The sequence below is a fragment of the Actinomadura macrotermitis genome (assembly GCF_009604375.1).
Taxonomy (GTDB): Bacteria; Actinomycetota; Actinomycetes; order Streptosporangiales; family Streptosporangiaceae; genus Spirillospora; species Spirillospora macrotermitis.
On the sequence record NZ_WEGH01000002.1, the window covers coordinates 1,833,520 to 1,887,148 of the forward strand.

The following is a 53,629-nucleotide window of genomic DNA, read 5'->3' on the forward strand; positions in this document are numbered from 1 at the left end:
CTTGCGCGCGGGAACGGTCCTGGTGTCGACGGCCACTCTCGGCTGCCCCTTGTTGTGAAATTGAGCATGCGGGCAGGCTCGCGCGACCTCTGGAACTTCAGGGCACTAGCGCAACCCTTGAGTGTTATGGGCGGTTCTGGGGAAGTATCACATGGTGAAAATCTTTCCTCAAGAATCAAGTTCCAAGAAACTTCAGCCGGTCGTGAGTGACGCTCGTCACTCGAATACCCTTTCGTAGGCGGAGCGTTCCGCTCGCGTCACGAACAGTGATAGGCCGAGGAGCGTGGAAATGGCCACCCGTGAAAACGCGACAGGCACGCCTTGGTGAACCGGGAAATTTCCCGGTAAAACCAAGCCGTGCCTGGATGAACGAATGCCCGGGCGCGTCAGCGCGGCGCGCGGGGGTCCAGCGAGCCCGACAGCACCGCCGGCCAGCTGCCCCGGCTGGAGACCTTGATCCTGCCGGTCAGGGTGCGCGCGCCGCAGTGCGCGACGATCTTGTAGGTGCCCGCCGCGGCGCCGTGCCGCACCGTCGCGGTGCCGAGCCCCGCGTCGGCCTTGCCGCCGAGGGTCACCGGGCCGGTGAAGACCTTCGACTCCGCCCAGTGCCGCTGCGTCCCCACCGAGCAGCCCGGCACCGTCAGCCCGACCCGCTGCCCCGGGCGCGCCACCCCCGGGCTGACCTCCACCCGGGCCTGGGCCTTGGCCGCACCGGCGGCGGGCGTCACCAGACCGGCGGTGACGAGGGCCGCTCCCATCACGGTGATGCTCAGCAGGCGCACGCGAATTCTCCTAGGTCAAGGCGGGGAGGGGTGTGATGTCCGGCACTCTAGTGCCTTCAGGGTCGTTCACTCTATAGATGGCGTGAACGGCCCAAAAGGTTCGCTTCCCCGTCAACCTGCCGTCTCGGGCACCACCGGGACCCGGGCCGCCCGCCGCGCGCGCCGCCCCGCCCGCAGGCCGTCGGCGGTGAGCAGCACCAGCGCCAGCCACACCAGGACGAACCCCGTCCACCGGCTCGCCGGCATCGCCTCGTGGTGCACCAGCAGCCCGATGAGGAACTGCAGCACCGGCGTCAGGTACTGGAGCATCCCGATCGTGCTCATCGGGATCCGGACCGCCGCCGCGTTGAACAGCAGCAGCGGGATCGCCGTCACGACCCCGGCGCCCACGAGCAGCAGGGCGTTGCCGGCGCCCGCGTGCCCGAACGCCGCGTCCCCGCGCAGCTGCAGCACCAGCGCGAGGCCGAGGGCGGGCAGGAACATCACCGCGGTCTCGACCGTCAGGCCCTCGGCCGAGGGCATGTTCACGAACTTCTTGACCAGCCCGTAGGTGCCGAACGAGAAGGCCAGGACCAGCGCGATCCACGGCGGCCGCCCGTAGTCGACCGTCAGGACCAGCACGGCGGCCGTGCCGAGCCCCACCGCCGCCCACTGCCACGGCCGCAGCCGCTCCCGGAAGACCAGCACCCCGAACAGCACGCTGATCAGCGGGTTGATGAAGTACCCCAGCGCGGCCTCGATGGTGTGCCCGGTGTTGACCGCGAAGATGTAGACGCCCCAGTTGAGGCTGATCCCCACGGCCGCCGCCGCCAGCAGCCCCACCTGCCGGCGCGTCAGCGCGCGCACCCACCCCCAGTGCCGCCGCAGCGACAGGACGACCAGCACCGCGACCAGCGACCACATGATCCGGTGCGCGAGGATCTCCAGCGCCCCGGCGGGCTTCAGCAGGGGCCAGTAGAGGGGGAACAGCCCCCACAGCCCGTACGCGGCGAAGCCGAATACCATTCCGCGACGGTTCAGCACGAACGCCAAGCTATCAGCCCGTAAGTAGCCATATAGGGCACACTGCTGACCGCGAGGACCCGCCCCCTGATGACGGCCCGCCGCGCGAGCTAACCTGAAGGACATGTTCGGCTTCGCGAAGACGCAGATGGTCGCCCCCGACGAGGCCCTGCCGGGCCGGGCCGAGCCCATGCCGGTCCCGCCCCGGCACGCGGTCCTCGGCACCCCGCTGGCGCCGCCCTACCCCGACGGCACCGAGATCGCCGAGTTCGCCCTCGGCTGCTTCTGGGGCGCCGAACGCAAGTTCTGGGAGACCCCGGGCGTCTACTCCACCTCGGCCGGCTACGAGGGCGGCTACACCCCGAACCCCACCTACGAGGAGGTCTGCGGCGGCCGGACGGGCCACACCGAGACCGTCCGCGTCGTCTACGACCCGGCCAAGGTCGCCTACACCGACCTGCTGCGCGTCTTCTGGGAGTCCCACGACCCGACCCAGGGCATGCGCCAGGGCAACGACGTCGGCACCCAGTACCGCTCGGCGATCTTCTACCACTCGCCGGCCCAGCGCGCCGAGGCCGAGGCCTCCCGCGACGCCTACCAGCAGGTCCTGAAGGGCGCGGGCTACGGCCCCATCACCACCCAGCTGGCCGAGGCCCCCGACTTCTACTTCGCCGAGGACTACCACCAGCAGTACCTGTACAAGAACCCGAACGGCTACTGCGGCATCGGCGGCACCGGTCTACCCCTAAGTGACCAGTCGTCCGGCGGCTCCTGCCCAACCGGCCTGACCGGCGACGATGCATCTGCCCATTGATGTAGTTATCGCGGTCAGGGGCCGTCAGGGGCGTCTTGCTCGTCTGGCGGGTCTTCTTGGCTGGCAGCGTCGATCTGCTGCCGGATGTTGCTTCGTGTGGCGCGTGCCGCCGCTAGCTGGCCGTTGAACGTTTGCGGCAGTTGTTCGGCGAGCTTCTCGTAGATCTCGATGGCCTCGTCGACCGTTGTCAAAGCCGTGGATAGGTCGAAGCTGTGCATTTCCTTGATCCACACCTCGGCACATAGAGACATGGCGAGGTCGGGCAGGTAGGCGGCGGGTTCGTCCTTGGCGAGGGCGCGGCGGATGGTGACGGCTTCTTGGGCGGCGGTCAGGGCGGCCTGCCGGTCCCCGGTCTGGGCGAGGCGGTTGCCGAGGTTGTTCAGGGCCATGGCGAGGTCGGGCTGGTGGGCGGCGGGTTCGTTCTTGGCGAGGGCGCGGCGGATGGTGACGGCTTCTTGGGCGGCGGTGAGTGCGGCCTGCCGGTCCCCGGTCTCGGCGAGGCGGTTGCCGAGGTTGTTCAGGGCCATGGCGAGGTTGGGCAGGTGGGCGGCGGGCTCGTTCTTGGCGAGGACGCGGTAGAGGTCGACGGCTTCTTGGGCGGCGGTCAGGGCGGCCTGCCGGTCCCCGGTCTCGGCGAGGCGGTTGCCGAGGTTGTTCAGGGCACCAGCGAGGCTGGGCAGGTGGGCGGCGGGTTCATTCTTGGCGAGGGCGCGGCGGATGGTGACGGCTTCTTGGGCGGCGGTGAGTGCGGCCTGCCGGTCCCCGGTCTCGGCGAGGTGGTTGCCGAGGTTGTTCAGGGCCATGGCGAGGTTGGGCAGGTGGGCGGCGGGCTCGTTCTTGGCGAGGACGCGGTAGAGGTCGACGGCTTCTTGGATCGTGGTCAGGGCGGCCTGCCGGTCCCCGGCTGCGGCGAGGCGGAGGCTTGCCCAGTTGAGCCAGTAGGCGCGGGTGGCTGGTGGGGTTTGTGCTGGAAGGGTGGTGAGGATGTGCTGGGCAAGGTCGCGTGTGGGGCGTAGGAGTTCGGTGCTGTAGCGGGGAAGCGCCCTATGGAGGGTTACTGCTTGCCGGTGGGTGCCGTGCCGGATGAAGGTGTCGATCACTGGTGGAGTGGCTTGCCTTGCCAGTGCCGGGTTTGTGGCGATGAGGTCGAATAGGGCGGTTCGGGCTGTGGTGTGGCGGTCGCCGGCGGCGGCCAGCATGATCAGCCCTTGCCGGATCTCGGCGGGTTCGGCGTGGGAGAGCAGTTCGGTGACCAATTCGGCGGTGTGGGGACGGGCTAGCTGAGTGGCTATGAAGTCTTCGGCAATCCGGTCAGGGCGCAGCGGCGCCAATGCGGCGGGATTGCTTTGGGTGAGGGTGTCGGCGGGGTAGAGGCGCCGGTGGGTCGCCAGGAGTTGTTCGGCCTGGGTGTCGCCGTTGGCCAGGTGGGCGAGCTTGAGCCAGGAGCGTGCACGCTGGAGCGTCTCCAGGGGGCCGAACAGGCTGGCCACCAGCATCATGGTCTCGATCTGCTCGGTGCTGGTGGGGTCGGCCTGCCAGTACCGGCGTTCATGCCCCAGCAGAAACTTCGATAGCTCGTCGCGGTCAGGGGCAGGGACGTCGTCGCGGGCGGCGCAGACGGCGGCCAGGGCGCTCATGTGCACTGTCAGCGGCGAATCCGCCTCGCTCCACTCCGCCGGGCACGGCACCGGCGTGTAGGGCGGTGTGGTCAGCGCGGTCTGGAATGCTGTTGCGGCGTCGGTGAACACCTCCCCGGCCGGTCCGGTCGCCAACGGCGGCAGCGGGATCGGGGAGGGCAGGTCGATGGAGATGCGGGCCAGTTCGGCCTCGACGCTCTCCCAGAAGCCGGTCTGGGGGCGGGCCAGCAGCAGCACCCGTAGCCGACGGCCAGGGTGGCCGAACACCAGACTCTCCACCAGATGCACCAAAGCAGATAGAGGCCATCGGTCGGCATAGTCGACCACCACCAGCAACGGCACTTCGCCACCCAGCCCCTGAACGGTGGCGGCTGGGGGGCGCGCGGTTCTGGTGACGGCCTGAGTGACCGCCCACCCCTGTTCATGGGTTTGAGTGGCGAACCATCCGGCCAGGCGGGTCTTGCCCTGACCGCCGGGGGCGTGCATCAGCAGGAGGGAGGCGGGTTCGTCGTCCTCATCGCGCCACCGCCGCAGCGACTCTTCCATTTCCGGGCGGGGCCGGTAGGGCACGATCTCCTGGCGGGCGTCCAGCAGGTACGACGGCGACCGGCGCGAACGCGGCACGCGCGCCGGCTCTCGTGGTTCCAGCAACTCCAGCCGGTACTCGGCCCGATCCAGCAGAACCGTCAGGTCGCCATCGACCCGGCCGATCTGGATGTTGTGGCCACCGACCCACCCGTCAACCCGCTGCCCCGCACTCATACGCGCCGCCCCGGGCCGTCAGGTGCTGCGACGGCGGTCGATGCTGACGTCCCGGGCCCGGCCGATCTGGATGTTGTCACCCTCGACCGTCCCCGACACGCTCTGCCCCGATACCTCAGGCTCTGACGTCGGCTCGGGTTCCTGCTCAGGGTCGGGGGTCGGCTGTTGGGCGAGGGCGCGTCTGGCCAGCACCACACCGTAGACCGACAGCGCCAGGCCGATCAGGCCGATGAACACGCCCAGGGTGCTGGAGATCTTGTCTGCCTTGTCCAGGCCGACCAGCACGAACACCACGCCGAGCCCCACCAGCAGCACTCCGCCGGCCACCGCGCCCGCCCACGCCACCACCCGCCGCGACAAAGCCATAAAAGCCATCATCGACCACAAAACAAGATCACAAGCGGCGATCATCAAAGACTCGATGGCGCTCAGTCAACAAGGCCGCCTCTGATGTGGGACGAAGGAACACCGCCGCCTCTACCGCAACAAACTGGACACATGACCGGATAGCATCGGCGGCACCGGATTGTCCTGTCCTGTAGGAGTGGCCCGCACCGATGGTTGACCAGTCCCGCGAAGAAACCGCATCGCTGCTGATCGCTGAGGCCGTCCGATGGGTCGATCTCAACGACTTTCCCTATATCGTCGAGGTCGTCTTCACCGATGCGGACGGCCGGCAACATTCGATCATCGACAAGACGCCTCTCTTCTGGTTCGACGATGACGAAGAACCAGACCTCGACACCGAGTTCCCCATCCCGGCGTACTTGGACGCGGTCGTCCTCGAGCCCGATCTCCCCGGGGACCGCGTCCGCATCGCCATCGACCACCGCTCGGTCAACGACGACGGCTACGCCGAGTTCACAGTCGCGGCCCATCAGCTCACCTGACGGGCCGGCCGAGGCGGAGTCGTGGGACCTGGAAGCGAATCCAGGGGGCTGTTCCTATGGGCGGGCTTTGCGGACACGTTCGCGGTCGGCCTGCCGTGCGAGCTGATCGGTCTCGTGCACGTGGCCGGGGGCGAGGGCGGGCGTCCCGGCCGGCGACGCCATGGCGGTGCGAAGGGAGCGCTCCGGCAGTTCGGCGGCGACCTGTGCGGGCCGCCTTGGCTCACACCATCCCGATCACCGGCGCGAACTCCTCCATCACGTGGTCGGGGACCAGGTAGTAGGAGAATCCGTAGCGGTCGCGGCGCGCGGCCATCTGCCCGGCGATGTGCTCGGGCGGCCCGACGAACTGCGAAGGCATCTCCAGCACCAGGTCGGCGGGGACGTCCCAGCCGCGCGTTCGCGCCACCCGTTCGGCGACCGCGCGCGGGTCGTCCCCGAACACCGGGTTCACCTGCATGCTCAACTCGATCTCACGCCCACCGGCAGCGGCGCGCACCAGGTCGACCTTGCGGGCGATGGTGTCCGGCATCCGCTCGGTGATCTCCTCGGAGATGGCGCCCTCCGGCAGCGCGCGCGGCAGGACGCCCACGCTGTCGGCGTGCCGGCCCGCGATGCCCAGCATCCGGCCGCTGCCCGCCCCGACCATGATCGGGGGACGACGGTCGGGCACCGGGAAGACGGTCAGGTCCCGCACCCGGTAGTGCTCACCCTCGAAGGTCGTTCTCCGGCCGCCGAGCAGGCTGCGCAGCAGGTGCAGTGACTCCTCCAGCCGGTCCACCCGCACGGCCGGCGCGTCGAAGGCCATCCCCGCCCGCTCGTACTCCTCGCGCAGCCACCCCGCGCCCACCCCCAACTCGAACCGCCCGCCGGAGACCTCGTGCAGCGTCGCGGCCTCCTTGGCCAGCACCACCGGGTGGCGGTAGTCGTTGGCCAGCACCATCGTTCCGACCCGCAATGTCTCGGTGGCGCACGCCGCCGCTGTCAGCGCCACCATCGGCGCGAGCTGCTCCCCGAACGGCTCGGCCACGAAGTGGTCCCGGATCGTCAACGTCGCATACCCCAGCTCCTCGGCCCGCCGCGCGAGCGCGACCAGATCACCTGAGGAGCGGACGGACTCGGCGACCACCCCGAAACGGAACGGCCTGACATCGTTCATGCCTCCAGGCTGGGCGGTCGGCCATGGACGAAGCTGGCAAGAAAACGACATCGGTATGGACGACGACTCGGCTCCGAAGGCAAAAGGCCGCTCTGTGGGCTTTTCTCCTGCCGGAGCCCGGGCGACACCAGCAGGACGGCCTTGCCCGCCCAGGCCGGCACAAGCTCTCCTGGGCGCGGAGGAACGACTGCGCGGGAGCGGAAGATGCGGGCCTGCTCGCGTGGGACCTTGTGGGTGATGCCCAGTTCGGCGGTGAGCAGGCGGGAGAAGGGCGGTGGATAGTCGCCGCTGCGGTGAGGTCGGACGGACGGGGCGTGGCTGGTTTCCAGGCTGCTGAACTGGGTGGCGTAGTGGAGTCCCTCTGTTCCACAGTGCCGAACTACATTCATCTACTCGGGGCCGGAAGGGTGGGGACTTCATGGCTGAGCTTGGCAGGGACCGGTTTCCCGCAGGGAGGGCGCAGGCCTGCGCTCCGTTGGTATCGCTCCCCCTGAGGGATCTCGGGCATGACGGAGCCCCCGCAGTAGTTGGGCTCTCGGCTGCGTTCGCTAGGTGTGCTTCAGGCGGGACATCAGCGCTGCGAAGTCCGCCGGCGTGAGGGTGAGGTGGCCGCCGCCGGGTGCCTTGCTGTCACGGACTCCAAAGGACTGGCCCAGGGCCGCGATCTCCACGCAGTCGCTCTGGCCGCCGTGGCCGGTGCCGCTGTGGCTGCTCTTGCGCCAGACGGGAGTCATGCCAAGCCCTCCATCGCTTCGTGGACCATGCGGAGCGAAGCGTCCATGGGAAGCGCCCGGTCTCCGATGCGGGAGGACCGCACCCGGAACAAACGTACATCCGAGGTGTCCGCCGTGAGTCGGCCTCCTTCACACGCCTCGGTGTAGACGGTGTTCGGCCCCATTCACCGTCATGATCTTGAACGATCCGTCCCGTCCGACGTGCGCGCCTACGTCCCTCGGCATGATCCTGACGGTGGTGTTCGGCTGCTCGGCCGCCCACCGGCTGCTCGATCACGCCTTGGTCGAGGAACGCCCACACCAGCGGCCGGGGTTTCCGCTCCAATGACTCCTGCCGAGCCATCCGGGCTCTGAGCGGTGTTTCGGCATCCTCCAGGGCTGCCGCCCTGAACATCGCCCGCGCGTAGTCCTCGGTCTGGAACAGGCCCGGTATCCAGGACAGTTCCCAGATCTTCAGTTCGGACGATCTTCCTTCCAGGTCCACATGGTTCTTGGACCACCCGGTGTCATGGCGGGTCTTGGCCTGCTTGACGAGCACGGCGAACAAGCCGCCCGTCTGCCACTCGCGATCGAGGAACTTGGCGTGCTTCTCCTGGAGCCGCATCGTTCCGCCCTCAAGTCGCGCAACGCTCGACCGATCCAAATCGAGCGCCATGCCGAGCGCCGAGCCTGAGATCTTGCGCTCCTCACGATGTCTACGCAGCTGAACTGCTATGAGGTCCCATAGCGAACCCTCAGGATCAAGTGACTCTTGGGTGCTCACTGGTAGCTCTCCGCGGGTGATTTTGTTGAGCGAAGATGACCCGGCCGCGTCACGCTGGTCAGCGGAAACAGGCATCCGACCTGGAAGGTGACCGGGGATACGCGCGATCACCAGCGTGAACGATCTTCACCGGGAACTCCTCTTCTCCGACGCCTCGGCGGGCGTCGCCCGCCGAATCGTCACGGGAACCTGGAACTTCTGGGGATTCCCGCACGCGGCCGAAGACGCCTCCCTCAGCGATCGCTGTCGAGTGGGCTGAGCTTCTCGGATCCTGAGTGTTCCCGCTGGAGCATGTACGGGCTTGTATCGCCGTCTTGATGCACAGCATCTTCGGACTGCTGTAAAAGGTGGCCAATGGATACGAATGCATCACCTCTGGATGGACTTTTGGCTCTTCTCTCAGCGCCCGCAAGCCCCGTCCATGGGGTGCGGTCCTGGGAGGAGGTTTTCCAGGAGCTGGGTACCGCCTTGCCGGCGGATTTCGTCGCCTTGATCGAGCGGTACGGCGCCTTCGAGGTCGGCGGCCTGGGAGAGGACGACCATGGGGAGAGGGACTATCTGGAGTTCCTCGTGGTCGCTGATCCGCGGTCGGAGCATCGGAAGGTGACATGGGCTCAAGCGGCTGTGCTGCGAGCGGACGCCTACAACCCTCTGCGCGAGGCGTTCCCCGACATGCACAGACTCTGGCCTGAGCCGGGAGGATTCCTGGGCTGGGGGACCACGATCGACGGTGACTGGTTCGGCTGGTTGACCGAAGGCGAACCCGATGAGTGGCCGATCGTCGCGGACGGACGGGACGATGAGTGGAGAGGCGAGCCTCCTTTGCGCATCACCGCCACCGAGTTTCTCTTGCACTGGTTCTCCGGCGCTCCGGACCTTCCCCACATGGCTCAGCTCTGGGCGGGAGGGGAGTGGGAACCAGTGGAATGCAAGCCCCTGAGCTCTTGAGGTCGGCAGGGGTGCCTATCCTCGTGACCGTCGTTGGCCGTGGAGTTGGCCAACGACCGTGACGACACAGCGCATGCTTTGAGAGTTGCCGGCTTGCTTCAGGGGTGCCATCATCCGCCGGTGACCCCACTGAAGCTGATCGAGACCACATCCGGATCGTTCTCCTTGTTGCTGGACGCGGGGACGACGCAGGTGGACGAACTCGTCGAGCAGCTCGGCCATGAGCCCAACGGCTACTTCTGGGAAGGCGTCGCACGGTTCCTCGTCAGCGCTGAAGCGCAGAAGCTCGAGGGGCGTTTCTCGTACGACCCGGAAGCCGGCATGTTCTGCGCGTACGGCACCGACCAGGCCGCGCTCCAGGAGCTGGGTTCTCTTATGAGCACCGTTGCCAATGACGCGGAGCGGATGCGTGCCCTCGTCGCCTCGGCCACGACCGCAGGCTTCGAGTTCGACGACTGAGCCGGGCGGTTCGTGACGAGGCCACGGTTCTCTGGGCGGAGAGGGCCGGATGGACGCCAAGGACATGCAGCGAGGTAACGGCTAGTCGTTCCTGACCATGTGCAGTACCGACCCTGCAAGGTGAACGCGAGATGGAAAGATCGGGCCGGCGCTGCCGCCTCCGCGTCGAGCACATTGTGCTCGGTGCGCTGTTGTGTGTCGTTGCGCTGCTCGTGATACCTGCGAGCCTGGTCATCCGCAGTGTGGCCGGCATGTCCTTCGACCCGCACGGCTACGGGCTCATCTTCGGAGTGATCTTCGCGGCCCCGCTCGCCCTGCTCGCAGTGGTGCTGTCGACCACGTACGTCAGGATGCGGCAACGCCGCAAGTAGTCATTTCTGCACACCGGCTGCGAACTGGTACTCGGTGGTCCATCTCCCCTGCGAGAGCGAGGGGATGAATGGGTCACGCGACCGATGTGGGGTCGGCGGCCCGGTTCCTATCGTGGATTTCATGATCACAAAAAGCGTGCTGGTCCGGTGTGCGGTGGGTGTGGTGCTGGCCTTGGGGGTGGCGGCTTCGGTGAGCCCTCCCGCGGGGGCGGCCGGCCGTCCCGAGTTGCAGGCGGCAGTGAATCGGCTCACCGGGCCGGACGGGGCTCCCGGTGCGCTCGCGCAGATCGGCGGTCGGTCGGCGATCACCAGTGCAGACATCTTCAAGGTCGGCTAAAGGTCGGCTATAGGCCGGCTCGGTACGGTGCTGCTTGTGCAGTTGCGTTACAACTACCGGGTCTATCCGACGCCGGGTCTGCGGGAAGCGCTGGTGCGGGCGTTCGGGTGTGCGCGGGTGGTGTTCAACGACGGCCTGCGGCTGCGCCGGGCGGCGCGTGAGGCAGGCGAGGGGTACATCTCCGACGCTGAACTGTCGCGCCGTGTGATCACCGAGGCGAAGGCGATGCCGGAGCGGGTGTGGCTGGGTGAGGTGTCGGCGGTGGTGCTCCAGCAGGCCCTGGCGGATCTGAACGCCGCCTACCGCGGCTTCTTCGACTCGCTGTCGGGCAAGCGCAAGGGCCGCAAGGTCGCGCCGCCCCGGTTCCGCTCCCGCAAGGACGACCGGCAGGCGATCCGCTTCACCCGCAACTCCAAGTTCAAGATTCTCGGGAACGGCCGGCTGCGGCTCCCGAAGATCGGCGACGTGCAGGTGCGGTGGTCGCGCGGCCTGCCCTCGGACCCTTCTTCGGTCACGGTCATCAGGGACGCCGCCGGCCGGTACTTCGCCTCGTTCGTTGTGCAGACCACGGATGAGCCGCTGCCCGGGTCAGGCTCGGAGGTCGGCATCGATCTGGGGTTGGCGCACTTCGCGGTCCTGTCGGACGGCAGCAAGGTGACCGCGCCGAGGTTCCTGCGCCGCGCGGCCCGCAAGCTGCGTCGCTTGCAGCAGGATCTGTCTCGCAAGCAGCGCGGCAGCAGCAACCGCACCAAGGCCGTCAAGAGGGTCGCTCGCGCTCATGCGCGGGTGGCCGATGCCCGGCGGGACTGGCAGCACAAGCTGTCCACGGCGATCATCCGCGACAACCAAGCGGTGTACGTCGAGGACCTGTGCGTGGCCGGCCTGGGCCGGACCCGCCTCGCCAAGAGCGTCCACGACGCGGGCTGGGCGCAGTTCGTGGCGATGCTGGAGTACAAGGCCGCCCGGTACGGGCGCATCTTCGGCCGGGTGGACCGCTGGTTCCCCTCGTCCAAACTCTGCTCGGCCTGCGGGACCCTGGCCGAATCCATGCCGCTGAACGTCCGAGCGTGGGAGTGCCCGTGCGGCGCATCCCACGACCGCGACGTCAACGCCGCGATCAACATCCTGGCCGCCGGACGGGCGGACAGGCTCAACGCCTGCGGAGGGACCATAAGCCCCGCCGCCTAGCGGAGGGCAGGACCCAGTGAAACAGGAAGCCGCAGACGTGTCGCGCACGCGGCACAGGCTGAATCCCCGGCCTTCAGGCCAGGGAGCGCGTCAATGGGGGCATGACGGTGACAGGCTCGGCTTCAGCGTTCAGGCGGGCGCGACCACGAACGGCAGGCAGGCCATCGTCATGGTCAATCTCAACCCGGGCGGCGGGCCGGCTCTGGACGACGCCATGGACGTCGTCCTCCCGACCGCTCTGTGCGGCAAATGACCTCCGGTTCCCCATGAGGTGAGGGCCCGCGTGGGGGTGCGGGCCCTCACCAGACCCGGGCGAGACGTGGGGGTGTCCGCCCGGGGGTCTTGTCAGCCGGCCGGCGGCGGGCCGCCGTAGCCGGGTCCGCCAGGTCCGCCGTTACCCGGGCCTCCGCCGCCGAAGCGGCCGCTCTTCGGGCGGAGGGACGCGCACGCCTGCATCGCCTTCTGCTGGGCCGCCGACTGGCTCGGGCGGGATGTCGGACGACCGGACGGGCGGCCGCTGGGACGCCCGCCTTGGCCACGCTCGGGCATCTTGACGCCCTGCTTCTCCATGCACGAGCGGAACGCCGCCATCTGGTCGGCACCCTTGCCATTCTGAGCGGGTTTCTTGTCGCCGCCGCAGGACGCGGTCAGCAGCAGTGCCGCTGCGATGACCGCCGCGAGTTTCCTCATGGCCGTTGTCCCCTTCCGGCCCCCTGGCTGACGATGGTCGCGGCGATGGTGCCGTCGTCCCCCGCTTCGCCCTGGACGGTGACCGTGGTCCCCGCGCCGAGGTCCTTGAGCGTCCCCTTCTTGGTGACGCGGATCGCGGTCTGGCCGCTGGTGCTGACCTTGACCGTCTTGCCGTCGGCGGTCGTCAGGTAGAGCACGCCCTTCTCGACCTTGGTGACGGTGCCGAACGTCATGCCGGCGGGGGCGCTGCCGCCCGGCGCGCCGCCTCGGAAGCCGCCGTAACCACCCCCGGCGTAGCCGCCGGCCGCGCGCTGCGGTTGCGGCGTGCTCTCCCCGTCCGACATCGATTTGTCGGCCCAGATGCCTCCGATGAACCCCGCGACCGCCAGCAGCGCGCCCCCCAGGTAGAGGGCCGGTCCCGGGCGGGCGGGGGGCGCCGCCGCCAGTTCGGTGGCCAGGTCTCCCTCGAACGGGGAGGTCGCCAGCAGTTCGGCGTCGTCCACCCGGATCTCCTTCCTGTGGTCACTCATGGCGCAGCGCCTCGATCGGGCGCAGCCGGGCCGCGCGGGCCGCCGGGTAGCCGCCGAAGAACAGGCCGATGGCGACCGAGACGCCGAGCGCGAGCGCGATCGACGACGGCACCAGGACCGGCTTGACCCCGGCGATGGTGAACAGGCTGCCGGCGACTCCGGCGGCGACCCCGAGCAGCCCGCCGATCAGGCTGAGGACGGTGGCCTCGGCGGCGAACTGGCCGAGGATCGCGCCGGGCGGCGCGCCGACCGCCTTGCGGATGCCGATCTCCCGGGTCCGTTCGGCGACGGTGACCAGCATGATGTTGGTGATGCCGATGCCGCCGACCAGCAGGCTGATCGCGGCGACCGCGCCGAGCAGCACGGTGAAGGTCCGGCTGGACTCGCTGACCGCGCTCTGCACGCCGGCCTGGGTGGCGACGGTGAAGTCGGCGGTGCCGTGTCGCTGCAGCAGGATCTGCCCGGCCTCGGCCTGCGCGGCGTCCACCGCCCCGGTGCCGCGGGCCTGGACGACGATCTGGTCGAGCGCCCCGTAGCCGGTGATGCCCGCCTGCACCGCCGCCAGCGGCGCCACGGCCACGCTGTCGGGGTCGCTGAAGCCGCCGGAGGTGGCGCCGGAGGCCTTCAGCACGCCGATCACGGTGAACCTGATCCCGCCGACGGTGATCTTCTTGCCGAGCGGGTCGGTCCCGGCGAACAGGTCGGACGCGACCGTGCTGCCGATGACGACCACGTTCCCGTCGCCGGCGGCGAACGCCGTCCCGGCCGCGACGGTCTTGCTCGCCGCGGCGAAGTAGTCCGGGGTCGTCCCGATGAACCGGTCGATGGTGCCGCTGGTGCCCGCGTAGGCCGCGGCGGCCGACTGCCCCGACACCACCGGCGACGCGCTGCGGATCGACGGCGACTTCGCGAGCGCCTCGGCGTCCTTGACGGTCAGGTCGCGCGCCTGGGCGCGCACCCCGCCGCCGCCGTCGCCGCCGGGGGAGACGGTCAGCGAGTCGGCGCCGAGCCGCTGGATGCTCTTCTTGACCTGCTCGGACGAGCCGTTGCCGAACGCCACCAGCAGGATCACCGCGGCCACGCCGATCAGGACGCCGAGGACGGTCAGCCCGCTGCGCAGCCGGTCGGCGGCCAGGCCGCGCAGCGCGAAGCGCAGCACCTCCAGGGGGCTCACGCGACGCGCCCGTCGACCAGCCGCACCACCCGCTCGGCGTGCGCGGCGACCTCGTCCTCGTGGGTGATCACCACGATGGTGCGGCCGGCCCGGGCCAGCCGGTCGAAGACGGCGAGCACGTCGGCGGTGGACGCCGAGTCCAGCGCGCCGGTGGGCTCGTCGGCCAGCAGCAGGGTCGGCGCGGTGACCAGCGCCCGCGCGATGGCGACGCGCTGCTGCTGGCCGCCCGACAGCTCGTTCGGCTCGTGCCGGGCGCGGTCGGCGAGGCCGACCTCGCGCAGCGCGGCGGCCGCCCGGCGGCGGCGTTCGGCGGCGCGCACGCCGCCGTAGGCGAGCGGCAGTTCGACGTTGGCGCGCGCGGACATCCGCGGGATCAGGTTGAAGGACTGGAAGACGAAGCCGATGCGGCGGTTGCGCAGGATCGCCAGGCGCCGCTCGTCCAGGCCGCCGACGTGCAGGCCGTCCAGCAGGTAGTCGCCGCTGGACGGCACGTCCAGGCAGCCGATGATGTTCATCAGGGTGGATTTCCCCGAGCCCGAGGCGCCCATGACGGCCACGTAGTCGCCGTGCTCGACGGTCAGCGAGACGCCGCGCAGGGCGTGCACGGCGGTGTCACCGCTGCCGTACACCTTGGTCACCTCGCGGATGTCCAGGACGGGCGCGCCGGTCATGGCCGGCCTCCGCGCATGCCGCCGCCGGGGAATCCGCCACCCGTGCGCCCGGCGGGGAACCGGTTGTTCGGGCCGCTCTGCGTGGTCACGGTGACCACGACCTTGTCGCCCTCGTCCAGGCCCGACCTGATCTCGGTGCCCTGGTCGCCCTTGATGCCGACCTCGACCTGCACGGTGCCGCGCCGGCCGGCGCGCTCCACGGTGACGGTGCTGCGCCCGCCGGCCGTGCGGACGGCGGCGGCCGGCACGTACAGCACGTTCTCGGCGCTGGAGGTGACGACCTCCACGGTGGCGGTCTGGCCGAGCCGGATGCCCGCCGGCACCTTGGTCAGCGCGACCGTGGCCGGGTACTTCACCACGTTGTCGGTGGTGGTGGGGGCGGCCCCGATCGCGGTGATCCGCCCTGTGGCGGTCGTTCCGGGCAGCGCGTCGAATGAGACCGTCGCGGTCTGCCCGGTCTTCAGCTTGGTGGTGTCGGCCTCGGTGAAGTCGCCTTTGACCAGCAGGTGCCCGGTATCGGCTAGTTCCATGAAGCCCGTCGACGATGTCCCGCTGCTGTTGTTGTTGTCCGAGGAGGCGGACGGCGACGATGCCGTTCCGCTGGACGGCCCGCCCACCGTCCCGTTGACCGCGGTGACCGTCCCGCTGAACGGGGCGCGTAGCAGCGTCCCGGCGTAGGTGCGCTGGGCCGCGCTGTAGGCGTTCTTCACCTGAAGGTATCCGGCGTAGCCCTTGGCGGTGCCGGTATCGGTGGTCGCGTCCAGGTTGGCTTTGGCGGCGGACAGGGCCTCCAGCGCCGCGGTCTGGTCCAGCCGGGCCAGCAGGTCGCCCTTGCCGACCCGCTGGCCCGCCTTGACGTAGATCTTGGCGACGGTGCCGGACGTCCCGAAGGACAACGCGCTGGAGCGCGCGCTCTCCACCGAACCGGAGGCCGACACCGAGGCGGTGACGGTGCCGCGGGAGACCGGCGTGAGGCGGGAGCCGGCGGCGGCGCCGGCGTCGTCGTCCGTCAGGGACAGGTAGGCGACGCCGACCCCGCCCGCCAGCAGCACGCCGAGGGTGCCGTTGATCAGCAGGGCCCGGCGCGGGAACGGCCGTTTCATGAACCGTGAGGTTGCCGGGCCGATCTGGACCGCTTCTGAGGCGGACGTGAGATTTTGATGAGAGAGGAGGTGCGCAGGTGGGTTTCGGGACATACGCGCGGCGGGTGCGGGACGAGCAGGCGCCGCCGGCGCATCGCTATCTCGCGCTCAGGCGCGCCGTCGGGCATTACCGCCCGCTCGGTTTCCACGCGACATGGGCGTACGTGACGGCTCTCGCGTGCCCCTCGCCCGACATTCACCGTGATCCTTCGGCCTGGTCGCGGGCTCTCGACATTCTTGAGGCCGGCCGTTCCGCTTGGCTGGAGGAGCAGGCGGCCTTCGCGTCCATCCGGCGGATCGAGAAGGCGGCAGGACGGCGTTCGCCTCGGAAAGCACCGACCGGGCCGAGATGGCCCGGCGGCAACCCCTCCCGGCTAGGGCTGGTGGCAGCGGTGGCGAACCGCCACGCCTCCTTCCGCAGGCTTCCGTTCCCCGAGGAACTGAAAGTCCTGCACGCCGCGCTCGACGCGGCCGGCGCGGAATACCTCAGAAAGGCCGGACACCTGGACGGCCCGGCCCGGCGATCCATCGGCGCCATCACACGGGCCGGACATGCGAACGCGTTCCCGCCCGAGTGGCGGCGCTTCGCCGAACTGCTGGGATACGCGGCCGAGTACACGCCGGGCAACATAGGGGCATGAACGAGGTCGACCGGCTGGTCCGTGCCCTCACTCCCGAGAACAGAGCGGAGATCGCCTTCCTCGACCTGCAACGGCTGCGGCACGAGAACGAAGGAGGCGGCTTCCAGCGCACCGAACCCATATACGGCGTGCTGAACTCGCTGCGTTACTGGGAGAACCTCGTGTGCCGCATGGAGGAGAACGAGTGGGCCGAGAGTTCCTACATGGTTTACGAGTACCTCAACGACCTCTGCGTCCGGGACACCGTCGAGGATTATCTGGATGCCGTCCGGCCGGCCCTCAGAGCCAGAATGGAGCGGTACGTGGACCGGCTCGACGCCCGGTTCACCGCCCTCACTCGTGATGACAGCGGCGCGGAGCCGGCCCGGTACTGGAGACCTCTCGCCGATGGCGAAGAGGTCCGCTGGTGGTGGACCAGACGTCCGGTGGAGCTTCCCCGCGGGTGGTGAAGCCTCCGATGATGGGCTGGTGACACCACTGGAAACGCCTTCATTGATCCTGCGTCCGCTCACGGCCGAAGACTTCGAGGACTACGCCGCGATGCTCGGCGATCCGGAGGTGGCGCGCTTCCTCTCCGTCGAAGGCTCGATCTCGCGCGAGGACGCCTGGCGCAATCTCGCCCTGATGATCGGGCACCGGGAGATCCGCGGCTATACCCATTGGGCCCTGGTGGAGAAGAGCAGCGGACGTTTCGTCGGACGCGCCGGGCCGTGGCGGCCGTTCGGCTGGCCGGGCCTGGAAATCGGCTGGTGCCTGGCGCGCGAGCACTGGGGCAAGGGATATGCGACCGAGGCCGCCCGTGCCGCGCTGGCGTACTGCTTCGACGAGCTGGGCGCCGACGAGGTGCTGTCGCTGATCGCGATGGACAACGAGCGTTCGGCGCGTGTCGCCGAGCGCATCGGGCACCGGCATTTGCGGGACATGGAACTGCGCGGCCTCCGCTGCCGCGTCTATGGCCAGTCCCGTCCGGAGAAGGCGTGAACAGGCCCGGGTGGTACGGGGTCCGCTGCATTCTCCGGTGGCCCGACCACGAGACGAATTTCTATGAGGAGAGCATCACCGTCTGGCACGCGGCGTCCTCTGACGAGGCGTTCGCCAAGGCGGAGGCGGCGGCATACGAGTACGCCGACATCTGCGACGGCGAGTATCTGGAGTTCGCCCAGGCGTACTTCATCGGTGACGAGGAAGCGATCGTCGAGGGCACCGAGGTCTACTCGCTGATCCGGGAGAGCGAGCTCGAACCCGATGCCTACCTGACGTCCTTCTTCAACACGGGGACCGAGCGCCAGAACGGCGAATAGCAGGGCCCCGGGGAGCATTCCCCGGGGCCCTTCGGTCAGGATCCGCCGGTGCTGAAGCGGGCCGTGGTCGCGTCGGCCGCCTCCTGCGTCAGCCCGGCCTTCTCCAGGACGCGGACGGACGCCGGGTTGGCCAGTTCCACCTCGGCGCGCACCGTGCGCACGCCCGGCAGGGTGAGGGCGTGCGCCACGAGGGCGCGGGCGGCCTCGGTGGCGTAGCCGCAGCCGCGGCGGGACGCGACGACGCCGTAGCCGAACTCCACCGCGCCGTCGGCGGGCGGCCAGAACAGGCCGGTGGAGCCGACCACCAGGCCGGTCTCGCGCTCGATGATCTGGTACTGGCCGGCGGGGCTCTCCGCGATGACGCCGGCGATGACGCGGTCGCCGTCGGCGGGGAAGTCCGGCGCCCAGTGCGCCCGGCGCTCGCCGGCGAGGACGGCCGAGACGTCGGTGGCGGGCCACGGCCGCAGGATGAGGCGACCGGTGCTCGGTTCGATGTCGGGGGACACGCGTTTCTCCTGGTCGTTCGGGGACGACCGGGCCGCGCTACCTGCGCGCGGGCCGATCGGGGGCATGGCGATGAAGGGCCTGGCGGGCCATATTCATCGACCTCCTCGATCGCGCGTGCAGGGGCACGGTAGCCGAGGAGCGCTTCAAGATCAACGGTGGCGGAATCAGGAAGGACGTACTAGTCTCCAGAAACATTATGAAGGACGTACATAAATTCGCGATCGATGAGGCCGGTTTCCGCTACGACCCGCAGGTCAGGGAGGCGATGATGAGGTTCGCCGGCGAGGGCGACGCTCTGCTCGGCCTGGAGGCGGGCGCCGCCGTCCGCACCGCGCACCGCGCCGTCGAGCACATGCGCGCGCACGGCTCGGAGGGCCGGGGGCTCAGCTCGGGCGCGCTCGACCTGCTGCTCCGGCTGAGCGGCGGGGCGGGCAGCGTCGGCGAGCTCGCCCAGGCCGCGGGCGTCAGCTCGCGCAACGTCACCGGGCTGGTGGACACGCTGGAGCGCGAGGGACTGGTGCGGCGCGTCCCCGATCAGCGGGACCGGCGCTCGGTGCTGGTGGAGATCACGCCCGCCGGACGGGAGTGGATCGAGGCCTTTCGCCGGCCGGCGCAGCTGGCCATGCGCGCGATCTTCAGCGGGTTCACGCCGGACGAGCTGACCGTCCTGCGCGACCTCTGCCTGCGGCTGGCCGAGAACCAGGGCCGGCTCGCCGACCGCCTCCGACAGGACGGATGACGCCATGACCTCCACCAGACAGACGGTGCGCGCCTACCACGAGGCCCGTTTCCGCGGCGACGTGGCCGCGGCGGCGGCCCAGGTCGGCGAGCCGTTCCGGTTCCAGAGCCCCTTCATCGACTCCGCCGACCGGACGGGGCACCTGGCCACGCTGCCCGGCTTCGTGTCGATCGTGACCGGCGTCGACCTCATCAGCGAGCTGTACGGGGACGAGGAGGCGACGCTGGTGTACGACGTGCACACCGCGACGCCGGCCGGCACGCAGCGGACGGCCGAGCACTTCCGGCTGGCCGACGGCAAGATCGTCTCGATCATGCTGGTGTTCGACGCCGCGCCGTGGCAGCCGATGCTGGCGCGGATCCAGGGGTAGGTCAGGCCACGCCGCAGGCGCGCAGGGCCGCCGTGGTCGCGGCGGCCGCGACCACCACGAGGGGGAACGCCGCCCGCCGGACGGCGAGGACCGCCGCCACCGCCACCCCGGCCGGGCGCGCCCACCCCGCGAAGCCGTGCCCCTCGATCAGCGCGGACGTGGCCACCAGGGCGATCAGCAGCACGGCGGTCGCGGCCGTCAGCAGCCGCTCAAGGCCGTCAGGGATGTGCAGGCGGTCGCGGGCCAGCGGCCCGGCCACCCGGAACGCGTAGGTCCCGGCGGCCAGAACAAGGATGGCGAGCAACGGCATCAGATGCCCTTTCGCGTCGGGCGGGGCACAAGGAGCCCGGTGAGAACGGTGTTGGCAGACGGCGGCATCGGACGGCCTTTCACATCAAGCAGGGCGCAGGGGGGTCGGCCAGGGGGAAGGCGGTGGCGGGTGGCATCAGGCGGTCTTTCGCAGCAGGTGCGGCACGACGAGGCCGGTCAGGGCGAGGAGGACGGGGAGGCCGGGCGGGAGGAACGGTGTCGCCGCCACCGCGATGGCCGCTCCGGTGAGGGCCGCGGTGCGGGTGCGGGGGTCGCGCAGGGCGGGCACGACGAGGGCGAGCAGGACGGCGGGGAACGCGGCGTCCAGGCCGAGCGCGTCCGTGTCGCCGATCGCCTCGCCCGCCATCGCGCCGAGGACGACCGAGATGTTCCAGCAGGCGAACAGCGCGATGCCGCAGGTCCAGAAGGCGGCCCGGCGGCGGGCCCGGTCCTGGTGGCGCATGGTGAACGCCAGGGCCTCGTCCATCACCAGGTGGGCGCCGAGGAGGCGGGTCCGGCGGCGGCCGTCCAGGACGTCGGAGACGGCGAAGCCGAACAGCAGGAGGCGGGAGTTCAGCACCAGGCCGGTGGCGACCGCGGCGAGCGCGCCGCCGCCGGACAGCACGACGGCGAGCGCCGCGAACTGGGCGCCGCCCGCGAAGACCAGCACGGACATGGAGATCGGCACCCAGGCCGGCAGGCCGCCGGCGACGGCGATGGCGCCGAAGGACGCGCCGACCAGGGCGTCGGCGAGGCAGACCAGGGCGATGTCGCGGAGCGTGCCGCGATCTGATGTTCGCCATAGTGAACGCATGTCCACTACAGTGAACCTTAGGGAGATTGTTCGTCAAATCGAACGCATGGACTTATGGAGCGAACGCAATGGAGAGCCAGCAGCCGGACCTGATCACCGTGATCGCCGCGTCCCTGCGCCGCGAGCGCGAACGGGCCGGGCTGACGCTGACCGAGCTGGCCCGGCGGGCCGGCGTCGCCAAGTCCACCCTGTCCAAGCTGGAGTCGGGCGCGGGCAACCCGAGCGTGGAGATCCTGTGGGCGCTCGGCGTCGCCCTCGACGTCCCGCTCAGCCGGCTCGTCGACCCGCCGCGCCCCAAGGTGCGGATCGTGCGCGCCGGCGAAGGGCCCACCGCCCACTCCGAGCGGGCCAACTACCACGCCACGCTGCTGGCCTCATGCCCGCCCGGCGCCCGGCGCGACCTCTACCGGATCCACGCCCAGCCCGGCGTCCCGCGCGCCTCCGAGCCGCACATGGCGGGCACCGTGGAACACGTCCTGATCAGCACCGGCCGCGCGCTGGCCGGCCCGGCCGGCGACCCCGCCGAGCTCGGCCCGGGCGACTACGTCACCTACCCCGGCGACGCGCCGCACGTCTTCGAGGCGCTGGTGCCCGACACCAGCGCGGTGATCGTCATGGAGCACGTCTGAGGGTCAGGGGCCCTCGCGCCAGGCGAGCTTGATCAGCCGGTTCTTGGCGTCCTCGGCCACCTCGGCGTCGGCGACCACGTCGTAGCGGGCCGCCACGATCTGGCTGCGCGAGGTGAAGTCGCGGCGGCCGCCGCTCATCGCGTGCGCGATGAACCCGAACACCGCCCCGAACACCGCGCCGTAGCCGACGCCGCCGAGCATCAGCGGCAGGATCGAGGCGTGCTTGCTGGTGAACAGCGACAGCAGCACCCCGATCAGCAGCCCGAACCACGCGCCGCTGCCGGCGCCGGCCAGCGCGGCCCGGCCGCGGGTGAGCCGGCCGAGCACGGTCTCCACCATCCGCAGGTCCGAGCCGATGATCGCGGTGTGCTCGACCGGGAACTGCCCGTCGGCCAGGAAGTCGATCGCGCGCTGGGCGCCCTCGTAGGTCGGATAGGAACCCACCACCGGCCGGTCCATGTCCGGCTGGTCGGTCTGTGCGGTCATGGTCTGCCCCTCGTCCGGGAAACGCGCTGTCCCCTGGTCCTACCCGCGCCCCGCGGCCCGTCACGCGGCTACGGTGGGAGCCGATCATGATCGCGGGCTGAGGAGGACGGCATGGCGGGCGCACTGGTGCTGGGCAGCGGGGGCGTCGCCGGGATCGCCTGGACGACCGGGGTCCTGGCCGGCCTCGCCGACCAGGGCGTCGACGTGACCGGGGCCGACGTGCTCATCGGCACCTCGGCCGGGTCGACCGTGGCCGCGCAGGTCGCGAGCGGGCTGCCGATCGAGGAGCTGTACCGGCGGCAGGCCGACCCGGCCGCGCAGAACCGGGAGCTGGTCCCGGCGGCGTCGGTGGCCGAGCTGATGGCCACCCTGCTGAAGCTGGTGGAGCGCTACCCCGACCGCGCCGAGCTGCGCAGGAAGGTCGGCGAGCTGGCGCTCGCGGCCGACACGGTGCCCGAGGCGGAGCGGCGCGCCGTCATCGAGGGCCGCCTGCCGGTGCACGAGTGGCCGGACCGCGACCTGCGGATCGTCGCGGTGGAGACGGTCACCGGGGACCCGGTGGTGTTCGACCGCCATTCGGGGGTGCCCCTGGTGGACGCCGTCGCGGCCAGCTGCGCCGTGCCCGGTATCTGGCCGCCGGTGACGATCAGGGACGCGCGGTACATGGACGGCGGCATCCGCAGCGTCGGCAACGCCGACCTCGCGGCCGGGGCCGACCGGGTGCTGGTGATCGCGCCGATGGCCGACCCGACGCTGGAGCGCGATGTCGCGGGCCTGCCGGACGCGCAGGTCGTCAAGCCGGACCGGGCGTCGGTCGCGGCGTTCGGCGCCGACCCGCTGGACTCCTCGACCCGCACCCCGGCCGCCGAGGCGGGCCGGGCCCAGGGCCGCGCCGCCGCCGTCCGCTGGTAGCGCCCCGGCTACGTTGAAGGAATGGCACTCCGAGCCGGCCTGCGCGCCGAGACGCGGCACACCGTCGGACCCGAGGACACCGCCGAGCGGGTGGGCAGCGGCGACGTCCCCGTCCTCGCCACGCCCCGCCTGCTGGCCCTCGCCGAGGCCGCGACGGTCCGCGCCGTCGCGGGCCGGCTGGAGGAGGGCCGCACCTCGGTGGGCACCCGCGTCGAGCTGACCCACCGCGCCCCCACCCCGGTGGGCGGCCGGGTGACCGTCCAGGCCGAACTGACCGAGGTCGACGGCCGCCGCCTGGTGTTCGCCGTCACCGCCACCGACGAGGCCGGCGCCACGATCGGCTCCGGGCGCATCGAGCGCCTCACGGTCGACCGCGCGACCTTCCTCGCCCGAGCCACCGGCTGACTTAGCGGGGGGCAAGTGGGGGTGATCTGCGCTTTTGGGGTGGGGGTGGAACGTGACAGGGCCTCCCCGTGGCGTGGTGGCGCGGGGAGGCCCTGCGGAAGTGCGGTGGGCGGTCTAGTACGGCAGGAGGCGTCCCGAGGGCGTCCTGAGGTCGACTGGGCTCGGTTGACGTGGCGGTCTGGGGCGCTTGACGAGCTGCTGCCGTGCCATGGTGATCATCTCCCCCGTCATGCCGGAATCTAATCCGGCAGATCGAGCCGATGTCGTGCCTTGTTTCCTACGACGCCCGTGTCGTTCGGAAGGTTCGCAGAGCTTATGCGACAGCCTCGGCCTCTTCGACCGATTTTGGGGAACTGGATATCGCTTTGAGTCGCGGCTGCAGTACGGAAAGTGGCGGCCGGACCCGGTCAGGACACCACGTCGCGGGACCGGAAACGGCGGAAGGCGAGGGCGAGCAGGACGGCCGAGTAGGCGAGGGAGAGCGCGGCGCCCTTGGCCATGCCGGTCCACTGGAGCTGCGGCTGGAGCGCGTCCATCCACGAGTACATCCAGTGCGTCGGCAGGAAGTCGCGCCAGGAGCCGAGCGCGGTGACCGCGTCCAGGATGTTGCTGACGATGACCAGGCCGACCGCGCCGCCGACCGCGCCGAGCGGGGAGTCGGTGGTGACCGACAGCAGGAACGCCAGGGAGGCGACGACGAGCTGGGCGACCAGGGAGTAGCCGACGATGACCGCCATCCGGCCGAGGGCGTCGCCGGCCGCGAACGTGCCGCCGGTCGGCAGGGACACGTCGCCCCAGCCGAACGCGACGGTGCCCGCGAGCAGCGACATCAGCGGCAGCGTGAGCACCGCGGCGGCCGCGTAGCCGAGCGCGACGACGAGCTTCTGGCGCAGCAGCCGGGCCCGCGGCACGGGCGCGGCCAGCAGGTAGCGCAGCGACGACCAGCCGGCCTCGCTCGCCACGGTGTCGCCGCAGAACAGCGCGACGGCGACGACGAGCAGGAACCCGGTCGCGACGAACAGGGCGAACAGCGCGAAGTTCAGCCCGCTGGCGGTCGCCACGTCGACCAGGCTCGGCATGCCGTCGGCCTCGGGGTCGCCGCCGAGCTTGAACGCGCCGACCAGCACCCACGGCAGCGCGAGCAGGATCGCGAACGCGACCAGGGTGCGGCGCCGCCGGAACTGGCGGACGGCCTCCACCCGCAGCGGCAGCGTGCGGCGCACGTCGTAGCCGGGCGCGCCGCCGTCCGCGGCGGGCGGCGCGGTGGCCTTCGGGTCTTCGACGCGGGTCATGGGCCCTCTCCGATGATCTCCAGGAAGGCGTCCTCGAGGCGTCTCCCGGAACCGACGATCTCCGACACCGGCCCGGCCGCGACGCGGCGCCCGCCGGACATGACGACCGCGTGCGTGCAGGTCTGCTCCACCTCGGCCAGCAGGTGGCTGGACACGATCACGGTGCGGCCGGTGGCGGCGTAGCGGACGAGCACCTCGCGCATCTCGCGGATCTGCGGCGGGTCCAGCCCGTTGGTCGGCTCGTCCAGCACGAGCAGGTCGGGCAGGCCGAGCATGGCCTGCGCGATGGCGAGGCGCTGGCGCATGCCCTGGGAGTAGGTGCGGACGGTGCGGTCCAGCGCGGCGCCGAGGCCGGCGATCTCCAGCGCCTCCTCCAGATGGGCGGTGCCGGGGGAGCGGCCGATGGCGCGCCAGTACAGGTCCAGGTTGTCGCGGCCCGACAGGTGCGGCAGGAAGCCGGGGCCCTCCACGAACGAGCCGAGCCGCGACAGGACGGGCGCGCCCGGCGTGACCCGGTGCCCGAACAGCCGGATCTCGCCCGCGTCGGGGTGGATCAGGCCCATCAGCATCCGCAGCGAGGTGGTCTTGCCCGCGCCGTTCGGCCCGAGCAGGCCGAGGACCTGCCCCTTCTCCACCCGGAACGACAGGTCGGAGACGGCCAGGTGCCCGCTGGCGTACCGCTTGGTGAGGCCGGTGATCTGCAGCGGGACATCGGCGAGGGAGGCGTCGAACTCCGGAGCCGCGCGGCGCCGGTTCCGCCCGGCCAGCACGATCGCGGCGGCGAGGGCGAACGCGACGGCGGGCAGCCCCCACACCCAGGCGGGCAGCGGCGCGGCGGGCGCGCGCAGCGCCGGGACGGCCGGCACGGTCAGCCCCGACACCGCCGCGACCTTGTACGTCGCGGGCTGCGGGGGTGTGGCGAACCCCATGTCGGTGGTGGCGAGCACGAGCCGCAGCCGGTGCCCGGCGTCGAACCGGTAGTCCATGGCAGGCAGCGTCACCGCCACCTCGCGGCCCTGGTCGGCCTGCGCGACCCGGATGGGCGCGGCGATGCGGCGGGCGGGGGACGCGGCGCCGTGCGCGGGGACGTCGTAGAGCTTGGCGAACAGCGGCACGTCGCCCTTGCCGGTGACCTTCACCCGGACGGTCGCGGCGCCGGTGATCCGCAGCGGCGCGGTGAGCGGCGCGGTGTCGAACGTGGCGGACTGGCCGGGCATGTCCACCGGCAGGCCGCCGCCTGCGAGGGCGCCGCCGCCGAGGTCGCCGAGGCTGCCGAGCGCGCCGAGGCCGGGCAGCGCGGAGATCGACGCGGGGTTGCCGCCCGCCGGGTTGTTGACCTCCTGCTCGCGGCCGGCCAGCGGCAGCGTGCGGGCGCCGGCGGCCAGGCCGGGGTAGCTCTTCGCGGTCGCCGCCTCGACGATCACCTTCTGGGTGGAGGAGTCGAGGCCGCCCGCGCGGGTGACGGCGAAGCCGGGCACGCCGTCGCCGCGGTGCCCGAGCCGCTGGTCGAAGAAGTCGCGCACGTACCCGCGGATCCGGTCCGTCTCGGTGTCGCCGCCGTCGTGGCCGCCCTGGTACCACACGACCGACACCGGCGCGCCGTTGCGCGCGATGGCGCGGGCGTTGGCGTCGCCCTGGTCGAGCGGGAACAGCGAGTCGGCCTGCCCCTGGACGATCAGCGCCGGCACCTTGATCCGGTCGGCGACCGACGCCGGGCTGGAGCGCTGCAGCGTCGCGATCGCGTCCGGGTTCGCCCGGCCCGTCTCGGCGACCTTCTGGTACAGCGCGCACATCGACGGCAGGAACCGCCCGCACGCGGTGTTCCCGGCGCCGCTGGAGAAGAAGACGCCGGCCCACAGCTTCTTGAAGACGCCGTCGCCGGGCCCCGCACCGGTCGCGTTCGGGAACAGCACGTCCGGCAGGCTGTTCCAGGTGATCTGCGGCGCGATCGCGTCGACCCGGCGGTCGTAGGCGGCGGTCATCAGCGCGATGGCGCCGCCGTAGGACTCGCCGGTCATGCCGAGGCGCGGGTCGCCGGGGCCGTCCAGTCGCACCTCGGGCTGCCGGGCGAGCCAGTCGATCAGCTGCCGGGCGTCCTTGACCTCGTAGTCGGGGGAGTTCAGCGCGATCTGCCCGGTGGAGGCGCCGAAGCCGCGCGCCGACCAGGCCAGCACCGCGTACCCGGCGCGGGCGAGCGCCTCGGCGTCGGCGCGCACGTCGTCCTTGGAGCCGCCGAACCCGTGCCCCAGCATGATCGCCGGGCCCTTCGCGCGGCCGACCGGCCGGTACAGGGTGGTGTCGATGGACACCTTCTGGTCGTCCTTCGGGCCGTCGAGCACCTGGACGGCCTGCGACCGGGTGCGCACCGGCGGCTCGCCGTCCAGGCCCCAGGCGACGCCGCCGCCGGCCAGCGCCACCGCCGCCGCGGCGGCCGTCCAGCGGGTGGCCCGCCCGGTCCCGTTCCAGCGTTCGCGGAGCCGTCCCGCTCCCCCCAGCTTCATGCCATGAAGCCTATGCGCGCCGGGACGGCCGGGGCGTCCGCCCTGGAGCGGAGCGCGGCTGCGTCCGCGGCGGTACGGGACCCGGGCCGGCGTGCGCCGCACGGCGTAGGGCGCGGGCTCAGTCGTCCAGGGCGGCGGCGAACATGCGGGTCAGCCGGCCGGTGAGGGCGGCGGGGTCCACGGAGCGCAGGTCGTCCAGGCCGAGCAGGCGGCGGATCGGGCCGCCGCCCATGACGACGGTCGCGGCGAGGGTGGCGCGGGCCCGCGCGTCCGGGCCGCCGCCGAGCTGCGCGGTGAGCGGCGCGATCAGGATCCGCTCCATGTGCGCGCCGAGGATCTGCTGGATCTCCGGGTCGCCGACCGAGCGGTCCAGCATCCGGGTGAGCGGCAGCGGGGCGCCGCGCCGCACCTGCCGGACGAAGTGCTCGGCGAGCCGCCGGGGCAGCCCGGCGCGGTCCCCGGCGATCACCTGGGCCAGCGTCGACTGCTCGGCCAGCACCTCGCCGAACAGCGCCGCCTTGGAGCCGAAGTAGCGGTTGACCAGCGCCACGTTGGCGTTGGCGGCCGCGGCGATCATCCGGACGGAGACGCCGTCGTAGCCCAGCTCGCCGAACAGGTCGCGGGCGGCGTCCAGCAACCGCTGCCGGGTGGCCTGACGGTCGCGCCGCGGCCGGTCCGCGACCGGTGTCTCCGTCTGCATGCCCTGTCCTCCACCGCCGCCCAACGCGCCACTGTCCAGTATCCCCCGCTTGCAAGTAAACAGCTGGATACATACGATATGTGCAACACGCAGGTAATTGACCTTCTGGGGGAGCAGGTTTGGCTCACGCGCACACGGTGCCGCAGCGTCCGGCGGCGGCTGCGCCGACGGCGCCGGTCCACTACACCCATCGGCAGATCCTGGAGATCCTCTCCGGGCTGATGATGGCGATGCTGACCGCGATGATCTCGACGTCGGTGGTCGGCACCGCGCTGCCGACGATCGTCGGCGACCTCGGCGGCCAGGACCAGCTGTCCTGGGTGGCGAGCGCGTCCCTGCTCACCATGACCGCCTCCACGCCGCTGTGGGGCAAGCTGTCGGACATCTTCGGCCGCAAGCTGATGTTCCAGTCGGCGCTGCTGCTGTTCGTGGTCGCCTCGATCGCGGCCGGCCTGTCGCAGAACATCGGCGAGCTGATCGGCGCGCGCGCCGTGCAGGGCCTCGGCGTCGGCGGCCTGTCCGCGCTCGCCCAGGTGATCCTCGGCGACGTCGTGCCGCCGCGCGAGCGGGGCCGCTACTCGGGCTACATGGGCGCCGTCTTCGGCGTCGCCACCGTCGCCGGGCCGCTGCTCGGCGGGTTCATCGTGGACGCCGACGGCCTCGGCTGGCGCTGGTGCTTCTACGTCTGCATCCCGCTCGCGGTGGTCGCCTTCGCCGTGATCCAGCGGGTGCTGAAGCTGCCCAAGGTCCGCCGCGACACCCGGGTGGACGTGTTCGGCGCGTTCACCATCACCGGCAGCGCCACGCTGCTCATGCTCGTGCTGTCGCTCGGCGGCCACGAGTTCGACTGGAACTCGCCCTGGACCTACGGGCTGCTCGCCGGCGCGGTCGTGATGCTCGGCCTCGCCATCGTCGCCGAGCGGATCGCCAGCGATCCGATCCTGCCGCCCCGGCTGTTCCGCAACCGTACCTTCGTGCTGGCGAGCATCGCCTCGCTGTGCGTCGGCATCGCGATGTTCGGCGGCATGATCTACCTGCCGCAGTACCTGCAGATCGTCAAGGGCATGTCCCCGACCTCCTCGGGCCTGATGACGCTGCCGATGGTGGTGGCGATGTTCGTCACCTCCACCGGCTCGGGCCAGCTGGTCACCCGCACCGGCAAGTGGAAGATCTTCCCGGTGGTCGGCCTGCTGCTGGTGGGCGCCTCGATGTACCTGCTGTCGCAGCTGCACGTGGACTCCAGCAAGCTCGTCATCGGCCTGGACGTCGCGGTGCTCGGCCTCGGCCTCGGCCTCACCCTGCAGATCCTGATCCTGGCGGCGCAGAACTCCGCCGCGATGTCGGACCTGGCCGCGACCACCTCGGGCGTCTCGTTCTTCCGCAACCTCGGCGGCGCGATGGGCGTCGCCGCGTTCGGCGCGATCCTCACCAACCGCCTCAAGGACGAGCTCACCGACCGGCTGACGGCCGCGCACGCGCGGCCCCCGGCGAGCGGCACCGCCCTCGGCTCGCCGGACGCGGTGCACCACCTGCCCGAGCCGTTCAAGGGCATGGTGCTCGGCTCGTTCACCAGCGCGCTGGAGACCGTCTTCATGGTCGGCGTCCCGGTCGCGGTGCTCGGCTTCCTCGCCGTGCTGTTCCTGAAGGAGACGCCGCTGCGCGGCAAGGCCCCGGCGCCCGCCGCCGCTGCGCCCGCCGCGGCCCCCGCGCCGGCTCCCGCGGCCGCTCCGGTCCCGGCGCCCGCCACCGCCCTCGGCATCCACGGCGTGGTCCGCAGCGAGGTGGGCCGCCCGGTCCCCGGTACCGCGCTCACCCTGATCGACGTGGGCGGGCAGCAGCTCGGCCGCGCCGTCACCCAGGCCGACGGCGGCTACGCGCTGGCCGTCCCCGGCCCCGGCACCTACGTGCTGATCGCCGCGACCGGCGAGCACGAGCCGCAGGCCGCCACCCTGGTCGTCGGCGACGAGCCGGTCGCGTTCGACCTGCTGCTCACCGGCAGCGGCGGCCTCGCCGGGACCGTGCGCGGCACCGGCGGCCCGCTGGAGGGCGCGACCGTCGTGGTCACCGACGTGCGCGGCGAGGTCGTCGGCACCACCCGCTCGGGCCCCGACGGCGGCTACGCCGTCCGGGACGTGACCGCGGGCGGCTACACGCTCGCCGTCAGCGCCGCCGGGCACCGCCCGGCCGCGCTCACGGTCGAGGTGACCGGCAACGGGCAGACCGTCCAGGACGTCGAGCTGGCGCCCGGCGCGCACGTGCACGGCACCGTCCGCAACGAGGCCGGGCAGCCGGTCGCCGACGCCCGGGTCACGCTGCTGGACGGCGCGGGCGCGGTCGTGGCGGCCGTCACCACCGGCCCCGACGGCGGCTACGGCTTCGCCGACCTGACCGGCGGCCGCTACACCGTGATCGCCTCGGGCTACCCGCCGGTCGCGACCGCGCTGGCGCTGGACGGCGACCTGGACGGCCACGACCTGCGCCTCGGGCACCAGTGATGCGCGGGGAGATCCGCACCCGCGACGGCTGGGCCGTGCGGCACGCCGTCGTCACCGTCACCGACGCGACGGGCCGGCAGGTCGCCCGCGTGCAGGCCGGCGACGACGGCGCGGTGGCCGGCGGCGCGCTGCCGCCCGGCGCCTACACCGCGATCGTGACGGCGGTCGGGTACGCGCCCGCCGCCCGCACCCTGATGGTGTCGGGCGCGGGCGCCGACCTCGGCACCGTCGTGCTGGGCCGCGCGGGCGGCGCCGAACTGCCGCCGCCCGGCCCGTGGACGATCGACCCGGCGCACTCCAGCGTCGGCGCGGTCGCCCAGCACCTCGGGCTGTCCAGCGTGCGCGGCCGGTTCGCCGCGTTCGAGGGCCGGGTCGAGATCGCCGAGCCGGCGGAGCGGTCCCGGGTCACCGCCCGCATCGACGCCGCGAGCATCGACACCGGCAACGCCACGCGCGACGAGCACCTGCGCTCGGCCGACTTCCTGAACGCGGCCGTCCACCCGGTGATCGAGTACCGGGGCGACGGGCTCACCGCCCGCGGCCCGGACCGCTGGACGGTGCACGGCGCGCTCACCCTGAACGGCGTCACCCGCCCCGTCGAGCTGGACCTGGCCTACCTCGGCACCGGCCCGGACCCGTGGGGCGGTGTGCGCGCGGCGTTCCGGGCGACCACCGAGCTGCGCCGCGCCGACTTCGCGATCAGGTTCAACCAGGTGCTGGAGGCGGGCATCGCGGCGGTGGGCGAGAGCCTGAAGGTGGAGCTGGAGATCCAGGCGGTGCAGGGGGAGACGCTGCCGCCGGCCTGAGGCGACAACCGCCGGTTGTCGCGGCGGCCCGGCGGCTGTTGGACCGCCCGCCCGGGCCGCCGGTTTGCTGGTCCCCATGAACACGATGAAGGCCTTGCAGGCCACCGGGGACGCCGGGCTCGTCGCCTTCGCCGACGTGCCCGTCCCGCGCCCCGCCCCCGATGAGGCGCTGGTCAGGGTCGAGGCGTTCTCGGTGAACCGGGGCGAGATCTTCCAGCTGCAGCGCCCGCCGGAACGGCACGCGCCCGGCTGGCGGCCCGGCAAGGACGTCGCCGGCGTCGTCGTGGAGGCGGCCCGGGACGGCTCGGGCCCGCGCGCCGGGCAGCGCGTCGTCGCGCACCCGCCCGGCCTCGGCTGGGCCGAGTACGCCGCCGTGCGCACCGCCGACCTGGCGCAACTGCCCGAGCAGGTCCCCTCGGCCCTGGCCGCCGCGCTGCCGCTGGCCGGGATCACCGCGCTGCGGCTGCTGCGGACGGCGGGCGCCCTGGCGGGCCGCCGCGTCCTGGTCACCGGCGCGTCCGGCGGCGTCGGCCACTACGTCGTCGAGCTCGCCGCCGGCGCCGGGGCCGAGGTCACCGCCGTGTCGGCGACGCCCGACCGAGGACGGCGGCTGCGCGAGCTCGGCGCCGCCGCCGTGGTGACCGGGCCGGGCGAGGCGACCGGCCCGTTCGACGTCGTCCTGGAGTCGGTCGGCGGGGACTCGCTGCCGCGCGCCCTCGCCCTGCTCGCGCCGGGCGGCACGCTCGTCTGGTTCGGGCAGGCGAGCCGGCAGCCGGTCACGCTGAACTTCTTCGACTTCTTCGACGGCCCGGAGGGCGCGGCGATCCGCCACTTCCACTACGCGGGCGGCCCCTACGGGCCCGATCTGGCCACGCTGGTCCGGCTCGTCGCGGCCGGGCGGCTGCACCCCGAGATCGGCCGCACCGCCGGGTGGGACGGCACCGCCGCCGTCCTCGCCGACCTGCACGACCGCAAGATCACCGGCAACGCCGTGCTGGAGGTGGCCCGATGACCCGCTTCATCGATATGCCGGGTGTGCTGTCCGGATTCGTGGACGGCAACCGCACCCGGACCGCGTCCGCCGGCATCGACCCCGCCCGCTATGACAAGGTCACCTCGGCGCTGCCGGACCTGCGCGCCTGGCCCGCCGCGTTCGTCCGCACCGCCCGTGAGCTGCGGGAATCGGGCGAGAACCGGGAGGCCGCGCTGTGGTTCCACTTCGCCACGATCCTCCCGCACCCCGACCGCGCGCTGCTCGGCGAGGCCGCCGCCGAGGCGCACGCGCTGACCACCGAGCTCGGCGAGCAGGTCGAGGGCGACGGCTTCTCCGGCCTGCTGCGCCGCCCGGACGGCGCCGCCCGCCCGCCGCTGGTGGTCGTCATCCCCGGCATGGACTCCGACCGGACCGAGTTCCTGTCGGTCGGCGACGCGCTGCTCGCGCAGGGCCTCGCCGTCCTGGCCATCGACGGCCCCGGGCAGGGCGCGCTCGCCGCCGTCAGCCCGCCCGACCCCGCCTACCACACCGTCGTGGAACGGGCGCTGGACGCGCTGGACGAGCGCGGGTTCGGCGCGGTCGGGACGCTCGGCATGAGCCTCGGCGGCTTCTACAGCGCGATGGCCGCCGCGCACGGGACACGGGTGCGCGCCGCCGTCTGCGTCAGCGGCCCCTACCGGCTGCACTGGGACGAACTGCCGCCGTTCGTGACCGGCACGCTGGTCCAGCGGACCGGGAGCGAGGCCGCGGCGCGCTCCTTCGCCGGCCGGGTGGACCTGCGCGGCGTCGCACCGCTGATCGTCTGCCCGCTGCGCGTCGTGGACGGCGACACCGACGTCATCCCCGGCGTGGAGAACGGCGAGCGGCTCGCCCGGTACGCGCCCGACGCGGAGTACCTGCCGGTGCCCGGCGGCGACCACCTGGTCGCCAACCGGCGCGAGGCCTGGCTGCCCGGCACCGCCCGCTGGCTCGCGGACCGCCTGCTCAGCGCCCCTTGAGGTCGCGGACGAGCCGGTCCGCCTCGGCCTGCGACGACGACCCGGTGAGGATGAACTTGCCGTCGGAGATCTCCATGTCCACCCGGGACGTGGTGACCAGCCGGTCCCCGACCACGAACGCCAGGTCGCGGCCGACCGACGTCTTGGTCAGCGCCGCGAACGCCTTGCGGTCGTCGGCGCGCAGCGTCACCGCCACGTCGTGGGCGGCGCCGCGCGCCTTCTGCTGCCGCAGGTCGGCGACCTTGCGGATCGCGATGCCCTGGGCCAGCTGGTAGCAGACCTGGCCCGAGGCGGTCTGCCCGGTGATCCCCTGGGTGCCCGCCTGGCACGGTCCCGGCACGGTCTGGGTGACGGGGTAGACGTGCAGCGGCGCGGCGAGCGCGACCGGGCGGGTCCGCATCGACGCCGCGATCATGCCGCCGGTGACGGCGACCGCGGCGATCAGCAGCCCGAGCGTGAGGACCATGACCAGCAGCGCCGAGCGGTGCTCGCGCTCGCGGCGCTCGTGCCCGCCGGTCGCCTGGCGCTGCGCGGTCCGGCTCTTCTTCAGCTCGGCGGCGCGCCGCTGGCGCTCGACGGCGCGGGCGCGGCGGCGCTGCGCCTCGTCCAGCACCGGCGGCGCGCCCGTGGTGGAGACGCCCGTAGTGGAGACATCTGTGGTGGAGACGCCCGCACCGGGCGCGCCCATGCCGTGGACGCCCGTGTCAGGAAGCCCCGTGTCAGGAAGCCCCGTGCCCGGGAGACCCGTGCCGGGGCCGGCCGGACCGGGCAGATCCGCGCCGGGGGCGGCCGGACCGGGTGCCCCCGCGGCGGCCTGCGCGGGCGGCGGCGCCCCCCGCTTCTTCGCGCGCTTTCCGCGCCCGCCCCGGGGAGGGGCAGCGTCGCCTACGGGCGCGGCGGCCTCGCGGTCCTTGCTGCGGCGCGGAACGACCCGCATCGTCACCTCCCGGCGTGATGATCTCCAAGTCTTCCAGCATCCGGCGGTGCCACGCACCGCCGCCCCGTCCGAACCCGGTCAGCGCACCGGTGCATAACGAAGGCCCGGCCCCCTGACGTGCGGGGCCGGGCCTTGTCATTCCCGGGTCATATCCGGATCAGTCGATCCGCCAGGTGTCGCCGCTGCCGAGCAGCGCGGCCAGATCGCCCGGGCCCTGCGTCTCGGCGGCCTCCTCGACCTGCGCGCGCATCTGCTCGTCGTAGGACGGGCGGTCCACGTTGCGGAAGATGCCGATCGGGGTGTGCTCGAACGCCGGGGAGTCCAGCCGCGACAGCGCGAACGCCTGCGACGGGTCGGGGTTGGCCGCGTCGTGCACCACGATCTCCGACGGGTCGACATCGGCGACGTCCACCACTTCGAACGAGCCGGTGCGGGTGCGGCGCAGCGCCTTCTGCCGGTCGGCGCCGAAGACGATCGGCTCGCCGTCCTCCAGCCGGATCGTGATGTCGTCGCGCACCTCGGCGTCCTTCAGCGGGTCGAAGGCGCCGTCGTTGAAGATGTTGCAGTTCTGGTAGATCTCCACCAGCGCGGTGCCGCGGTGCTCGGCCGCCGCCCGCAGCACCGACTGCAGGTGCTTGCGGTCGGAGTCGATGGTGCGCGCCACGAACGTGCCCTCCGCGCCGACCGCCAGCGAGATCGGGTTGAAGGGGGCGTCCAGCGAGCCCATCGGCGTCGACTTGGTGATCTTGCCGACCTCCGAGGTGGGCGAGTACTGGCCCTTGGTCAGCCCGTAGATCCGGTTGTTGAACAGCAGGATCTTGAGGTTGACGTTGCGGCGCAGCGCGTGGATCAGGTGGTTGCCGCCGATCGACAGCGCGTCGCCGTCACCGGTCACCACCCACACCGACAGGTCCGGGCGGGAGGTGGCCAGGCCCGTCGCGATCGCCGGCGCGCGGCCGTGGATCGAGTGGAACCCGTAGGTGTTCATGTAGTACGGGAACCGCGACGAGCAGCCGATGCCCGACACGAACGTGATGTTCTCGCGCTTCAGCCCGAGCTCGGGCAGGAACGACTGGACGGCCGCCAGGATCGCGTAGTCCCCGCAGCCGGGGCACCAGCGCACCTCCTGGTCGGTCTTGAAGTCCTTCATGGACTGCTTGGCGTCGGTCTTGGGGACCAGCGCCAGGGGCGAGTGCCCGTTCACGAGGTTCTCACTCACTGTCGATCACATCCTGGATGACGCCCGCGAGCTCCTCGGCCTTGAACGGCAGGCCGCGCATGCGGTTGTAGCCGATGACGTCGACGAGGAACCGGCCCCGCAGCAGCAGCGCGAGCTGGCCGAGGTTGATCTCCGGCACGATCACCTTGTCGTAGGAGCGCAGCACCTCGGCCAGGTTCGCCGGGAACGGGTTGAGGTGGCGCAGGTGCGCCTGCGCGACGTGGCCGCCCGACCGGCGGACGCGCCGCACCGCGGCCGAGATGGCGCCGTAGGTGCCGCCCCAGCCCATGATCAGGACCTTGGCCTCGCCGGACGGGTCGTCCACCGCCAGCGGCTCGATGTCGCCGGCGATCCCGTCGATCTTGGCCTGGCGGAGCCGCGTCATCAGGTCGTGGTTGGCCGGGTCGTAGGAGATGTTGCCCGAGCCGTCGGCCTTCTCCAGGCCGCCGATCCGGTGCTCCAGGCCCGCGGTGCCCGGCACCGCCCACGGGCGGGCCAGGGTCTCGGGGTCGCGCCGGAAGGGCTGGAAGTCCTCCTGGTCCGGTTCGGCGAAGCCCGGCTCGATGACCGGCAGCGCCGCCACGTCCGGCAGCTTCCACGGCTCGGAGCCGTTGGCCAGGTAGCCGTCCGACAGCACGATCACCGGGGTGCGGTACTTCACCGCGATCCGGGCCGCCTCCAGCGCCGCGTCGAAGCAGTCCGAGGGGGACCGCGGCGCGATCACCGGCAGCGGCGCCTCGCCGTTGCGGCCGTGCATGACCTGCAGCAGGTCGGCCTGCTCGGTCTTGGTCGGCAGGCCGGTGGACGGGCCCGCCCGCTGCACGTCGATGACGACCAGCGGCAGCTCGGTGGCGACGGCCAGGCCGATCGTCTCGCTCTTCAGCGCGATGCCGGGGCCGGAGGTGGTCGTCACGCCGAGCGCGCCGCCGAACGACGCGCCGAGCGCGGCGCCCACCGCGGCGATCTCGTCCTCGGCCTGGAAGGTGCGCACGCCGAACCGCTTGTGCTTGGACAGCTCGTGCAGGATGTCGGACGCCGGGGTGATCGGGTAGGAGCCGAGGTAGACCGGCAGCCCGCTCTGCACCCCCGCCGCGACCAGCCCGTAGGCGAGCGCGACGTTGCCGGTGATGTTGCGGTACAGGCCCGCCTCGTGCTCGGCCGGCTTGATCTCGTACTGCACCGAGAACGCCTCGGTGGTCTCGCCGTAGCTCCAGCCCGCCTGGAAGGCCGCGATGTTGGCCTTCATGATCTCGGGCTTCTTGGCGAACTTGCGCTCCAGGAAGGCCAGGGTGCCCTCGGTGGGACGGTGGTACAGCCACGACAGCAGCCCGAGCGCGAACATGTTCTTGGCGCGCTCGGCGTCCTTCTTGGACAGGTCGTAGCCCTCCAGGGCGGTGACCGTCATGGAGGTGAGCGGCAGCGCGTGCACCCGGTACTCCGCCAGCGACCCGTCCTCGACGGGGCTGGCGGCGTAGCCGACCTTGGCCAGGTTGCGCTTGGTGAACTCGTCGGTGTTGACGATCAGGTCGCCGCCGCGCGGCAGGTCGCCGATGTTGGCCTTCAGCGCGGCGGGGTTCATCGCGACCAGCACGTTGGGCGCGTCGCCGGGGGTCAGGATGTCGTGGTCGGCGAAGTGCAGCTGGAAGCTGGACACGCCGGGCAGGGTCCCGGCCGGGGCGCGGATCTCGGCGGGGAAGTTGGGCAGCGTCGACAAGTCGTTGCCGAACGCGGCCGTCTCCTGGGTGAAGCGATCGCCGGTCAGCTGCATGCCGTCACCGGAGTCACCGGCGAAGCGGATGATGACGCGGTCGAGTTGCTGGACCTGTTTGGTCACAGAGGAAGACCTCCTCGACGCGCAGCAACCGATCCGGGGGAGGCACCCAGGATCGTGATGCTACTTAGGCTTACCTTCATGGTACGTCCGGGAAACGGTGTTCTTCTCGGGGTCCGGGAGAGGCGCAGGGTGGGTGCGGCCTGGCGGCATGCCCGGTCCGGCACGTTCCGGCGTGCCGGCGATGCCGCGGGTGTGCGCTCCCGTGGTGCGCCCCCGCGGTGTCGCGCCGCCCGTCGTGTGCTTCATCCCGCTGCCGGTGGGTCGTGGCCCCGTGAGACCAGGGTTATCACCTTGTGAGGTGAGATCACGCGATCCCGCCGGATTCGGGCAGGTCCTAACCGGTACTACGACCTGGACGGGCCCCCGGGTTCAGGCCCGACACAGGCAGCTGGCGAGGCGGCACAGGTCGACGTGCAGGCGACGCACGAGCCGCGGCGGGGGAAAGGGAGAGCCGGGGCTCCCCGGGGGCACGGAGTTCACGCCCCGAACTATAGGCAGGGCGAATAGGTGCTGGTCCCACCGGCCCCCAAGTGAACGCTTACTCACTTGGGTGAGCACCCTGCCGTACGGGTCAGCGCTCCTTGTCCAGCCGGGCCAGCAGCGCCGGGACCTCCGAGCGCCCGACCGCCTCGCCGACGACGCGGGCGCTGCCGCTGTAGGGGTGCTCGCCCGGGGAGTCCAGGGCCTGCTGCATCCACGTCCGCCACTTCCGCCCGACGACGGTGCAGCGCAGCACCATCGACCGGTTCGCGGGCACCGGCGCGGACGCCGTGCACGAGCCGAGCGCGCGCGCTCCCGACGTCAGCGAACCGCGCAGCGAAGCGCGCGCGCCGGACGGGACGTCGCCCTCAGGGACGGTCAGCGTCGCGGGAACGCTCACCGTGCAGCCGTTGGTGTTCTCGTTGCAGTTGATGAAGGTCAGCTTGCCCACCGAGAACCGCAGCGCCGGGTCGACGGCCCCGCCGAGCGCCGCCGCCCGGGTCCGCGCCTCGGCGAGGACCGGTGCCGCGTCCGCGACGTCGGCGACGGTGAACCTCGGGTCGCCGTGCCCGGCGGTCTGCACGCCGAGCAGCCGGTAGGGGGCCGTCCGGGACACCAGGTAGTCGGCGCGGGAGGTCTTCACCCGGTAGGCGGGGACGCCACCGGCGGTGTCGGTCTCCGCCGGCGACCTGAGCAGCAGTTTCGCGATGGCGGCCGGCCCGAGGACGTCGCGGACGTCGATCCCGGGCAGGGACGCGGGCGCCTTCGTCCAGCGGCCCGAGTAGTTGCCGGGCTGCGCGGTCTCCCCGCCGTAGGTGCGCCAGAACGGCTCGCCGGCCTTGAGGTAGGTGATGCCGTCCACGGTGACCAGGTCGGCGCGCAGGCCGCCCGCGGTGAGCGTCCCGGACGCCGACCCGGCGCGCGTCACCCGCAGGGCCAGCCGCAGCGCGCGCCCGTTCTCGGTGATCGTCCCGTCGTAGCGGACGCCGGGCAGCGCGGCGATCTGCCGCCCGGCCTCGCGCGCCCACGCGGGCGCGGCGGGCGCGGCCTTGCGGCCGGGGCCCTTGCCGCCGGCGCCGCCGTCGTCGCCGGACGTCAGCGCGAACACCGCCGCGCCGCCGCCCGCGAGCACCACGACGGCACCGGCGGCGGCCACCAGCCGGCGGCGGCGGACCGGCCGGGACGGGGGAGGCGGGCCCGGCACGGGCGGCTGCGGCGGCGCGGGCGGTGCCCCGTCATGTTCAACGCTCACTCGGCGCTCACTCTGTTCACGAAGGTTCCCGGACCCGACCAGGGTGCCTCATGCAGAACGGTCCCGCGGCCACCGTCCGGCGGCCGCGGGACCGTACCGGCTCCCGGAAAAGGCGTCAGTCCTGGCTGAACCCGCTCTGCATCGAGGCCAGCTCGCTGTCGCTGATCCCCGCGACCTTGAAGTCGCTGTGCTGGTAGTACCGGCTGTTGGAGCCCCGCGAGAACGAGGCCCAGGCGCTGCTGCGCACCTCGCACTCGGCCCAGGTGCCGTCGCTGCCGGACAGCGTGACCGAGGTGGTGCACGAGCCGAGGTCACTGCCGGTGTAGGACCCGGCGGTGAGGCTGTAGCGCACCTCCACCCGCAGCGAGCCGCTGGTCGTCGTCAGCGCCCGCACCTTGCCGCGCACCCGGCACCCCGAGGAGTTGGCGTTGCACAGCTTGTGCTGGTACTCGGCGACCGTCGGGCGCACCGAGGAGTCGAAGGAGTCCTTCAGTTCGCCCACCTGGTTGCGCATCTCCGACACCGCGGTGCCGCCCTCGCTGCTGTCCTTGACGTCCACGTCGGCCGCGATACGCGGGAACGTGCTCTCGTAGCGCAGCAGCTCGGGGCTGTCGGAGTCGGAGAGGTAGAACGTGGCGAGCGCGCCGCTGAACTTCAGCGCCTTGCGGCCCTGCACGCTGGTCTTGGTCGGCTTGGTCTTCAGGATCGCGGCCTGGCGCAGCTTGCTCGCCAGCGCGGTCGGGGTCAGCCGCGAGAAGTCCAGGTCCAGGTCGGACGAGCCGACCCGGCCCCACTGCTGACCGCTCAGGAAGTAGGGGTTGGAGGTGCTCGGCAGCTTGCGCTTCCAGAACGCGCTGTCGCCCTTGACGAACCGCTTGTCGTCGGCGGACAGCAGGGTGACGTTGTCGCCGTTCCAGGACACCGGGCCGCCGGCGCGGCCGCTCTTGGTGACGGTCACGTCGCCCTGCAGGGTGTCGGTGCCGCCGCTCAGCGTGCCCTTGTAGGTGAGCGCGCGGGCGGCGCCGACATCGGCGGCGGCGGCCTTCAGCTGCTCCTCGGGCGACTTGCCGCCCGACACCAGCACGACCACCACGACCGCGATGAGCACGACCACCACGAGCACGCCGCCCACGATGAGGGCGACCAGCGCCCCGCCGCCGGAGCGCTTCGGCGGCGGCATGCCGGGCATGCCCGGGCCGCCCGGCCCGCCGGGAGGCGGCGGGTAGAAGGGGGGCGGGGTGCCGGGGCCGGGGGAGCCGAAGCCCTGGCCAGGGGGCGGGCCGGGCATCGCCGGGCCGCCGGGGCCACCGCCGGGCCCACCTGGACCGCTGGGCGGCGGCGGCCATGACGATCCCCCCGGGGGGTCCCAGCCCGGGGGAGGCGGTGGGTTGCTCATCCGGTCACGTCCTTCCAGGTGAATGAACCCCAATTGTCTCCCTAGTGTGCAGCAAAAGGAGGTCAAGGGGGCCGGGCGACCTTGGACGGATACGGGCTCGGCATCGTTCCGCGACCTCATGGATACTTGACGGACCGTCGTCCCGGAGGTCGCGCCGTGCAGGACTATTTCGATTCCTACGTCGTCGTGGTGGCGCTGCTGCTGATCGGCGGCGGCATCGTCGCGGGCGGCCTCACCGCCAACCGGCTGCTGCGGCCGAGCCGCCTCACCGATGAGAAACTCACCACATACGAGTGCGGCGTCGACCCGGTCGGCGGCGACTGGGCCCAGTCCTACGTCCGCTACTACGTCTTCGCCTACCTGTACGTGGTGTTCGCGGTGGACGCGGTCTTCCTCTTCCCCTGGGCCACGATCTTCGCGGCGCCCGGCTACGGCATGACGACGCTCGGCGAGATGTTCGTCTTCCTGGGGTTCCTCGCGGTCGGGCTCCTCTACGCGGGCCGCAAGGGCGTCCTGTCGTGGGTCTGACCTTCTGGGCTCCCCCGCGGGGCCTGTAAGAATGCTCTCGTGAGCACTGTGGATCTGCCCCCGCCGAGCGTCGGGCCCCTGTCGCGGCTGGCGCCGAAGCCGGTCAAGTTCGTGCTCAACTGGGGGCGCCGCTACTCCCTGTGGGTGTTCAACTTCGGTCTCGCCTGCTGCGCGATCGAGTTCATCGCCACCTCGATGAGCCGGCACGACTTCATCCGGCTCGGCGTCATCCCGTTCGCGCCCGGCCCCCGCCAGGCCGACCTGATGATCGTCTCGGGCACGGTCAGCGACAAGATGGCGCCCGCGGTGCGCCGGCTGTACGAGCAGATGCCCGAGCCCAAGTACGTGATCTCGTTCGGCGCCTGCTCCAACTGCGGCGGCCCGTACTGGGACTCCTACTGCGTGACCAAGGGCGTCGACCAGATCATCCCGGTGGACGTGTACGTCCCGGGCTGCCCGCCCCGCCCCGAGGCGCTGCTGCAGGGGATCGTGCACCTGCAGGAGAAGATCGCCGCCGAGTCGCTGGGCGACCGCTACCGGGGCGGCGGCGAACCGGTGTCACCGGCGCCGCCGTCGCGGCCACTGTCGGCCACGGTGCTGCGGCGGCCGCTGCAGCCCGCGCCGCCTGCCGAACCGCCCGCGCCGGCCGAGCCGGCCGGGGCCGCCGAGCCCGCCGAGCCCTCCGCGGACGACACCCCGACGATCGCGGTCCCGGTCGTCACCGAGCCGGAACCCGCGCCGCCCGCCGCGTCCGAGCCGCCCCCTGCGCCCGAGCCCACGGCGCCCGAGCCCACGGCGCCCGAGCCCACGGCGCCCCAGCCCACGGCGCCCCAGCCCACGGCGCCCCAGCCCACGGGCGGCCCTACCGACGTGACGATGCCCGTGGCCCCGGTCGACGTCCCTGGCGACACCAGGCCGCTCGACGACGAGCCCGAGCCGCCCGCCGCCCCCGGACCCACAGCGCCCGAGCCCGCAGCGCCCGAACCCACGGGCGGCCCCACCGACGTCACGACCCCGCTGACCCCGGTCGACCCGGACCGCCCCCGCGGCGGGCGCCAGGACCACGACCCCTCGATCATCCCCGGCCTGTCGGACGACGACGCCGACGACCACGGCACCGGCGACCACGGCACCGGCGACCACGGGCGGAACGGCCGGTGAGCGCCGCGCTGACGGACGCCTGGACCACCGGGTTCGGCGGCGAGGTCACCACCGAGGAGACCTTCGGCGGCCTGGCCGTCGGCGTGCCCGCCGACCGCTGGGTGGACGCGCTGGTCTTCGCCCGCGACGAGCTGGCCTGCGGCTTCTTCGACTGGCTGACCGGCGTGGACGAGGTCGACGAGGGCTTCGCGATCGTCGCGCACGTCTACTCCCTGGAGCGCCGCCACCACCTGCTCGTGCGGACGCGGGTGCCGCGCGCCGACCCCGTCCTCGCCACCGCGACCGGCGTGTACCGGGGCGCGAACTGGCACGAGCGCGAGACGTTCGAGATGTTCGGGGTGGTCTTCGAGGGCCACCCCAACCTGGTCCCGCTGCTGCTGCCCGAGGGGTTCGAGGGGCATCCGCTCCGCAAGGAGTTCGTCCTGGCGTCCCGGGTGGCCAAGCCGTGGCCGGGCGCCAAGGAACCGGGCGAGTCGGGCCACGGAGCGCCCAGCCGCCGCCGCGTGCGCCCGCCGGGCGTGCCCGACGACTGGGGGCCCCATGCCTGACCTGCTGGTGATCGCGCTGAAGCTGGTGCTCGTCGCGGCCGGGTTCGCGGTGCTGCCGCTGCTGATCGGCCAGATCGAGCACAAGGCGATGGCGCACATGCAGGGCCGGCTCGGCCCGATGTACGCCGGCGGCTTCCACGGCTGGGCGCAGCTGGTCGCCGACGGGGTGAAGTTCGCGCAGAAGGAGGACGTCGTCCCGCGCGCCGCGGACCGGCGGATCTTCAAGCTGGCCCCGGCGGTGGCGCTGGTCCCCTACCTGCTGGCGCTGATCGTCATCCCGGTCGGCCCGGGCGGGCAGGTCGCGCTGGACCTCGGCCCGGGGGTGTTCTTCGCGCTCGCGGTGATGGGCATCGGCGTGATCGGCGCGATCATGGCGGGCTGGGCGAGCGCGAACAAGTACTCGCTGCTCGGCGGGATGCGGGTCGCGGCGCAGCTGATGTCCTACGAGCTGCCGATGGTGTTCGCGGCGTCGTCGGCGGCGATGGCGGCCGGCACGCTGTCGCTGACCGGCATCGCGGAGCAGTGGCACTGGTGGTGGCTGCCGTGGCAGGGCATCGGCGCGGTGGTGTTCTTCACCGCCGGCCTGGCCGAGCTGCGCCGGCCGCCGTTCGACATGCCGGTCGCCGACTCCGAGATCATCTTCGGCCCGTACACCGAGTACGGCGGGCTGCGCTTCGCGTTCTTCCTGCTCGCCGAGTACGCGGGCATCCTGGTGCTGTGCGCGCTCACCACCGTGCTGTTCCTCGGCGGCTGGAAGGGCCCGTTCCTGGACACCGAGCTCGGCTGGCTGTGGACGCTGCTGAAGGTGTTCGCGCTGGCGTTCGTGGTGATCTGGCTGCGGGTCAGCTACCCGCGGCTGCGCGAGGACCAGCTGCAGCGCCTGGCCTGGGTCTACCTCGTCCCGCTGTCGCTGGCGCAGCTGGCGCTGACCGGCGTGCTGAAGGTCGCGACGGCCTGATCCGGGTCCGCCGCCTCGGGTGACAACCGGCGGTTGTCGGGTCGGTGCGCCGGTTGTTGGGCAGGTGCCCGGGACGCCGGTTTCATGGCGGAACGCGTGGACCGGCCCCCGCGGGGGCCGCGTCCCGGTCACCGACTGGATTCCGGGAGCACCCCCATGACACGTTTCACCGACAAGGTCGCGCTGGTCACCGGCGGCACGAGCGGGATGGGGCTGGCCACCGCGCACCGCCTCGCCGCCGAGGGCGCCCACGTGGTCGTCACCGGCCGCGACCGGCGGCGCGTGGACGAGGCCGCCGCCGGGCTCGGCCCGCGCGCGCTCGGCGTGGTGGCGGACGCGGCCGACCTCGCCGCCCTGGACGCCCTGCGGGACACGGTCCAGGAGCGCCACGGCAGGCTGGACGTCGTCTTCGCCAACGCCGGGGTGGGCGCCTTCGCGCCCTTCGCCGACATCACCGAGGCCGGCTTCGACCGCGCCGTCGACGTGAACTTCAAAGGCGTGTTCTTCACGGTCCAGAAGCTGCTGCCGCTGATCGCCGACAACGGCTCCATCGTCATCAACGCCTCCTGGACGCTGCACCGTGGCAACGGCGTCCTCACGCTGTACGCGGCCACCAAGGCGGCCGCGCACAACCTGGCCCGCACCCTGGCGGCGGAGCTGGCGCCCCGGGGCATCCGCGTCAACTCCGTCAGCCCCGGGTACATCGACACGCCGATGTACCGGGGAGCAGGACTGAGCGAGGCGGAGGAGGCGGCCGTCACCGGCGGCATCGCGGCGGGCCGGCTCGGCCGGCCGGAGGAGGTCGCCGCGGCGGTGGCGTTCCTGGCCTCGGCCGAGGCGTCCTACGTCAACGGCCAGGACCTGGTGGTCGACGGCGGGCTGGTGGCCGCGGTCCCCGCCTGACCCCGGTCAGGCCAGGAAGATCGCGTACTCGGCGATCGCGGGGAGCATGCCCGGCGGCAGGTCGATGTCGACCGCCATCTCCTCGGCGGAGACGAAGCCGCCCTGCTCGGACCGGCGGGCCACGATCCGCTCGACCAGCGGCCCGGTCATGCCGGGCAGCTGGCCGAGGGCGGCCGGCGGCGCGTGGTTGACGTCGACCAGGCCGCCGTCGTCGTAGGCGCGCGGCAGGTCGGGGCGGCCGATCCGCAGCTCGTGCGCGAGCGCGGGGTCCTCGGCGGCGAGCGTGCGCGCCTCGTCGCGCAGCACCTTGCGGTACTTGGCGGCCTGGACGGCGTGCTCGTTCACCCGGTTGCGCGGGTTGCCGCGCGGGAAGACGCTCGGCCGGACGGCGAACGCGTGCGCCGTCCCGGCGATCCACAGCATCAGCATCATGAGGGCGCCGAGCGGTCCGAGAATGCTGCCCGCGTCCATCAGCACCAGCGCGCCGAGGGTGGCCAGGCCGTAGCCGGCGGCGGTCGCGCCGAGGTTCCACGAACCGCGCCGGACCGCCGCGTACAGGAACGAAAAGGGCGTGCCGAAACCGAACGTCAGGAACGGCGTGAACGCCCACAGCAGGCCCTGCGGCGCGTCCTGCGGGCCCACCGGGACGGGCTGCACCAGCGGCGGCATCGGGTACGGCGGCTGCGGGCCGGGCGGCGGGCGGTGCGCCCGCGGTGGCCGTGGCGGGTAGGGCGGCGGCGTGTTTCCAGACGGGCCGAAATGGCCGTTGGGGTAGTTGTGCACGGGCCCCACCTCGTCTCGTGGCTCGCCGCCGGGATGGGCCGCCGAGACGGAGCCCACACCTCCTTCGACGTATACCACCCCCGCCGCGTTCCCCCACGGCACCGCGTACGGAATCATGTACGCCGTGGGACGGCTACCAGGAAGCGGACTGGCCAAGGGCCTGGCCGTCACGATGCGCGCGATGACGCGGCGCTCCATCACGCGTCAGTACCCGGAGGTGCAGCCTGACCTGGCACCGCGCAGCCGGGGGGTGATCGCGTTGCTGGAGGAGAACTGCACCGTCTGCATGCTGTGCGCGCGCGAATGCCCGGACTGGTGCATCTACATCGACTCGCACAAGGAGACGCTGCCCGCCGAGGGCGGCGGCCGGGCCCGCACCCGCAACGTGCTGGACCGCTTCGCGATCGACTTCGCGCTGTGCATGTACTGCGGCATCTGCATCGAGGTCTGCCCCTTCGACGCGCTGTTCTGGTCGCCGGAGTTCGAGTACGCCGAGTACGACATCAACGAGCTCACCCATGAGAAGGACCGGCTGCGCGAGTGGATGTGGACGGTCCCGCCGCCGCAGCCCCCCGACCCGCTGGGCGAGCCGCCCAAGGAGATCGCCACGGCGGAGAAGGCGGCCGCCCGGCCGGCGCGCGCCGCCGCCGCCGCGCCGAAGGCGCGCCGCGCTGAAGCTCCGGCCCCTGAAGCTCCGGCCCCTGAAGCACAGGCTCCTGAAGCACGGGCCCCTGAAACACCGGCCCCCGGCAAGCCGGCCACCGGCGGAGACGAGGGACCCGCATGAGCGGACAGGATGTCGTCTTCGTCCTCCTCGGGGCGGTCGCGATCGGCTCCGGGGTGCTCGTCGTGACGACCCGGCAGATCGTGCACGCCGCCCTGTGGCTGGTGGTGTCCTTCGGCGCGCTGGCCGGCGGCTACCTGGTGCTCACCGCCGAGTTCGTGGCGTGGGTGCAGGTGCTGATCTACGTCGGCGCGGTCGTGGTGCTGCTGCTCTTCGGCATCATGCTGACCCGCGCCCCGATCGGGGCGGCGGCCGACCTGGACTCGGGCAACCGCTGGGCCGCGCTCGCCGTCGCGCTCGGCACCGCCGCGGTGCTGGTCACGGTGCTCGTGATGGGCTTCGGTCACGCCTACAAACCGCTCAAGGCGGGCGGCGGGTCGGCGGAGGAGCTCGGCGCGAGCGTCTTCCGCACCTGGGTGCTCCCGTTCGAGGTGCTCTCGGTGCTGCTGCTGGCGGCGCTGGTGGGCGCGATCGTACTGTCGCGGTCCGACATCGGCGCGAGGAAGGGCGGCTGATGCACATCATCTACCCGGCGGTCGTGTCGGCCCTGCTGTTCGCGGTGGGCGTGTACGGCGTGCTGGCCCGCCGCAACGCGATCCTGGTGCTGATGGCGGTCGAGCTGATGCTGAACGCCGTCAACCTCAACCTCGTCGCGTTCGACGTGTGGTGGCGCGACCGGCTGCACGGCGGCCAGGTGCTCACCCTGTTCACCATCGTCATCGCCGCCGCCGAGGTCGGCCTCGGCCTGGCGATCGTGCTGCTGGTCTACCGCAACCGGAAGGTGGTCGACGTGGACCGGCTGCGCGAGCTGTCCGAGGACCCCGCGCCCGCGGCCGGCCAGGACGCCGAGCCCGCCAAGGTGACGGAGGGCGCCGCGTGATCGCGCTGGCGTCGCTGGTCGTCCTGCTGCCGTTCCTGGCGGCGTTCGCGGGCCTGCTGTTCGGGCCGCGGCTGTCGCGGCTGCTCGGGCCGCGCGTCGTCCGGCCCGTCGAGGGCGGCGGCCCGCGCGCGGACGAGTACGAGTGGCGCGCGGACGCCGAGCGGGCCGGACGCTCCCCGCTGCGCAACGGGCCCGCGCTGATCGCGTGCGTGCCGATGGCGGTGTCGCTGCTGCTGGCCGCGATCGTGGCGTTCACGGTATGGCGCGACCCGGGCACCCGGACCGGCACCCTCGCCACGATCCAGACCGGCGCCGTGCCGATCCGCGTCGGGCTGCAGGTGGACGGCCTCGCCGCCGTCGTCGGGCTGATGGTGTGCTGCGTGGCGCTGGCCGTCCAGCTCTACTCGGTCGCCTACATGGCGAAGGACCCGCGCGTCTCCTCCTACACCGCGTTCATCTCCATGTTCACCGCCGCGATGCTGCTGGTCGTCTTCGCCCGCGACCTGATGGTGCTGTACGTCGGCTGGGAGATCATGGGCGTCTGCTCGTACTTCCTGATCGGCCACCACTGGGAGGACCGCGCCAACTCGCGCGCCGCCGTCAAGGCGTTCCTGGTGACGCGGCTCGGCGACGCCGGCTTCCTGATCGGCATCATCGTGCTGGGCGTCGGCGCCGGGACGTTCGACATCCAGGGCGTCCTCGCCAAGGCGGGAGTGATGCCGCACGCGACGCTGACGGCCGCCGCCCTGCTGCTGCTGGCGGGCGTCGCGGGCAAGAGCGCGCAGTTCCCGCTGCACACCTGGCTTCCCGACGCGATGGCCGGCCCGACGCCGATCAGCGCGCTCATCCACGCCGCCACCATGGTCGCCGCCGGAATCTACGTGGTGGCCCGTCTGGACGGCGTGTTCGCGCTGGCCACCGCCGCCCTGGCGGTGCTCGGCGTGCTCGCGGTGATCTCCATGGTGGGGTCGGCGCTGGCCGCCCTGGCCCAGGACGACCTGAAGCGCGTCCTCGCCTACTCCACCATCAGCCAGCTCGCGGTGATGGCGGCCGGCCTCGCCGTCGGCGCCAAGTCGGCCGCGCTGTTCCACCTGCTGACGCACGGCGCGTTCAAGGCGCTGCTGTTCTTGTCCGCCGGCTGCGTGATCTTCGCGGCCGGCTCGAACATGCTGCGCGACTACGGCGGGCTGCGGCAGCGCATGCCGATCACGTTCTGGTCGATGTCGATCGGGTTCGCGGCGCTGGCGGGGGTCCCGCTGACCAGCGGCTGGTTCTCCAAGGACGCCGTCATCGAGGCTGCCCAGACGGCCGCGCTGCATCCGGGCGAGAGGACGTCCGCCGGATGGTTCGCCTATGCGCCGCTCAAGGAAGGGCAGACGAGCGGCCACGGGCCCCTCTTCGAGCCAGGGCAGGGCGGCGTTCTGGGGACAGGGCAGGGCGGAGTACTGCACTCGAGCGGTCTGATCCCGCACCAGGGGCTCCCCTCCGGCGTCGCATGGCTGATCTACCTCGGCCTGCTGCTCACCGTCCTGCTCACCGCCGCCTACGCGATGCGCGCCTGGCTGATGACGTTCTTCGGCGAGTACCGGGGGAGCGCCGAGCCCGCCGAGGCGCCCAAGCTGATGTCGTGGACGGTCGCGGTGCTGGCCGTCCCCGCCGCGATCCTCGGGTTCTTCGGCCTCGGCGCCGAGGAGCTGCGCCCGCACGTCGGGTCGGCGCTGATCAGCCTGGCGCTGGTCGGGTTCGGCGCGGGCGCGATGTACCTGCTGTGGAACCGCGACCCGGCGGCCGACCCGGCGCGGGCGCTCGGCCCCGTCCGGCCCGTGTTCGCCCGCGCCTTCTACGTGGACGAGCTGTACGCGGCGGTGATCGTGCGGCCGGTCCGGGCGCTCGCCCGCTTCGTGGTGGCGTTCGACGGGCGCGGCATCGACGCCCTCGTCGTCGGCACCGCGCGCGCCGCGCGCCGCCTCGCCGAACCGCTGCGGCTGCCCCAGAGCGGCAACCCGCAGACCTACCTCACCGGCGTGCTCACCGGAGTCGTCGTGATCGCGGCCCTGGTGGTGGTCTTCCTGTGATCTTCCTGTTGATGATGGCGCTCCCGCTGGCCGGGGCGCTCGCGCTGCTCGTCCCCTCGTTCCTGCCGGGCGAGGACGCGGTCCGCCGGTTCGGCGTCGGCGTCTCGGGCGCGACGCTGCTGGTCGCGCTGTCGGCCCTCACCGCGTTCGACTTCGGCGCGCCCTCCCGGATGCAGCTGCAGGTGGACCGGGCGTGGGCGCCGTCGATCGGGCTGCGCTTCCACCTCGGCGTGGACGGCATCTCGCTGCCGCTGGTCGTCCTGACGGCACTGCTGACCTTCCTGTGCTTCCTGTACACGGTGAAGCACCCGCCGCAGGGCGGCCGGATCCGGCTGTTCGTGGCGCTGCTGCTCGTGCTGGAGGTCGGGCTGCTCGGCACCTTCGTCGCGCTCGACATGGTGCTGTTCTTCGTGTTCTTCGAGGTCGTCCTCATCCCCATGTACGCGGTCATCGCGATCTGGGGCTCGGGCGAGCGGCGCGCCGCGGCGACCAAGTTCATCCTCTACACGCTGCTCGGCTCGGGCCTGCTGCTGGCCGGGATGCTGCTGGTCGCCGTCAACGCCGGCACCCTGGACATGACCGAGCTGGCGCGCCGGCACGGCGCGGGCCTGTCGCACGGCGTGCAGCTCACCGCGTTCGCGCTGATGGGCCTCGGGTTCGCGGTGAAGGCGCCGATGTGGCCGCTGCACACCTGGCTGCCCGACGCGCACACCGCCGCGCCGACGGCCGGGTCGGTGCTGCTGGCCGGGGTGCTGCTGAAGATGGGCACCTACGGGCTGATCCGGGTGGCGCTGCCCGCCGCGCCGGACGGCGCCGCGTTCTGGGCACCGTGGCTCGGCCTCTTCGCGGTCGTCGGGATCGTCTACGGCGCGCTCGCCTGCCTGGCGCAGCGCGACCTGAAGCGGATGATCGCCTACTCCTCGGTCGGGCACATGGGGTTCGTGCTGCTCGGCATCGCCACGCTGACGCCGGTCGGGGTGAACGCGGCGCTGTTCGGCAACATCGCGCACGGCCTCATCACCGGCCTGCTGTTCTTCCTCGCCGGCGCGGTCAAGGACCGCTACGGCACCGGCGACCTGCGCGAGCTCGGCGGCGGCATGCTCACCACCGCGCCGCGGCTGGCGTCGCTGCTGACCTTCGCCTCGATCGCCAGCCTCGGCCTGCCCGGCCTGGCCGGGTTCTGGGGCGAGATGCTGGCGCTGCTCGGCGCGTACCGGCCGCACGCCGACCTGCCGCGCGAGACGTTCGTGACGTTCATGGCCGTCGCCGCGCTCGGCGCGGTGCTGACCGCCGCCTACTTCCTGCGGCTGCTGGCCAAGATCACGCACGGCCCGGTGACGGGGCCGGTCCCGGCGGGCGCGCGCACGATCACCGCGTACGAGTACGCGGCGTGGACGCCGCTGATCGCGCTGACCCTGCTGGTCGGCCTCTGGCCGAAGGCGTTGCTGGACGTGACCACCGCGCCGGTGCGCGCGCTGCTCGGAGGTGGCTGATGATCCAGGGCATCGACTACGCGGCGGTCGCGCCGCCGCTGATCCTGGCGGTCGCCGCGCTCGGCCTGCTGCTCGCCGACGCGTTCGACGTGCCGCGCCGCGTCCTCGGCCTGCTGTCGGCCGGGTCCCTGGCCGCCGCGCTGGTGGCGGTGGCGGTGCTGGCCGCCGGCGACCGGCGCGCCACGTTCTGCCTGCCCGGCGGGCTGCGCGGCGGCGGCCCGGCGTCGTGCTCCTACGTCTCCGACCGGTTCACCCTGGTCTTCCAGGGGATCGTGCTGGTCGCCGCGATCGTGGTGGTGCTGCTGTCGCTGCGCGAGATCAGCGACGCGGAGATCCCGGCCGGGGAGTACCACTTCCTGCTGCTCGCCGCGATCATCGGGGCGCTCACCCTGGTCGCCGCCCGCGACCTGGTGCTGCTGCTCGTCGCGCTGGAGACGCTGTCGCTGCCGGTCTTCGCGCTGGTCGCGCTGCGCCGCTACGACGGCGCCGCCACCGAGGCCGCGCTCAAGCTGTTCCTGTTCTCGGTGATCTCCGCCGCGGTGATGCTGTTCGGGATCAGCCTCGTCTACGGCGCGACCGGCGCCATGCACCTGGACCGGATCGCCCCCGCGCTGCGGAACCTGCCCTCCGACCTGGACCCGGTCGCGGCCGTCGGGGTCGTGCTCGTCCTCGCCGGGTTCGCGTTCAAGGTCGCCGCGGTCCCGTTCCACTTCTGGGCCCCCGACGTCTACCAGGGCGCCCCGCTGCCCGTCGCGGCGTTCCTGTCGGTGGTGTCCAAGGCCGCCGGGTTCGCCGGGCTGGTGATCGTCCTAGCGCTCGGCTTCCCCGCCTACGCGCACGTGTGGGGGCCGCTGGTCGGCGTCCTCGCCGCGCTCACCATGACGCTCGGCAACCTGATGGCGCTGCGGCAGGCCACCGCGATCCGGCTGCTGGCCTGGTCGTCGGTCGCCCAGTCCGGCTACATGCTGGCGCCGCTGGCGGTGGGTGAGAAGCGGCTGCCCGAGGCCGTCGCCGCCACCACCGCCTACGTCGCCCTGTACGCGGTGATGAACCTCGGCGCGTTCGCCGTCGTGATCGGCGCGCGCCGCCGCACCGCCGCCACCCCGTACTACGACACCCTCGCCGACTTCGGCGGCCTGGCCCGCCGCAGCCCGCTCATGGCCGCCGCCCTCGCCTTCTTCCTGATCTGCCTGGCGGGGCTGCCGCCGGGCGTCATGGGGCTGTTCGCGAAGGTCGTGGTGTTCCGCGCGACGGTCGCGGGCGGCGTGACGTGGCTGGCCGTCGTCATGGCGGTCAACACCGTGATCGGGCTCTACTACTACCTCGCCTGGGCGGTCCGGCTGTTCGCCGCGCCCGCCGGGCCCGCCTACGAGACCTCGCCCGGCCTGCCCGTCCGCGCCGCCGTCGCCGCCGCCTTCGCCGGCTGCGCCGTCCTGTCGGTCGCCCCGCAGCTGATCCTGCAGACGGTCGCCTCGGTCACCTGAGGCTGGAACGTCCGGCCTGGTCAGCCCGTTGACCCTGCGGGGGCGCAGTCAACGGGAGGGCAGGGGACAGGTGCGGTTCAACGGCGCCAGGACGGCGGCACTGATCGCCGCGCTGTCGGCACTGATGCTCGCGATCGGCTTCGCCTTCGGCGGGCCCGCCGGCCTGCCGGCGGCGCTGATCGTCGCGCTCGGCGTCAACGGCGCCGCCTACGTCCTCAGCGACCGCATCGCGCTGCGCTCCATGCGCGCGCACCCGGTCGGCGAGGTCGAGGCGCCCGTCCTGTACCGGCTGGTCCGCGAGCTGTCCACGGCGGCGCGGCAGCCCATGCCGCGGCTGTACGTGTCCGAGACGCTGCAGCCGAACGCGTTCGCCACCGGCCGCAACCCGCGCAACGCCGCCGTCTGCTGCACCCGCGGCGTGCTGCGGATGCTGGACGAGCGCGAACTGCGCGCCGTCCTCGCGCACGAGCTGGCGCACGTGCACAGCCGCGACATCCTCATCTCCTCGGTCGCCGCCGCGATCGCCACCGTCATCACCTGCCTGGCCCACCTGGCGGTGTTCCTGCCCGGCCCCTCCGACGACGAGGACGGCCCCGGCCTGCTCGGCGCCCTGCTGCTGCTCGTGCTCGGCCCGGTCGCCGCCGCCGTCGTGCAGATGGCGATCAGCCGCACCCGCGAGTTCCAGGCCGACGCCGCCGGCGCCCGCCTCACCGGCGACCCGCTCGCGCTGGCGAGCGCGCTGCGCAAGCTGGAGGCGGGCACCCGGGCGATGCCGCTGCCGCAGGACCCCGAGCTGGCCACCACCAGCGCCCTGATGATCGCCGATCCGTTCCGCGGCATCGGGATCGGCCGGCTGTTCTCCACCCACCCGCCGACCGCCGAGCGCATCGCCCGGCTGGAGCGGATGGCCGGGGGCCGCTAAGGCAGCGTCAGCACCACCGGGCCGTCCGCGGTGATCGCCAGGCTGTGCTCGAAGTGCGCGGCGCGGCTGCCGTCGGCCGTCGCGATCGACCAGCCGTCGTCCATCGTCCACGCCTCGTCCCGGCCGCCCTCGTGGAACATCGGCTCGATCGCGATCGCCAGGCCCTCGCGCAGCCGCAGCCCGCGGCCCGCCCGGCCGGTGTTGGGCACCGGCGGGTCCTCGTGCATCGCGGTGCCGATCCCGTGGCCGCCGCAGCCCTCCAGGACGCCGTAACCGGCCTCGCGGGCGGTGCGCTCCACCGCGTGCGCGATGTCGCCCATCCGGCCGCCCGGCCGCGCCGCCTCGATCGCCCGCTCCAGCGCCAGCCGGGTGGTGTCCACCAGCCGCTTACCGGCCTCGTCGGCGGCGCCGACGGCGAAGGTCACCGCCGCGTCGCCGTGGTAGCCGCCGACCTCGGCGCCGCAGTCCGCCGACAGCAGGTCGCCCTCGCGCAGCACCCGGCCGTCCGGCAGGCCGTGCACCACCACGTCGTTCACCGACAGGCACACCACACCGGGGTAGGGGATCGGCGCCCAGCCGGGGTGGTAGCCGAGGAAGGACGGCCGGGCGTCCATCTTCGCGATGACGCGCGCGGCCACCGCGTCCAGCTCCAGCAGGCTGACGCCGGGCTCGGCGGCCTCCTGGACGGCGGCGAGGGCGTGCGCCACGACACGGCCGGCCTCGCGCATGACGTCAAGCTCACGGGGGGTTCGGTAGGTCACCATGCGAAGATAGTAATACCAGTATTAGAATCCCGAGCATGGTCCGAACCCCGCTCACCTCCGAACAGCGCGACCGCGGCCGCGCCCTCGGCCAGGTCCTGCGCGCCGCCCGCGGCCCCCGCAGCGCCGCCTCCGTCGCCGCCGAGGCCGGCATCTCCCTCGACACCCTGCGCAAGATCGAACGCGGCGCCATCGCCGTCCCGGCGTTCTTCACCGTCGCCGCCCTGGCCCGCGCCCTCGGCCTGGACCTCAGCGACCTCGCCCACGACCTGCAGCGCTTCG

60 protein-coding genes and 1 pseudogene (2 of these 61 running past the window's edge) are annotated in these 53,629 nt (G+C 72.4%); 33 read left to right on the top strand and 28 right to left on the bottom strand.

The window, feature by feature from the left end:
• From ACRB68_RS41430 to rarD, 3 genes are all read right to left on the bottom strand, one after another.
• Positions 1 to 36: the start of a hypothetical protein gene (locus ACRB68_RS41430; protein WP_235959466.1), read on the bottom strand. It extends 129 nt beyond the left edge of the window; only the first 36 of its 165 coding nucleotides appear in the window; it begins with the start codon at positions 34 to 36; its stop codon lies off the left edge, out of view.
• A gap of 350 nt (positions 37 to 386) precedes the next feature.
• Positions 387 to 782, bottom strand: coding sequence for a hypothetical protein (locus tag ACRB68_RS20635; RefSeq protein ID WP_153534457.1), 396 nt, complete (start codon positions 780 to 782; stop codon positions 387 to 389).
• Positions 783 to 893: 111 nt separating this feature from the next.
• Complete coding sequence (gene rarD, locus ACRB68_RS20640; protein WP_153534459.1) at positions 894 to 1,787, bottom strand: EamA family transporter RarD; 894 nt, start codon at positions 1,785 to 1,787, stop codon at positions 894 to 896.
• Between the two features lie 121 nt (positions 1,788 to 1,908).
• Here rarD and msrA point away from each other — a divergent pair, with 121 nt between their 5' ends.
• Positions 1,909 to 2,598 carry a peptide-methionine (S)-S-oxide reductase MsrA gene (msrA, locus tag ACRB68_RS20645; RefSeq protein WP_153534461.1) on the top strand — a complete coding sequence of 230 codons (690 nt, stop codon included), beginning with the start codon at positions 1,909 to 1,911 and terminating at the stop codon, positions 2,596 to 2,598.
• Positions 2,599 to 2,612: 14 nt separating this feature from the next.
• Here msrA and ACRB68_RS20650 read toward each other — a convergent pair whose 3' ends face one another.
• Positions 2,613 to 4,997, bottom strand: a complete 2,385-nt coding sequence (locus ACRB68_RS20650; RefSeq protein ID WP_153534463.1) for a tetratricopeptide repeat protein — start codon at positions 4,995 to 4,997, stop codon at positions 2,613 to 2,615.
• 18 nt (positions 4,998 to 5,015) lie between these two features.
• Positions 5,016 to 5,363 (bottom strand): hypothetical protein, encoded by a 348-nt coding sequence (locus ACRB68_RS20655; RefSeq protein ID WP_153534465.1) that lies wholly within the window; start codon positions 5,361 to 5,363, stop codon positions 5,016 to 5,018.
• Between the two features lie 191 nt (positions 5,364 to 5,554).
• Here ACRB68_RS20655 and ACRB68_RS20660 point away from each other — a divergent pair, with 191 nt between their 5' ends.
• Positions 5,555 to 5,887 carry a hypothetical protein gene (locus ACRB68_RS20660; protein ID WP_153534467.1) on the top strand — a complete coding sequence of 111 codons (333 nt, stop codon included), beginning with the start codon at positions 5,555 to 5,557 and terminating at the stop codon, positions 5,885 to 5,887.
• A 220-nt stretch (positions 5,888 to 6,107) separates the two neighbouring features.
• Here ACRB68_RS20660 and ACRB68_RS20665 read toward each other — a convergent pair whose 3' ends face one another.
• From ACRB68_RS20665 to ACRB68_RS42845, 3 genes and pseudogenes are all read right to left on the bottom strand, one after another.
• Entirely contained in the window at positions 6,108 to 7,043 is a 936-nt protein-coding gene (locus ACRB68_RS20665) for a TIGR03621 family F420-dependent LLM class oxidoreductase (RefSeq protein WP_194293380.1), read from the bottom strand.
• Positions 7,044 to 7,591: 548 nt separating this feature from the next.
• Positions 7,592 to 7,777: a DUF397 domain-containing protein gene (locus tag ACRB68_RS20670; RefSeq protein ID WP_153534471.1), complete on the bottom strand. Its 186-nt coding sequence runs from the start codon at positions 7,775 to 7,777 to the stop codon at positions 7,592 to 7,594.
• A gap of 129 nt (positions 7,778 to 7,906) precedes the next feature.
• Positions 7,907 to 8,615, bottom strand: a pseudogene (locus ACRB68_RS42845) (DUF5753 domain-containing protein).
• Between the two features lie 279 nt (positions 8,616 to 8,894).
• Between ACRB68_RS42845 and ACRB68_RS20675 the strand changes: the two are divergent.
• The 5 genes from ACRB68_RS20675 (at position 8,895) to ACRB68_RS20700 (ending at position 12,096) form a co-directional block, all read left to right on the top strand.
• A complete protein-coding gene (locus tag ACRB68_RS20675; RefSeq protein WP_153534473.1) occupies positions 8,895 to 9,488 on the top strand; it encodes a hypothetical protein in 594 nt (197 codons plus the stop codon).
• Between the two features lie 120 nt (positions 9,489 to 9,608).
• Entirely contained in the window at positions 9,609 to 9,947 is a 339-nt protein-coding gene (locus tag ACRB68_RS20680) for an Imm51 family immunity protein (RefSeq protein ID WP_328594493.1), read from the top strand.
• 492 nt (positions 9,948 to 10,439) lie between these two features.
• A complete protein-coding gene (locus tag ACRB68_RS20690) occupies positions 10,440 to 10,655 on the top strand; it encodes a hypothetical protein (RefSeq protein ID WP_153534477.1) in 216 nt (71 codons plus the stop codon).
• Between the two features lie 36 nt (positions 10,656 to 10,691).
• On the top strand, positions 10,692 to 11,843 hold the full coding sequence (locus ACRB68_RS20695) for an RNA-guided endonuclease InsQ/TnpB family protein (RefSeq protein WP_328594495.1): 1,152 nt from the start codon (positions 10,692 to 10,694) through the stop codon (positions 11,841 to 11,843).
• A 16-nt stretch (positions 11,844 to 11,859) separates the two neighbouring features.
• Positions 11,860 to 12,096 carry a hypothetical protein gene (locus ACRB68_RS20700; RefSeq protein ID WP_153534479.1) on the top strand — a complete coding sequence of 79 codons (237 nt, stop codon included), beginning with the start codon at positions 11,860 to 11,862 and terminating at the stop codon, positions 12,094 to 12,096.
• Positions 12,097 to 12,188: 92 nt separating this feature from the next.
• Here the strand turns inward: ACRB68_RS20700 and ACRB68_RS20705 are convergent, their stop codons facing one another.
• The 5 genes from ACRB68_RS20705 to ACRB68_RS20725 are packed head-to-tail and all read right to left on the bottom strand — an operon-like array spanning position 12,189 to position 16,011.
• On the bottom strand, positions 12,189 to 12,533 hold the full coding sequence (locus ACRB68_RS20705; protein ID WP_153534481.1) for a hypothetical protein: 345 nt from the start codon (positions 12,531 to 12,533) through the stop codon (positions 12,189 to 12,191).
• On the bottom strand, positions 12,530 to 13,063 hold the full coding sequence (locus ACRB68_RS20710) for a hypothetical protein (RefSeq protein ID WP_153534483.1): 534 nt from the start codon (positions 13,061 to 13,063) through the stop codon (positions 12,530 to 12,532). The genes ACRB68_RS20705 and ACRB68_RS20710 overlap by 4 nt, the downstream gene beginning before the upstream one ends.
• Positions 13,056 to 14,237: an ABC transporter permease gene (locus tag ACRB68_RS20715; RefSeq protein ID WP_328594496.1), complete on the bottom strand. Its 1,182-nt coding sequence runs from the start codon at positions 14,235 to 14,237 to the stop codon at positions 13,056 to 13,058. Before ACRB68_RS20715 ends, ACRB68_RS20710 begins: the two co-directional genes overlap by 8 nt.
• A complete protein-coding gene (locus ACRB68_RS20720; RefSeq protein WP_153534485.1) occupies positions 14,234 to 14,908 on the bottom strand; it encodes an ABC transporter ATP-binding protein in 675 nt (224 codons plus the stop codon). Before ACRB68_RS20720 ends, ACRB68_RS20715 begins: the two co-directional genes overlap by 4 nt.
• Complete coding sequence (locus tag ACRB68_RS20725; protein ID WP_153534487.1) at positions 14,905 to 16,011, bottom strand: efflux RND transporter periplasmic adaptor subunit; 1,107 nt, start codon at positions 16,009 to 16,011, stop codon at positions 14,905 to 14,907. The genes ACRB68_RS20720 and ACRB68_RS20725 overlap by 4 nt, the downstream gene beginning before the upstream one ends.
• Positions 16,012 to 16,115: 104 nt before the next feature.
• Here ACRB68_RS20725 and ACRB68_RS20730 point away from each other — a divergent pair, with 104 nt between their 5' ends.
• From ACRB68_RS20730 to ACRB68_RS20740, 4 genes are read left to right on the top strand one after another with little or no spacing between them, the layout of a single operon-like run.
• The gene (locus ACRB68_RS20730; RefSeq protein ID WP_153534489.1) at positions 16,116 to 16,691 is read left to right on the top strand and encodes a hypothetical protein; all 576 of its coding nucleotides are present in this window, start codon (positions 16,116 to 16,118) and stop codon (positions 16,689 to 16,691) included.
• Positions 16,688 to 17,140, top strand: a complete 453-nt coding sequence (locus tag ACRB68_RS40235) for a hypothetical protein (RefSeq protein ID WP_194293381.1) — start codon at positions 16,688 to 16,690, stop codon at positions 17,138 to 17,140. Before ACRB68_RS20730 ends, ACRB68_RS40235 begins: the two co-directional genes overlap by 4 nt.
• A gap of 19 nt (positions 17,141 to 17,159) precedes the next feature.
• Complete coding sequence (locus ACRB68_RS20735) at positions 17,160 to 17,672, top strand: GNAT family N-acetyltransferase (RefSeq protein WP_194293382.1); 513 nt, start codon at positions 17,160 to 17,162, stop codon at positions 17,670 to 17,672.
• Positions 17,669 to 17,992 (top strand): hypothetical protein, encoded by a 324-nt coding sequence (locus ACRB68_RS20740; RefSeq protein ID WP_153534493.1) that lies wholly within the window; start codon positions 17,669 to 17,671, stop codon positions 17,990 to 17,992. The genes ACRB68_RS20735 and ACRB68_RS20740 overlap by 4 nt, the downstream gene beginning before the upstream one ends.
• A gap of 35 nt (positions 17,993 to 18,027) precedes the next feature.
• On the opposite strand, the gene ACRB68_RS20745 is transcribed toward ACRB68_RS20740, so the two are convergent.
• Positions 18,028 to 18,498, bottom strand: coding sequence for a GNAT family N-acetyltransferase (locus tag ACRB68_RS20745; RefSeq protein ID WP_328594497.1), 471 nt, complete (start codon positions 18,496 to 18,498; stop codon positions 18,028 to 18,030).
• Between the two features lie 197 nt (positions 18,499 to 18,695).
• Here ACRB68_RS20745 and ACRB68_RS20750 point away from each other — a divergent pair, with 197 nt between their 5' ends.
• Both ACRB68_RS20750 and ACRB68_RS20755 read left to right on the top strand, forming a co-directional pair.
• Complete coding sequence (locus tag ACRB68_RS20750) at positions 18,696 to 19,238, top strand: MarR family winged helix-turn-helix transcriptional regulator (protein ID WP_153534497.1); 543 nt, start codon at positions 18,696 to 18,698, stop codon at positions 19,236 to 19,238.
• A gap of 4 nt (positions 19,239 to 19,242) precedes the next feature.
• Positions 19,243 to 19,608, top strand: a complete 366-nt coding sequence (locus ACRB68_RS20755) for a nuclear transport factor 2-like protein (protein WP_153534499.1) — start codon at positions 19,243 to 19,245, stop codon at positions 19,606 to 19,608.
• Between the two features lies 1 nt (position 19,609).
• Here the strand turns inward: ACRB68_RS20755 and ACRB68_RS20760 are convergent, their stop codons facing one another.
• Both ACRB68_RS20760 and ACRB68_RS20765 read right to left on the bottom strand, forming a co-directional pair.
• Positions 19,610 to 19,918 carry an AzlD domain-containing protein gene (locus ACRB68_RS20760; protein ID WP_153534501.1) on the bottom strand — a complete coding sequence of 103 codons (309 nt, stop codon included), beginning with the start codon at positions 19,916 to 19,918 and terminating at the stop codon, positions 19,610 to 19,612.
• A gap of 135 nt (positions 19,919 to 20,053) precedes the next feature.
• Positions 20,054 to 20,731, bottom strand: coding sequence for an AzlC family ABC transporter permease (locus tag ACRB68_RS20765; protein ID WP_153534503.1), 678 nt, complete (start codon positions 20,729 to 20,731; stop codon positions 20,054 to 20,056).
• A gap of 68 nt (positions 20,732 to 20,799) precedes the next feature.
• Here ACRB68_RS20765 and ACRB68_RS20770 point away from each other — a divergent pair, with 68 nt between their 5' ends.
• Positions 20,800 to 21,360 carry a helix-turn-helix domain-containing protein gene (locus ACRB68_RS20770; protein ID WP_153534505.1) on the top strand — a complete coding sequence of 187 codons (561 nt, stop codon included), beginning with the start codon at positions 20,800 to 20,802 and terminating at the stop codon, positions 21,358 to 21,360.
• A gap of 3 nt (positions 21,361 to 21,363) precedes the next feature.
• On the opposite strand, the gene ACRB68_RS20775 is transcribed toward ACRB68_RS20770, so the two are convergent.
• Positions 21,364 to 21,846, bottom strand: coding sequence for a general stress protein (locus ACRB68_RS20775; protein ID WP_207709750.1), 483 nt, complete (start codon positions 21,844 to 21,846; stop codon positions 21,364 to 21,366).
• Between the two features lie 111 nt (positions 21,847 to 21,957).
• Here ACRB68_RS20775 and ACRB68_RS20780 point away from each other — a divergent pair, with 111 nt between their 5' ends.
• Complete coding sequence (locus ACRB68_RS20780) at positions 21,958 to 22,758, top strand: patatin-like phospholipase family protein (protein ID WP_153534507.1); 801 nt, start codon at positions 21,958 to 21,960, stop codon at positions 22,756 to 22,758.
• Positions 22,759 to 22,779: 21 nt separating this feature from the next.
• On the top strand, positions 22,780 to 23,163 hold the full coding sequence (locus ACRB68_RS20785) for a thioesterase family protein (RefSeq protein WP_153534509.1): 384 nt from the start codon (positions 22,780 to 22,782) through the stop codon (positions 23,161 to 23,163).
• Between the two features lie 407 nt (positions 23,164 to 23,570).
• On the opposite strand, the gene ACRB68_RS20790 is transcribed toward ACRB68_RS20785, so the two are convergent.
• From ACRB68_RS20790 to ACRB68_RS20800, 3 genes are all read right to left on the bottom strand, one after another.
• A complete protein-coding gene (locus ACRB68_RS20790) occupies positions 23,571 to 24,455 on the bottom strand; it encodes an ABC transporter permease (RefSeq protein WP_153534511.1) in 885 nt (294 codons plus the stop codon).
• Positions 24,452 to 26,956, bottom strand: a complete 2,505-nt coding sequence (locus ACRB68_RS20795; protein WP_153534513.1) for an alpha/beta fold hydrolase — start codon at positions 26,954 to 26,956, stop codon at positions 24,452 to 24,454. Before ACRB68_RS20795 ends, ACRB68_RS20790 begins: the two co-directional genes overlap by 4 nt.
• 118 nt (positions 26,957 to 27,074) lie before the next feature.
• The gene (locus ACRB68_RS20800; protein WP_153534515.1) at positions 27,075 to 27,656 is read right to left on the bottom strand and encodes a TetR/AcrR family transcriptional regulator; all 582 of its coding nucleotides are present in this window, start codon (positions 27,654 to 27,656) and stop codon (positions 27,075 to 27,077) included.
• Positions 27,657 to 27,775: 119 nt separating this feature from the next.
• On the opposite strand from ACRB68_RS20800, the gene ACRB68_RS42525 reads away from it, so the two are divergent.
• From ACRB68_RS42525 to ACRB68_RS20820, 4 genes are all read left to right on the top strand, one after another.
• Positions 27,776 to 30,151: an MFS transporter gene (locus ACRB68_RS42525; RefSeq protein ID WP_207709751.1), complete on the top strand. Its 2,376-nt coding sequence runs from the start codon at positions 27,776 to 27,778 to the stop codon at positions 30,149 to 30,151.
• A complete protein-coding gene (locus tag ACRB68_RS20810) occupies positions 30,151 to 30,957 on the top strand; it encodes a YceI family protein (protein ID WP_153534517.1) in 807 nt (268 codons plus the stop codon). The genes ACRB68_RS42525 and ACRB68_RS20810 overlap by 1 nt, the downstream gene beginning before the upstream one ends.
• 76 nt (positions 30,958 to 31,033) lie before the next feature.
• Entirely contained in the window at positions 31,034 to 31,969 is a 936-nt protein-coding gene (locus tag ACRB68_RS20815; protein ID WP_235959468.1) for a zinc-binding dehydrogenase, read from the top strand.
• The gene (locus tag ACRB68_RS20820; protein WP_207709752.1) at positions 31,966 to 32,949 is read left to right on the top strand and encodes an alpha/beta hydrolase family protein; all 984 of its coding nucleotides are present in this window, start codon (positions 31,966 to 31,968) and stop codon (positions 32,947 to 32,949) included. Before ACRB68_RS20815 ends, ACRB68_RS20820 begins: the two co-directional genes overlap by 4 nt.
• Here ACRB68_RS20820 and ACRB68_RS20825 read toward each other — a convergent pair.
• The 6 genes from ACRB68_RS20825 to ACRB68_RS20845 all read right to left on the bottom strand — a co-directional run bounded on the left by ACRB68_RS20825 (position 32,936) and on the right by ACRB68_RS20845 (position 39,959).
• A complete protein-coding gene (locus ACRB68_RS20825) occupies positions 32,936 to 33,637 on the bottom strand; it encodes a SecDF P1 head subdomain-containing protein (RefSeq protein WP_153534520.1) in 702 nt (233 codons plus the stop codon). The genes ACRB68_RS20820 and ACRB68_RS20825 overlap by 14 nt on opposite strands.
• 406 nt (positions 33,638 to 34,043) lie before the next feature.
• Positions 34,044 to 35,105: a 2-oxoacid:ferredoxin oxidoreductase subunit beta gene (locus tag ACRB68_RS20830; RefSeq protein ID WP_328594498.1), complete on the bottom strand. Its 1,062-nt coding sequence runs from the start codon at positions 35,103 to 35,105 to the stop codon at positions 34,044 to 34,046.
• Positions 35,098 to 36,939, bottom strand: coding sequence for a 2-oxoacid:acceptor oxidoreductase subunit alpha (locus ACRB68_RS20835; RefSeq protein WP_328594499.1), 1,842 nt, complete (start codon positions 36,937 to 36,939; stop codon positions 35,098 to 35,100). The genes ACRB68_RS20830 and ACRB68_RS20835 overlap by 8 nt, the downstream gene beginning before the upstream one ends.
• Positions 36,940 to 37,308: 369 nt before the next feature.
• Entirely contained in the window at positions 37,309 to 37,497 is a 189-nt protein-coding gene (locus tag ACRB68_RS42850; protein WP_407924295.1) for a putative leader peptide, read from the bottom strand.
• Positions 37,498 to 37,510: 13 nt separating this feature from the next.
• Positions 37,511 to 38,671 (bottom strand): LolA-like protein, encoded by a 1,161-nt coding sequence (locus ACRB68_RS20840; protein ID WP_153534522.1) that lies wholly within the window; start codon positions 38,669 to 38,671, stop codon positions 37,511 to 37,513.
• Positions 38,672 to 38,786: 115 nt separating this feature from the next.
• Entirely contained in the window at positions 38,787 to 39,959 is a 1,173-nt protein-coding gene (locus tag ACRB68_RS20845) for a hypothetical protein (RefSeq protein ID WP_235959470.1), read from the bottom strand.
• Between the two features lie 264 nt (positions 39,960 to 40,223).
• On the opposite strand from ACRB68_RS20845, the gene ACRB68_RS20850 reads away from it, so the two are divergent.
• From ACRB68_RS20850 to ACRB68_RS20870, 5 genes are all read left to right on the top strand, one after another.
• A complete protein-coding gene (locus tag ACRB68_RS20850) occupies positions 40,224 to 40,595 on the top strand; it encodes an NADH-quinone oxidoreductase subunit A (RefSeq protein WP_328594500.1) in 372 nt (123 codons plus the stop codon).
• Between the two features lie 39 nt (positions 40,596 to 40,634).
• Entirely contained in the window at positions 40,635 to 41,756 is a 1,122-nt protein-coding gene (locus tag ACRB68_RS42970) for an NADH-quinone oxidoreductase subunit B family protein (RefSeq protein ID WP_328594501.1), read from the top strand.
• Positions 41,753 to 42,304, top strand: a complete 552-nt coding sequence (locus ACRB68_RS20860; RefSeq protein WP_328594502.1) for an NADH-quinone oxidoreductase subunit C — start codon at positions 41,753 to 41,755, stop codon at positions 42,302 to 42,304. The genes ACRB68_RS42970 and ACRB68_RS20860 overlap by 4 nt, the downstream gene beginning before the upstream one ends.
• A complete protein-coding gene (locus ACRB68_RS20865) occupies positions 42,297 to 43,262 on the top strand; it encodes a complex I subunit 1/NuoH family protein (RefSeq protein WP_153534528.1) in 966 nt (321 codons plus the stop codon). The genes ACRB68_RS20860 and ACRB68_RS20865 overlap by 8 nt, the downstream gene beginning before the upstream one ends.
• Positions 43,263 to 43,418: 156 nt before the next feature.
• A complete protein-coding gene (locus ACRB68_RS20870) occupies positions 43,419 to 44,165 on the top strand; it encodes a glucose 1-dehydrogenase (protein WP_153534530.1) in 747 nt (248 codons plus the stop codon).
• Between the two features lie 6 nt (positions 44,166 to 44,171).
• Here the strand turns inward: ACRB68_RS20870 and ACRB68_RS42535 are convergent, their stop codons facing one another.
• Positions 44,172 to 44,948, bottom strand: coding sequence for a ComEA family DNA-binding protein (locus tag ACRB68_RS42535; RefSeq protein ID WP_153534532.1), 777 nt, complete (start codon positions 44,946 to 44,948; stop codon positions 44,172 to 44,174).
• 115 nt (positions 44,949 to 45,063) lie between these two features.
• Between ACRB68_RS42535 and ACRB68_RS20880 the strand changes: the two genes are divergently transcribed.
• From ACRB68_RS20880 to htpX, 7 genes are all read left to right on the top strand, one after another.
• A complete protein-coding gene (locus ACRB68_RS20880; protein WP_153534534.1) occupies positions 45,064 to 45,735 on the top strand; it encodes a NuoI/complex I 23 kDa subunit family protein in 672 nt (223 codons plus the stop codon).
• On the top strand, positions 45,732 to 46,247 hold the full coding sequence (locus ACRB68_RS20885; RefSeq protein WP_153534536.1) for an NADH-quinone oxidoreductase subunit J family protein: 516 nt from the start codon (positions 45,732 to 45,734) through the stop codon (positions 46,245 to 46,247). The genes ACRB68_RS20880 and ACRB68_RS20885 overlap by 4 nt, the downstream gene beginning before the upstream one ends.
• Positions 46,247 to 46,612 carry an NADH-quinone oxidoreductase subunit NuoK gene (gene nuoK, locus ACRB68_RS20890; protein ID WP_153534538.1) on the top strand — a complete coding sequence of 122 codons (366 nt, stop codon included), beginning with the start codon at positions 46,247 to 46,249 and terminating at the stop codon, positions 46,610 to 46,612. Before ACRB68_RS20885 ends, nuoK begins: the two co-directional genes overlap by 1 nt.
• Positions 46,609 to 48,687, top strand: a complete 2,079-nt coding sequence (locus ACRB68_RS20895; RefSeq protein WP_328594503.1) for an NADH-quinone oxidoreductase subunit 5 family protein — start codon at positions 46,609 to 46,611, stop codon at positions 48,685 to 48,687. The genes nuoK and ACRB68_RS20895 overlap by 4 nt, the downstream gene beginning before the upstream one ends.
• The gene (locus tag ACRB68_RS20900) at positions 48,684 to 50,180 is read left to right on the top strand and encodes a complex I subunit 4 family protein (RefSeq protein ID WP_328594504.1); all 1,497 of its coding nucleotides are present in this window, start codon (positions 48,684 to 48,686) and stop codon (positions 50,178 to 50,180) included. The genes ACRB68_RS20895 and ACRB68_RS20900 overlap by 4 nt, the downstream gene beginning before the upstream one ends.
• Entirely contained in the window at positions 50,180 to 51,664 is a 1,485-nt protein-coding gene (locus ACRB68_RS20905; protein ID WP_153534540.1) for an NADH-quinone oxidoreductase subunit N, read from the top strand. The genes ACRB68_RS20900 and ACRB68_RS20905 overlap by 1 nt, the downstream gene beginning before the upstream one ends.
• Before the next feature lie 70 nt (positions 51,665 to 51,734).
• The gene (gene htpX, locus ACRB68_RS20910) at positions 51,735 to 52,586 is read left to right on the top strand and encodes a zinc metalloprotease HtpX (protein WP_328594505.1); all 852 of its coding nucleotides are present in this window, start codon (positions 51,735 to 51,737) and stop codon (positions 52,584 to 52,586) included.
• Here htpX and map read toward each other — a convergent pair.
• Positions 52,583 to 53,350, bottom strand: a complete 768-nt coding sequence (map, locus tag ACRB68_RS20915) for a type I methionyl aminopeptidase (protein WP_153534542.1) — start codon at positions 53,348 to 53,350, stop codon at positions 52,583 to 52,585. The genes htpX and map overlap by 4 nt on opposite strands.
• Before the next feature lie 35 nt (positions 53,351 to 53,385).
• Here map and ACRB68_RS20920 point away from each other — a divergent pair, with 35 nt between their 5' ends.
• Positions 53,386 to 53,629 carry the 5' portion of a helix-turn-helix domain-containing protein gene (locus ACRB68_RS20920; RefSeq protein WP_153534544.1) on the top strand. The gene runs 23 nt beyond the window's last position, so 244 of the gene's 267 nt are visible here — the first part of the coding sequence; the start codon lies at positions 53,386 to 53,388; the stop codon falls past the right edge of the window.

Coding starts and splice junctions, on each gene's coding strand:
- rarD (WP_153534459.1), bottom strand. CDS start 1,787: ATGGTATTCGGCTTCGCCGCGTACGGGCTGTGGGGGCTGTTCCCCCTC.
- msrA (WP_153534461.1), top strand. CDS start 1,909: ATGTTCGGCTTCGCGAAGACGCAGATGGTCGCCCCCGACGAGGCCCTG.
- ACRB68_RS20650 (WP_153534463.1), bottom strand. CDS start 4,997: ATGAGTGCGGGGCAGCGGGTTGACGGGTGGGTCGGTGGCCACAACATC.
- ACRB68_RS20655 (WP_153534465.1), bottom strand. CDS start 5,363: ATGGCTTTGTCGCGGCGGGTGGTGGCGTGGGCGGGCGCGGTGGCCGGC.
- ACRB68_RS20660 (WP_153534467.1), top strand. CDS start 5,555: ATGGTTGACCAGTCCCGCGAAGAAACCGCATCGCTGCTGATCGCTGAG.
- ACRB68_RS20665 (WP_194293380.1), bottom strand. CDS start 7,043: ATGAACGATGTCAGGCCGTTCCGTTTCGGGGTGGTCGCCGAGTCCGTC.
- ACRB68_RS20670 (WP_153534471.1), bottom strand. CDS start 7,777: ATGACTCCCGTCTGGCGCAAGAGCAGCCACAGCGGCACCGGCCACGGC.
- ACRB68_RS20675 (WP_153534473.1), top strand. CDS start 8,895: ATGGATACGAATGCATCACCTCTGGATGGACTTTTGGCTCTTCTCTCA.
- ACRB68_RS20690 (WP_153534477.1), top strand. CDS start 10,440: ATGATCACAAAAAGCGTGCTGGTCCGGTGTGCGGTGGGTGTGGTGCTG.
- ACRB68_RS20705 (WP_153534481.1), bottom strand. CDS start 12,533: ATGAGGAAACTCGCGGCGGTCATCGCAGCGGCACTGCTGCTGACCGCG.
- ACRB68_RS20710 (WP_153534483.1), bottom strand. CDS start 13,063: ATGAGTGACCACAGGAAGGAGATCCGGGTGGACGACGCCGAACTGCTG.
- ACRB68_RS20720 (WP_153534485.1), bottom strand. CDS start 14,908: ATGACCGGCGCGCCCGTCCTGGACATCCGCGAGGTGACCAAGGTGTAC.
- ACRB68_RS20725 (WP_153534487.1), bottom strand. CDS start 16,011: ATGAAACGGCCGTTCCCGCGCCGGGCCCTGCTGATCAACGGCACCCTC.
- ACRB68_RS40235 (WP_194293381.1), top strand. CDS start 16,688: ATGAACGAGGTCGACCGGCTGGTCCGTGCCCTCACTCCCGAGAACAGA.
- ACRB68_RS20750 (WP_153534497.1), top strand. CDS start 18,696: ATGAAGGACGTACATAAATTCGCGATCGATGAGGCCGGTTTCCGCTAC.
- ACRB68_RS20755 (WP_153534499.1), top strand. CDS start 19,243: ATGACCTCCACCAGACAGACGGTGCGCGCCTACCACGAGGCCCGTTTC.
- ACRB68_RS20760 (WP_153534501.1), bottom strand. CDS start 19,918: ATGCCGTTGCTCGCCATCCTTGTTCTGGCCGCCGGGACCTACGCGTTC.
- ACRB68_RS20765 (WP_153534503.1), bottom strand. CDS start 20,731: ATGCGTTCACTATGGCGAACATCAGATCGCGGCACGCTCCGCGACATC.
- ACRB68_RS20770 (WP_153534505.1), top strand. CDS start 20,800: ATGGAGAGCCAGCAGCCGGACCTGATCACCGTGATCGCCGCGTCCCTG.
- ACRB68_RS20775 (WP_207709750.1), bottom strand. CDS start 21,846: ATGACCGCACAGACCGACCAGCCGGACATGGACCGGCCGGTGGTGGGT.
- ACRB68_RS20780 (WP_153534507.1), top strand. CDS start 21,958: ATGGCGGGCGCACTGGTGCTGGGCAGCGGGGGCGTCGCCGGGATCGCC.
- ACRB68_RS20785 (WP_153534509.1), top strand. CDS start 22,780: ATGGCACTCCGAGCCGGCCTGCGCGCCGAGACGCGGCACACCGTCGGA.
- ACRB68_RS20790 (WP_153534511.1), bottom strand. CDS start 24,455: ATGACCCGCGTCGAAGACCCGAAGGCCACCGCGCCGCCCGCCGCGGAC.
- ACRB68_RS20795 (WP_153534513.1), bottom strand. CDS start 26,956: ATGAAGCTGGGGGGAGCGGGACGGCTCCGCGAACGCTGGAACGGGACC.
- ACRB68_RS20800 (WP_153534515.1), bottom strand. CDS start 27,656: ATGCAGACGGAGACACCGGTCGCGGACCGGCCGCGGCGCGACCGTCAG.
- ACRB68_RS20810 (WP_153534517.1), top strand. CDS start 30,151: ATGCGCGGGGAGATCCGCACCCGCGACGGCTGGGCCGTGCGGCACGCC.
- ACRB68_RS20815 (WP_235959468.1), top strand. CDS start 31,034: ATGAACACGATGAAGGCCTTGCAGGCCACCGGGGACGCCGGGCTCGTC.
- ACRB68_RS20820 (WP_207709752.1), top strand. CDS start 31,966: ATGACCCGCTTCATCGATATGCCGGGTGTGCTGTCCGGATTCGTGGAC.
- ACRB68_RS20825 (WP_153534520.1), bottom strand. CDS start 33,637: ATGGGCGCGCCCGGTGCGGGCGTCTCCACCACAGATGTCTCCACTACG.
- ACRB68_RS20845 (WP_235959470.1), bottom strand. CDS start 39,959: ATGCCCGGCCCGCCCCCTGGCCAGGGCTTCGGCTCCCCCGGCCCCGGC.
- ACRB68_RS20865 (WP_153534528.1), top strand. CDS start 42,297: ATGCCTGACCTGCTGGTGATCGCGCTGAAGCTGGTGCTCGTCGCGGCC.
- ACRB68_RS20870 (WP_153534530.1), top strand. CDS start 43,419: ATGACACGTTTCACCGACAAGGTCGCGCTGGTCACCGGCGGCACGAGC.
- ACRB68_RS20880 (WP_153534534.1), top strand. CDS start 45,064: ATGTACGCCGTGGGACGGCTACCAGGAAGCGGACTGGCCAAGGGCCTG.
- ACRB68_RS20885 (WP_153534536.1), top strand. CDS start 45,732: ATGAGCGGACAGGATGTCGTCTTCGTCCTCCTCGGGGCGGTCGCGATC.
- nuoK (WP_153534538.1), top strand. CDS start 46,247: ATGCACATCATCTACCCGGCGGTCGTGTCGGCCCTGCTGTTCGCGGTG.
- ACRB68_RS20905 (WP_153534540.1), top strand. CDS start 50,180: ATGATCCAGGGCATCGACTACGCGGCGGTCGCGCCGCCGCTGATCCTG.
- map (WP_153534542.1), bottom strand. CDS start 53,350: ATGGTGACCTACCGAACCCCCCGTGAGCTTGACGTCATGCGCGAGGCC.